General features: G+C 34.6%; 63 protein-coding genes and 1 tRNA gene (2 of these 64 cut by a window edge). 37 read left to right on the plus strand and 27 right to left on the minus strand.

Going from position 1 to position 56767, the window contains the following annotated elements; translation table 11 throughout:
• The 6 genes from ACFQ02_RS07695 to ACFQ02_RS07720 all read left to right on the plus strand — a co-directional run.
• On the plus strand, nt 1-875 hold the final stretch of the coding sequence (locus ACFQ02_RS07695) for an OPT family oligopeptide transporter (RefSeq protein WP_380821378.1). The gene continues 1150 nt to the left of window position 1, outside the view; the window shows 875 of its 2025 coding nt (coding positions 1151-2025); its start codon lies off the left edge, out of view; it ends in the stop codon at nt 873-875.
• Between the two features lie 71 nt (nt 876-946).
• Complete coding sequence (cysQ, locus tag ACFQ02_RS07700; protein ID WP_380821380.1) at nt 947-1756, plus strand: 3'(2'),5'-bisphosphate nucleotidase CysQ; 810 nt, start codon at nt 947-949, stop codon at nt 1754-1756.
• Nucleotides 1757-1822: 66 nt separating this feature from the next.
• Nucleotides 1823-3310: a glucose-6-phosphate dehydrogenase gene (zwf, locus tag ACFQ02_RS07705; protein WP_380821382.1), complete on the plus strand. Its 1488-nt coding sequence runs from the start codon at nt 1823-1825 to the stop codon at nt 3308-3310.
• Nucleotides 3310-4026 carry a 6-phosphogluconolactonase gene (pgl, locus tag ACFQ02_RS07710; protein WP_380821384.1) on the plus strand — a complete coding sequence of 239 codons (717 nt, stop codon included), beginning with the start codon at nt 3310-3312 and terminating at the stop codon, nt 4024-4026. Before zwf ends, pgl begins: the two co-directional genes overlap by 1 nt.
• 102 nt (nt 4027-4128) lie before the next feature.
• The gene (gnd, locus tag ACFQ02_RS07715; RefSeq protein WP_380821386.1) at nt 4129-5583 is read left to right on the plus strand and encodes a decarboxylating NADP(+)-dependent phosphogluconate dehydrogenase; all 1455 of its coding nucleotides are present in this window, start codon (nt 4129-4131) and stop codon (nt 5581-5583) included.
• Between the two features lie 60 nt (nt 5584-5643).
• On the plus strand, nt 5644-5928 hold the full coding sequence (locus tag ACFQ02_RS07720; protein ID WP_380821594.1) for a YfcZ/YiiS family protein: 285 nt from the start codon (nt 5644-5646) through the stop codon (nt 5926-5928).
• 179 nt (nt 5929-6107) lie between these two features.
• Here the strand turns inward: ACFQ02_RS07720 and ACFQ02_RS07725 are convergent.
• From ACFQ02_RS07725 to ACFQ02_RS07735, 3 genes are all read right to left on the minus strand, one after another.
• Nucleotides 6108-6184, minus strand: a tRNA-Ile gene (locus ACFQ02_RS07725).
• Nucleotides 6185-6365: 181 nt separating this feature from the next.
• Nucleotides 6366-6875 (minus strand): menaquinone-dependent protoporphyrinogen IX dehydrogenase, encoded by a 510-nt coding sequence (gene hemG / locus ACFQ02_RS07730; RefSeq protein ID WP_380821388.1) that lies wholly within the window; start codon nt 6873-6875, stop codon nt 6366-6368.
• Between the two features lie 3 nt (nt 6876-6878).
• Nucleotides 6879-8339: a TrkH family potassium uptake protein gene (locus tag ACFQ02_RS07735; protein WP_380821390.1), complete on the minus strand. Its 1461-nt coding sequence runs from the start codon at nt 8337-8339 to the stop codon at nt 6879-6881.
• A 189-nt stretch (nt 8340-8528) separates the two neighbouring features.
• Between ACFQ02_RS07735 and tusA the strand changes: the two genes are divergently transcribed.
• On the plus strand, nt 8529-8768 hold the full coding sequence (gene tusA / locus ACFQ02_RS07740) for a sulfurtransferase TusA (RefSeq protein ID WP_380821392.1): 240 nt from the start codon (nt 8529-8531) through the stop codon (nt 8766-8768).
• Nucleotides 8769-8826: 58 nt separating this feature from the next.
• On the opposite strand, the gene pssA is transcribed toward tusA, so the two are convergent.
• Entirely contained in the window at nt 8827-10194 is a 1368-nt protein-coding gene (gene pssA / locus ACFQ02_RS07745) for a CDP-diacylglycerol--serine O-phosphatidyltransferase (RefSeq protein ID WP_380821595.1), read from the minus strand.
• A 171-nt stretch (nt 10195-10365) separates the two neighbouring features.
• Here pssA and ACFQ02_RS07750 point away from each other — a divergent pair, with 171 nt between their 5' ends.
• Nucleotides 10366-11433, plus strand: coding sequence for a TrmH family RNA methyltransferase (locus tag ACFQ02_RS07750; RefSeq protein WP_380821394.1), 1068 nt, complete (start codon nt 10366-10368; stop codon nt 11431-11433).
• Here the strand turns inward: ACFQ02_RS07750 and ACFQ02_RS07755 are convergent.
• Nucleotides 11415-11675, minus strand: coding sequence for a YfhL family 4Fe-4S dicluster ferredoxin (locus ACFQ02_RS07755; RefSeq protein WP_380821395.1), 261 nt, complete (start codon nt 11673-11675; stop codon nt 11415-11417). The genes ACFQ02_RS07750 and ACFQ02_RS07755 overlap by 19 nt on opposite strands.
• 81 nt (nt 11676-11756) lie before the next feature.
• Here ACFQ02_RS07755 and ACFQ02_RS07760 point away from each other — a divergent pair, with 81 nt between their 5' ends.
• From ACFQ02_RS07760 to fbaA, 3 genes are all read left to right on the plus strand, one after another.
• Nucleotides 11757-12452: a ribonuclease T2 family protein gene (locus tag ACFQ02_RS07760; RefSeq protein ID WP_380821398.1), complete on the plus strand. Its 696-nt coding sequence runs from the start codon at nt 11757-11759 to the stop codon at nt 12450-12452.
• 177 nt (nt 12453-12629) lie between these two features.
• A complete protein-coding gene (locus ACFQ02_RS07765; protein WP_380821399.1) occupies nt 12630-13805 on the plus strand; it encodes a phosphoglycerate kinase in 1176 nt (391 codons plus the stop codon).
• A 79-nt stretch (nt 13806-13884) separates the two neighbouring features.
• Nucleotides 13885-14964 carry a class II fructose-bisphosphate aldolase gene (gene fbaA, locus ACFQ02_RS07770; protein WP_380821401.1) on the plus strand — a complete coding sequence of 360 codons (1080 nt, stop codon included), beginning with the start codon at nt 13885-13887 and terminating at the stop codon, nt 14962-14964.
• Between the two features lie 72 nt (nt 14965-15036).
• On the opposite strand, the gene ACFQ02_RS07775 is transcribed toward fbaA, so the two are convergent.
• The 4 genes from ACFQ02_RS07775 to recO are packed head-to-tail and all read right to left on the minus strand — an operon-like array spanning nt 15037 to nt 19659.
• Complete coding sequence (locus tag ACFQ02_RS07775) at nt 15037-15393, minus strand: diacylglycerol kinase (RefSeq protein ID WP_380821403.1); 357 nt, start codon at nt 15391-15393, stop codon at nt 15037-15039.
• A 16-nt stretch (nt 15394-15409) separates the two neighbouring features.
• Nucleotides 15410-17626: a GTP diphosphokinase gene (gene relA, locus ACFQ02_RS07780; RefSeq protein WP_380821405.1), complete on the minus strand. Its 2217-nt coding sequence runs from the start codon at nt 17624-17626 to the stop codon at nt 15410-15412.
• 9 nt (nt 17627-17635) lie between these two features.
• On the minus strand, nt 17636-18946 hold the full coding sequence (rlmD, locus tag ACFQ02_RS07785; protein WP_380821407.1) for a 23S rRNA (uracil(1939)-C(5))-methyltransferase RlmD: 1311 nt from the start codon (nt 18944-18946) through the stop codon (nt 17636-17638).
• 2 nt (nt 18947-18948) lie between these two features.
• The gene (recO, locus tag ACFQ02_RS07790; protein ID WP_380821598.1) at nt 18949-19659 is read right to left on the minus strand and encodes a DNA repair protein RecO; all 711 of its coding nucleotides are present in this window, start codon (nt 19657-19659) and stop codon (nt 18949-18951) included.
• A 106-nt stretch (nt 19660-19765) separates the two neighbouring features.
• On the opposite strand from recO, the gene rsmE reads away from it, so the two are divergent.
• The 4 genes from rsmE (at nt 19766) to ACFQ02_RS07810 (ending at nt 22507) form a co-directional block, all read left to right on the plus strand.
• Nucleotides 19766-20500, plus strand: a complete 735-nt coding sequence (rsmE, locus tag ACFQ02_RS07795; RefSeq protein WP_380821410.1) for a 16S rRNA (uracil(1498)-N(3))-methyltransferase — start codon at nt 19766-19768, stop codon at nt 20498-20500.
• A 29-nt stretch (nt 20501-20529) separates the two neighbouring features.
• A complete protein-coding gene (locus ACFQ02_RS07800; protein WP_380821413.1) occupies nt 20530-21087 on the plus strand; it encodes a YqgE/AlgH family protein in 558 nt (185 codons plus the stop codon).
• Nucleotides 21088-21099: 12 nt separating this feature from the next.
• Nucleotides 21100-21513 carry a Holliday junction resolvase RuvX gene (gene ruvX / locus ACFQ02_RS07805; protein ID WP_380821415.1) on the plus strand — a complete coding sequence of 138 codons (414 nt, stop codon included), beginning with the start codon at nt 21100-21102 and terminating at the stop codon, nt 21511-21513.
• A gap of 76 nt (nt 21514-21589) precedes the next feature.
• Nucleotides 21590-22507 carry an SAM hydrolase/SAM-dependent halogenase family protein gene (locus ACFQ02_RS07810; protein WP_380821417.1) on the plus strand — a complete coding sequence of 306 codons (918 nt, stop codon included), beginning with the start codon at nt 21590-21592 and terminating at the stop codon, nt 22505-22507.
• A 120-nt stretch (nt 22508-22627) separates the two neighbouring features.
• Here the strand turns inward: ACFQ02_RS07810 and ACFQ02_RS07815 are convergent, their stop codons facing one another.
• The 7 genes from ACFQ02_RS07815 to ACFQ02_RS07845 form a co-directional block, all read right to left on the minus strand.
• Nucleotides 22628-24109: a WG repeat-containing protein gene (locus tag ACFQ02_RS07815; RefSeq protein WP_380821419.1), complete on the minus strand. Its 1482-nt coding sequence runs from the start codon at nt 24107-24109 to the stop codon at nt 22628-22630.
• A gap of 8 nt (nt 24110-24117) precedes the next feature.
• Nucleotides 24118-25200 (minus strand): protein phosphatase 2C domain-containing protein, encoded by a 1083-nt coding sequence (locus tag ACFQ02_RS07820; RefSeq protein ID WP_380821421.1) that lies wholly within the window; start codon nt 25198-25200, stop codon nt 24118-24120.
• 10 nt (nt 25201-25210) lie between these two features.
• Nucleotides 25211-26254: a kinase gene (locus ACFQ02_RS07825; protein ID WP_380821423.1), complete on the minus strand. Its 1044-nt coding sequence runs from the start codon at nt 26252-26254 to the stop codon at nt 25211-25213.
• Nucleotides 26255-26298: 44 nt separating this feature from the next.
• Nucleotides 26299-26946, minus strand: coding sequence for a vWA domain-containing protein (locus tag ACFQ02_RS07830; protein WP_380821424.1), 648 nt, complete (start codon nt 26944-26946; stop codon nt 26299-26301).
• 172 nt (nt 26947-27118) lie between these two features.
• Nucleotides 27119-28351, minus strand: a complete 1233-nt coding sequence (locus ACFQ02_RS07835) for a hypothetical protein (RefSeq protein ID WP_380821427.1) — start codon at nt 28349-28351, stop codon at nt 27119-27121.
• 3 nt (nt 28352-28354) lie between these two features.
• The gene (locus tag ACFQ02_RS07840) at nt 28355-29902 is read right to left on the minus strand and encodes a ribonucleoside-triphosphate reductase (protein ID WP_380821430.1); all 1548 of its coding nucleotides are present in this window, start codon (nt 29900-29902) and stop codon (nt 28355-28357) included.
• An 8-nt stretch (nt 29903-29910) separates the two neighbouring features.
• Nucleotides 29911-30942, minus strand: a complete 1032-nt coding sequence (locus ACFQ02_RS07845) for a hypothetical protein (RefSeq protein WP_380821433.1) — start codon at nt 30940-30942, stop codon at nt 29911-29913.
• Nucleotides 30943-31180: 238 nt separating this feature from the next.
• Between ACFQ02_RS07845 and ACFQ02_RS07850 the strand changes: the two genes are divergently transcribed.
• The 3 genes from ACFQ02_RS07850 to ACFQ02_RS07860 are packed head-to-tail and all read left to right on the plus strand — an operon-like array spanning nt 31181 to nt 34410.
• The gene (locus tag ACFQ02_RS07850) at nt 31181-31693 is read left to right on the plus strand and encodes a MarR family transcriptional regulator (protein ID WP_380821435.1); all 513 of its coding nucleotides are present in this window, start codon (nt 31181-31183) and stop codon (nt 31691-31693) included.
• Nucleotides 31694-31705: 12 nt separating this feature from the next.
• On the plus strand, nt 31706-32881 hold the full coding sequence (locus ACFQ02_RS07855; RefSeq protein ID WP_380821438.1) for an EmrA/EmrK family multidrug efflux transporter periplasmic adaptor subunit: 1176 nt from the start codon (nt 31706-31708) through the stop codon (nt 32879-32881).
• Between the two features lie 8 nt (nt 32882-32889).
• On the plus strand, nt 32890-34410 hold the full coding sequence (locus tag ACFQ02_RS07860; RefSeq protein WP_380821441.1) for a DHA2 family efflux MFS transporter permease subunit: 1521 nt from the start codon (nt 32890-32892) through the stop codon (nt 34408-34410).
• An 89-nt stretch (nt 34411-34499) separates the two neighbouring features.
• On the opposite strand, the gene ACFQ02_RS07865 is transcribed toward ACFQ02_RS07860, so the two are convergent.
• Nucleotides 34500-34979 carry a Dps family protein gene (locus ACFQ02_RS07865; RefSeq protein WP_380821444.1) on the minus strand — a complete coding sequence of 160 codons (480 nt, stop codon included), beginning with the start codon at nt 34977-34979 and terminating at the stop codon, nt 34500-34502.
• A gap of 115 nt (nt 34980-35094) precedes the next feature.
• Nucleotides 35095-35670 (minus strand): anthranilate synthase component II, encoded by a 576-nt coding sequence (locus ACFQ02_RS07870; RefSeq protein WP_380821601.1) that lies wholly within the window; start codon nt 35668-35670, stop codon nt 35095-35097.
• A 71-nt stretch (nt 35671-35741) separates the two neighbouring features.
• Between ACFQ02_RS07870 and ACFQ02_RS07875 the strand changes: the two genes are divergently transcribed.
• Together ACFQ02_RS07875 and ACFQ02_RS07880 are read left to right on the plus strand one after the other, a co-directional pair.
• Entirely contained in the window at nt 35742-36728 is a 987-nt protein-coding gene (locus ACFQ02_RS07875) for an aminodeoxychorismate synthase component I (protein ID WP_380821446.1), read from the plus strand.
• Entirely contained in the window at nt 36728-37306 is a 579-nt protein-coding gene (locus ACFQ02_RS07880; protein WP_380821603.1) for an aminotransferase class IV family protein, read from the plus strand. Before ACFQ02_RS07875 ends, ACFQ02_RS07880 begins: the two co-directional genes overlap by 1 nt.
• A gap of 145 nt (nt 37307-37451) precedes the next feature.
• Here the strand turns inward: ACFQ02_RS07880 and ACFQ02_RS07885 are convergent, their stop codons facing one another.
• On the minus strand, nt 37452-37898 hold the full coding sequence (locus ACFQ02_RS07885) for a DUF2846 domain-containing protein (RefSeq protein ID WP_380821449.1): 447 nt from the start codon (nt 37896-37898) through the stop codon (nt 37452-37454).
• Nucleotides 37899-37962: 64 nt separating this feature from the next.
• Nucleotides 37963-38454, minus strand: coding sequence for a hypothetical protein (locus ACFQ02_RS07890; protein ID WP_380821451.1), 492 nt, complete (start codon nt 38452-38454; stop codon nt 37963-37965).
• Nucleotides 38455-38603: 149 nt separating this feature from the next.
• Between ACFQ02_RS07890 and ACFQ02_RS07895 the strand changes: the two genes are divergently transcribed.
• The 3 genes from ACFQ02_RS07895 (at nt 38604) to ACFQ02_RS07905 (ending at nt 41939) form a co-directional block, all read left to right on the plus strand.
• A complete protein-coding gene (locus ACFQ02_RS07895) occupies nt 38604-38993 on the plus strand; it encodes a helix-turn-helix domain-containing protein (RefSeq protein ID WP_380821455.1) in 390 nt (129 codons plus the stop codon).
• 68 nt (nt 38994-39061) lie between these two features.
• On the plus strand, nt 39062-39451 hold the full coding sequence (locus ACFQ02_RS07900; RefSeq protein WP_380821458.1) for a RidA family protein: 390 nt from the start codon (nt 39062-39064) through the stop codon (nt 39449-39451).
• Between the two features lie 181 nt (nt 39452-39632).
• A complete protein-coding gene (locus tag ACFQ02_RS07905; protein ID WP_380821463.1) occupies nt 39633-41939 on the plus strand; it encodes a TonB-dependent hemoglobin/transferrin/lactoferrin family receptor in 2307 nt (768 codons plus the stop codon).
• Between the two features lie 72 nt (nt 41940-42011).
• Here ACFQ02_RS07905 and ACFQ02_RS07910 read toward each other — a convergent pair whose 3' ends face one another.
• Nucleotides 42012-42632 (minus strand): LysE/ArgO family amino acid transporter, encoded by a 621-nt coding sequence (locus ACFQ02_RS07910; RefSeq protein WP_380821467.1) that lies wholly within the window; start codon nt 42630-42632, stop codon nt 42012-42014.
• 121 nt (nt 42633-42753) lie between these two features.
• Here ACFQ02_RS07910 and rpe point away from each other — a divergent pair, with 121 nt between their 5' ends.
• From rpe to ACFQ02_RS07940, 6 genes are all read left to right on the plus strand, one after another.
• Complete coding sequence (rpe, locus tag ACFQ02_RS07915) at nt 42754-43428, plus strand: ribulose-phosphate 3-epimerase (RefSeq protein WP_380821470.1); 675 nt, start codon at nt 42754-42756, stop codon at nt 43426-43428.
• Nucleotides 43428-44102 carry a phosphoglycolate phosphatase gene (locus ACFQ02_RS07920; protein ID WP_380821473.1) on the plus strand — a complete coding sequence of 225 codons (675 nt, stop codon included), beginning with the start codon at nt 43428-43430 and terminating at the stop codon, nt 44100-44102. Before rpe ends, ACFQ02_RS07920 begins: the two co-directional genes overlap by 1 nt.
• Nucleotides 44103-44125: 23 nt before the next feature.
• On the plus strand, nt 44126-45124 hold the full coding sequence (gene trpS / locus ACFQ02_RS07925) for a tryptophan--tRNA ligase (protein ID WP_380821476.1): 999 nt from the start codon (nt 44126-44128) through the stop codon (nt 45122-45124).
• A 55-nt stretch (nt 45125-45179) separates the two neighbouring features.
• Nucleotides 45180-45824: a hypothetical protein gene (locus ACFQ02_RS07930; RefSeq protein ID WP_380821478.1), complete on the plus strand. Its 645-nt coding sequence runs from the start codon at nt 45180-45182 to the stop codon at nt 45822-45824.
• A 156-nt stretch (nt 45825-45980) separates the two neighbouring features.
• On the plus strand, nt 45981-46862 hold the full coding sequence (gene asd / locus ACFQ02_RS07935; protein WP_380821481.1) for an archaetidylserine decarboxylase: 882 nt from the start codon (nt 45981-45983) through the stop codon (nt 46860-46862).
• Between the two features lie 29 nt (nt 46863-46891).
• Complete coding sequence (locus ACFQ02_RS07940; protein ID WP_380821484.1) at nt 46892-47518, plus strand: FKBP-type peptidyl-prolyl cis-trans isomerase; 627 nt, start codon at nt 46892-46894, stop codon at nt 47516-47518.
• Nucleotides 47519-47589: 71 nt separating this feature from the next.
• On the opposite strand, the gene proB is transcribed toward ACFQ02_RS07940, so the two are convergent.
• Nucleotides 47590-48693: a glutamate 5-kinase gene (gene proB / locus ACFQ02_RS07945; RefSeq protein ID WP_380821604.1), complete on the minus strand. Its 1104-nt coding sequence runs from the start codon at nt 48691-48693 to the stop codon at nt 47590-47592.
• Between the two features lie 151 nt (nt 48694-48844).
• Here proB and ACFQ02_RS07950 point away from each other — a divergent pair, with 151 nt between their 5' ends.
• The 3 genes from ACFQ02_RS07950 to folA are packed head-to-tail and all read left to right on the plus strand — an operon-like array spanning nt 48845 to nt 50597.
• On the plus strand, nt 48845-49627 hold the full coding sequence (locus ACFQ02_RS07950; protein WP_380821487.1) for a threonine/serine exporter family protein: 783 nt from the start codon (nt 48845-48847) through the stop codon (nt 49625-49627).
• A gap of 4 nt (nt 49628-49631) precedes the next feature.
• Nucleotides 49632-50096 (plus strand): threonine/serine exporter family protein, encoded by a 465-nt coding sequence (locus ACFQ02_RS07955; RefSeq protein WP_380821490.1) that lies wholly within the window; start codon nt 49632-49634, stop codon nt 50094-50096.
• A gap of 15 nt (nt 50097-50111) precedes the next feature.
• Complete coding sequence (gene folA, locus ACFQ02_RS07960; RefSeq protein WP_380821493.1) at nt 50112-50597, plus strand: type 3 dihydrofolate reductase; 486 nt, start codon at nt 50112-50114, stop codon at nt 50595-50597.
• Here the strand turns inward: folA and mutM are convergent, their stop codons facing one another.
• The 4 genes from mutM to radC form a co-directional block, all read right to left on the minus strand.
• Nucleotides 50598-51410: a bifunctional DNA-formamidopyrimidine glycosylase/DNA-(apurinic or apyrimidinic site) lyase gene (mutM, locus tag ACFQ02_RS07965; RefSeq protein ID WP_380821495.1), complete on the minus strand. Its 813-nt coding sequence runs from the start codon at nt 51408-51410 to the stop codon at nt 50598-50600.
• A gap of 68 nt (nt 51411-51478) precedes the next feature.
• Nucleotides 51479-51649, minus strand: a complete 171-nt coding sequence (gene rpmG / locus ACFQ02_RS07970; RefSeq protein WP_005542835.1) for a 50S ribosomal protein L33 — start codon at nt 51647-51649, stop codon at nt 51479-51481.
• An 11-nt stretch (nt 51650-51660) separates the two neighbouring features.
• Nucleotides 51661-51897: a 50S ribosomal protein L28 gene (gene rpmB, locus ACFQ02_RS07975; RefSeq protein ID WP_380821502.1), complete on the minus strand. Its 237-nt coding sequence runs from the start codon at nt 51895-51897 to the stop codon at nt 51661-51663.
• A 218-nt stretch (nt 51898-52115) separates the two neighbouring features.
• A complete protein-coding gene (gene radC, locus ACFQ02_RS07980) occupies nt 52116-52787 on the minus strand; it encodes a RadC family protein (protein WP_380821505.1) in 672 nt (223 codons plus the stop codon).
• Nucleotides 52788-52958: 171 nt separating this feature from the next.
• Here radC and coaBC point away from each other — a divergent pair, with 171 nt between their 5' ends.
• From coaBC to crp, 5 genes are read left to right on the plus strand one after another with little or no spacing between them, the layout of a single operon-like run.
• Entirely contained in the window at nt 52959-54185 is a 1227-nt protein-coding gene (coaBC, locus tag ACFQ02_RS07985; protein ID WP_380821508.1) for a bifunctional phosphopantothenoylcysteine decarboxylase/phosphopantothenate--cysteine ligase CoaBC, read from the plus strand.
• 1 nt (nt 54186) lies between these two features.
• Nucleotides 54187-54642 carry a dUTP diphosphatase gene (dut, locus tag ACFQ02_RS07990; RefSeq protein WP_380821511.1) on the plus strand — a complete coding sequence of 152 codons (456 nt, stop codon included), beginning with the start codon at nt 54187-54189 and terminating at the stop codon, nt 54640-54642.
• Between the two features lie 14 nt (nt 54643-54656).
• Nucleotides 54657-55256, plus strand: a complete 600-nt coding sequence (gene slmA / locus ACFQ02_RS07995; RefSeq protein ID WP_380821514.1) for a nucleoid occlusion factor SlmA — start codon at nt 54657-54659, stop codon at nt 55254-55256.
• A gap of 23 nt (nt 55257-55279) precedes the next feature.
• Nucleotides 55280-55498, plus strand: coding sequence for a YheU family protein (locus tag ACFQ02_RS08000; RefSeq protein WP_380821519.1), 219 nt, complete (start codon nt 55280-55282; stop codon nt 55496-55498).
• Between the two features lie 20 nt (nt 55499-55518).
• Nucleotides 55519-56163 carry a cAMP-activated global transcriptional regulator CRP gene (gene crp, locus ACFQ02_RS08005; RefSeq protein ID WP_380821523.1) on the plus strand — a complete coding sequence of 215 codons (645 nt, stop codon included), beginning with the start codon at nt 55519-55521 and terminating at the stop codon, nt 56161-56163.
• A gap of 80 nt (nt 56164-56243) precedes the next feature.
• On the opposite strand, the gene plsB is transcribed toward crp, so the two are convergent.
• Nucleotides 56244-56767: the final stretch of a glycerol-3-phosphate 1-O-acyltransferase PlsB gene (plsB, locus tag ACFQ02_RS08010; protein ID WP_380821526.1), read on the minus strand. The gene runs 1900 nt beyond the window's last position; only the last 524 of its 2424 coding nucleotides appear in the window; the start codon falls outside the window, past its right edge; the stop codon is at nt 56244-56246.

The raw sequence follows: 56767 nt of genomic DNA on the forward strand, positions 1-56767 counted from the left end.
TTGGTATTATTTCTGTTGTCGTAATTTCACTTACTCTCATGGTTGTCGGAAAAGTAACAGGTTTAGTAGATGGTGCTGAAGGTCAGCAGTTTTTAACTGCACTTACTATTTTTTCTGGTTCTATTGTGGTGAGTACAGCAGCAATTTCAAATGATAACTTACAGGATTTAAAGACAGGCTTTTTGATTAAGGCAACTCCTTGGCGACAACAAGTAGCCTTGATTATCGGTTGTATTGTTGGTGCGTTAGTTATTGCTCCAGTATTAGAGATTTTATATCATGCTTACGGTTTTAGCGGTGCGATGCCTCGTCCTGATATGGATGCTTCACAAGCTCTTTCTGCTCCACAAGCAACGTTGATGACAACGATTGCAAAAGGGATTTTTTCTGAAAATTTAGAGTGGAACTATATTTTCATGGGCATTGGATTGAGTTTAATATTAATTTGTTTTGATTTAATTTTGAAAAAAGTGAGTAAAAATCGTTTTGCTTTACCTGCACTAGCAGTTGGCATGGGAATTTATTTACCGCCATCGGTGAATATTCCTATTGTAATTGGTGCAATATTAGCATGGCTAATTAATCGTCATCTTAATTCTTTTGCAAAAAATAACGGAAAAAATAGCACTGAAATTAAGGCGAAAGCTGAACGTAATGGCACGCTGTTTGCGGCTGGTTTAATTGTCGGTGAAAGTTTAATTGGTGTTGTTTTAGCATTTATTATTGCAGCTTCTGTGACATCTGGTGGCTCTGACGCTCCTTTAGCATTAAATTTACAAAACTGGGATAATATTGCTGAAATACTTGGACTATTTATTTTTGTTGTTGGTATAGGGATTTTTGCATTACGTGTTTTACGAGCAAAATCTGATTGATTGTAAAAGTGCGGATTAATCTCGCATTTTTCCTTTGTATAATAAATTGTAACTATTCTTTAGGAATTGCTGTGTTATTAAAACCAAATTTTCTACTATCTGTGCTGAAAATAGCTGAGCAAGCGGGTGAGTATTTAAATCACTTTTATGCTAGAAAGCTACAGATACGAAAAAAATTAGATAATACTCCTGTTACTGAAGCTGATTTATTTATTAGCCAATTTTTAATACAAAAATTAAGTAATCTTACTCCAAAAATTCCAATTTTATCAGAAGAGAGTAGCTATATTTCACTGAAAGAGAGGGAGGGTTGGAAAACTTATTGGCTGATAGATCCTTTAGATGGTACACAACAATTTATTAATCGAACAGGACAATTTGCAGTGATGATCTCATTAATTCAAGATCATCGTCCCGTTTTGGGCATTATTCATTGTCCAATTCAACAACTTACTTATTATGCTATACAAGGACAGGGTTCATATAAGCAAAGTAATCTAAAACTAATCAAATTGTCACCGCACTTTATTGATTTTGAGCGTCCGATTCGTATTGCAGTAGGTTCAACTAAAGCTGAACATAAAGTGCGGTTAATTTTAAATCCAAATTACTCGTATGATTTTCATATCTGTGGGGCTAGTGGTTTGAAAGGTTGTTTAGTAGCAGAAGGTGTTGTTGATTGCTATGTACGAATAGGTGAAACTGGGGAATGGGATACCGCTGCCGCAGAAATTATTTTAACTGAAATAGGAGGCGGTATTTTTGATTCTCATTTTCAGCCATTAACTTACAATCAACGAAACTCATTAATTAATCCTGATTTTGTGATGGTTGGTTATTCACAATTGGACTGGCGTAAAATCTTTCAATTTAATTTATGATAACTATTAGCAATTTTTATTATTTAAGCATATTATTTAATTCTTTATACTTCGGAATAGCAAACTATGAATGCAAACACAGAAAATAATTGTATCGTGATTTTCGGAGCTTCGGGTGATTTAACTTATCGCAAATTAATTCCTGCTCTATATAATTTATATAAAATTGGTCGCTTAACAGAGCATTTTTCAGTTTTAGGCGTGGCTAGAACTGAATTAGCTGATGCAGATTTTCGTCAAAAAATGCGAGATGCATTGATTAAAAATGAAAAAGCCTCAGGTCAAATTTTAGAGGATTTTTGTAGTCATTTATATTATCAAGCGATTAATACTCGTGATGCGAAAGATTACGGAAAATTAGTACCTCGTTTAGATGAACTACATGATAAATACTGTACGAATGGTAACACGTTATACTATATGTCAACGCCTCCCAGCTTGTATGGAGTTATCCCAGAGTGTTTAGCAGCTCATGGATTAAATACTGAGGAACAGGGCTGGAAGCGTATTATTGTAGAGAAACCTTTTGGTTATGATATTAAAACAGCAGAATCGCTTGATGTACAAATTCATCGTTTTTTTGAAGAACACCAAATTTATCGAATAGATCACTATTTAGGTAAAGAAACTGTACAGAATTTACTTGTTTTACGCTTTTCTAATGGCTTTTTTGAGCCGCTATGGAATCGTAATTATATTGATTATGTAGAAATCACAGGAGCAGAAGAAATAGGCGTTGAACAACGAGGTGGTTATTACGATGGTTCTGGTGCTATGCGAGATATGTTCCAAAATCATTTATTGCAAGTGTTAGCGATGGTTGCGATGGAACCTCCAGCTATTATTAATGCCGATTCTATGCGTGATGAAGTAGCAAAAGTACTATATTGCTTACATCCTCTCAGTAATGATGATGTGAAAAATAATTTAGTTTTGGGGCAATATACTAGTGCAGAAATTAATGGAGAACGTGTAAAAAGTTATATTCAAGAAGAGGGTGTGCCTGCAGATTCTAATACTGAAACTTATATGGCATTGCGTTGTGAAATTGATAACTGGCGTTGGGCTGGTGTGCCTTTCTATATTCGCACAGGTAAACGCTTAGCTACTCGTGTTACTGAAGTAGTTATTCATTTTAAAACAACTCCTCATCCTGTATTTAGTCAAAATGCTCCTGAAAATAAATTGATTATTCGTATTCAACCCGATGAAGGCATTTCAACTCGTTTTGGTTTAAAAAAACCAGGTGCGGGGTTTGAAGCTAAAGAAGTGTCAATGGATTTTTGTTATTCTGATTTAGCTACATCTAGTTTGTTAACTGCTTATGAGCGTTTGTTGTTGGACGCGATGAAAGGTGATGCAACATTATTTGCTCGTACGGATGCAGTACACGCTTGTTGGAAATTTGTTCAACCTATTTTAAATTACAAAGCCTCCCAAGGACGAGTTTATGAATATGAAGCAGGTAGTTGGGGACCTACTGAAGCGGATAAATTGATAGCAAAAACAGGGCGTGTGTGGCGTAAGCCATCAGGTTCGAGAGGAAAGAAATAATGAATTGCCTTATATTTAATGATGCTGAAAGTGCGGTACAGAAAATTGCAAAAGAGTTTGTAGAGTATAGTTTGCAAAATCGACCTGTGCATATTTCGCTTTCAGGCGGTAGCACCCCCAAGCTATTGTTTAAAACTTTAGCAACCTCACCATTTAAAACAGAAGTGCATTGGGAAAATTTGCACTTTTGGTGGGGGGACGAGCGAATGGTTGAGCCAGAAAATCCTGAGAGCAACTATGGGGAAGTAAAAAAGCTTCTGTTTGATCATATCAAGATTCCTTCACAAAATATTCATCGCATTCGTGGTGAGCAGCCTGTTGAATTAGAATTACAACGCTTTGAGCGAGAAATAAGGAAAGTTGTACCGAATCAAGTTTTTGATTGGATTATTTTGGGAATGGGAACAGATGGGCATACAGCTTCATTATTTCCTTATCAAACAAATTTTAACGATAACAATTTAGCCGTAATTGCAGCACACCCCGATAGTGGGCAACTTCGTATTTCCAAAACGGCTCATTTAATTGAGCAATCCAAACGTATTACGTATTTAGTTACTGGAGCGGGAAAAGCAGAAATTTTGAAAGAAATTTACACTGAATCTGCAGAAAATTTACCTTATCCCGCCGCTAAAATTCAGTCTAAAGAAGGTATAACAGAGTGGTTTTTGGATAAAGATGCTGCTAATTTATTAGAGATAAATTCAACTTTTTAGGAAAATAGCTATTAAACGATCCTATTGCTGAATAGAAGTTTTATTTCAATACAATGATTGTTGAAAATTAATTAATAAAATTAAACACTTAGTGGAGTTAACATGACAAAAAAAGGTGATATTGGTGTAATCGGTTTAGCTGTAATGGGGCAAAATCTGATTTTAAATATGAATGATCATGGTTTTAAAGTAGTTGCTTATAATCGCACTACTTCTAAAGTTGATGAGTTTTTACAAGGTTCAGCAAAAGGCACTGATATTATTGGAGCATATTCTATTGAAGATCTTGTTTCAAAATTAGAAAAACCACGTAAAGTGATGTTGATGGTGCGAGCTGGTGAGGTAGTAGATCAATTTATTGAGTCATTGTTACCGCACTTGGAGCAAGGCGATATTATCATTGATGGTGGGAATTCAAATTACCCAGATACCAATCGTCGTGTAAAAGCTTTAGCTGATAAAGGAATTCGTTTTGTAGGTGCTGGAGTTTCAGGTGGTGAGGAAGGTGCGAGACATGGACCTTCTATTATGCCAGGTGGTAATGAAGAAGCATGGCAGTATGTTAAACCAATCTTGCAAGCTATCTCAGCCAAAACAGATAAAGGTGAACCTTGCTGTGACTGGGTTGGGAAAGAAGGTGCGGGGCATTTTGTTAAGATGGTTCACAATGGTATTGAATATGGAGATATGCAGTTAATTTGTGAAGCTTATCAATTTATGAAAGATGGCTTAGGTTTGAGTTATGATGAAATGCAACAAATATTCAGTGATTGGAAAAAAACTGAACTTGATAGCTATTTAATTGATATTACAGCAGATATTCTTGGTTACAAAGATACTGATAATAAACCTCTAGTAGAGAATATTTTAGATACAGCTGGGCAAAAAGGCACTGGAAAATGGACTGGTATTAATGCTCTTGATTTTGGTATTCCGTTAACACTGATTACTGAATCTGTATTTGCACGTTGTGTTTCTTCATTTAAAGATCAACGTATTCAAGCATCAAAATTGTTTAATAAAACTATCGCTAAAGTTGATGGAGATAAAAAACAGTGGATCGAAGCTGTTCGCCAAGCTTTGTTAGCATCGAAAATTATTTCATATGCACAAGGTTTCATGTTGATTCGGGAGGCTTCAGAAAACTTTGATTGGAATATTGACTATGGAGCAACCGCACTTTTATGGCGTGAAGGATGTATTATTCGAAGTCGTTTCTTAGGTAATATTCGAGATGCTTATGAGAATAATCCTGACTTAGTGTTTTTAGGTGCTGATCCATATTTCAAAAATATTTTGCAAAATGCACTAGCAGATTGGCGTAAAGTAGTTGCAAAATCTATTGAAATTGGTATCCCTATGCCTTGTATGGCATCAGCGATTACTTTCTTAGATGGTTATACTTCTGAGAAATTGCCAGCTAATTTGTTACAAGCACAGCGTGACTATTTTGGGGCACACACTTATGAGCGTGTTGATAGACCACGTGGTGAATTTTTCCACACTAACTGGACAGGTCGTGGTGGTAATGCTGCTTCAACGACCTATGATGTGTAAATAATAATGAAAAGTGCGGTTATTCCTACCGCACTTTCTTATTGTAGCGAGGATAACATAATGAAAAAAGATCAACCCGTTGAATGTGTCGGCTGTAATACTTTTGATGTAGGCACAGTAATTGATAATAGTAATTGCACTGCTGTAGTAGAGAAAAATTACGCAACAGAGCAAGAAGCACAACGTGCTTTAGAGCAACTTACTCAAAAAGCGAAAGATATTGCTAGTGAGCCGTGTGAAATTGATTCGAGTATTAGCCAAAGTGAAAATAAATTTACACTTAAGGCTAGTTTTACTTTTTGCTGTCAGGCAGAAACGTTAATTTTTGAATTAGGATTACGCTAATTTATTTCATCATACCTGATTGATTTGAATATCACAGGTATGATTCTTTGTGCTAACTTCCTTTTAATTCGCTTTTGGCTCACGTAAGTATTTATAGTTGCCAAATAAAATATAATTAAATGAACTAGAGTGCATAAGAGGAGGGAATAAGCATGAAAATAAAGCTGGAAAATTTAATTTGGTGCCCCCTACCGGACTTGAACCAGTGACCAAGCGATTATGAGTCGCCTGCTCTGACCAACTGAGCTAAGGGGGCTTGAAGTTTGAGAATTATAGTTAAATATAAAGATAAAGTCTATAACTAATATGCTATCCGCTTGAAATTTAGGCAGAAATAAAAATTTCAACCCAAAAATAATTGTATTTGAGTATAAAAACATTATTGATCATAACTGCAACAATAGTATTTACTGTTTTAAAGTAATATTGACAGCATGTTACTTATATTTAAGTGTGTTAGTGAAATCTTTAACTTTTTCCCAATCAGTGTATTCTATTTCTTTACTAATATCTGTTTCACCGCCTGTTATTTTCATAATAAAGCGGATCATGCTACGTTCAAACCAGTTATAGCGAGGGTAATATAATGCACCAGCAAATACAGCAGAATTGGTAGGCTTCCAGATCGTTTTTTGTAAAAATTTTCTGGTATAGACATTAGTCTGTGGCGTGTCTTTATTGGATTTTCGAGCTGTTAAGTTAACACTAAAAAAAGCAGTGCGTTTTTGGTTTAGAAGTGCGGTATTTTTTTGCACAAATTGAGATAAACTTTTGTGAAAATGTCCAAATCGAATTGAGGCACCGATTATTATTTGGTCATAATTTGTTAAATCTGGTGCTGTGCTAAGGTCCGCAATCGTGACAGAGTGATCTAATTGAGACCCAATAAAATTAGCAATTTTTTTTGTTTGTCCATTACGACTAGAATATAAAATTAATGTTTTCATTAGTTAAGTTTTCCAAAAAGCAGGAGTAAATAATACAAGTAGAGAAAAAAGTTCTAAGCGTCCACAGACCATAGCGAATGCGAAGACAAATTTTGCACTATCGGGTACATGAGAAAATCCTAGACTGATTGACCCTAGTCCAGGACCTGCGTTAGTTAGTGTAGCGAGTACCGCTCCAGCTGCATCGAAAGCATTCATGCCACATAAAATGACTGCCATGACTAAGACTAAAAAGATGAAGATAAAAACAACAAAAAATGCCCAAATACTTTCAACAACTCGTCTAGGTAAAATATCTTTACCAAATTTTATTGGTTTGACTAAGTTAGGATGTACAAGTTGCTCTAATTCTCGATTTGCTTGTAATGTTAGGACTAAGACTCGAATTGCTTTTAATCCTCCAGATGTTGAACCAGCACAGCCACCAATAATAGCCGAAACGACAAGCAATGTACCTAGAAATGATGGGAGTTTATTTATATCGAAAATAGTGTATCCCGAAGTCATTGACATTGATGAAAGTTGTAATGCTCCTTGAGCAAAAGAATCAACTAATGTCAAATCGTAACTTAAATATAATCCTACAGAGAAAATGGCGATAAATATAAGTTGCATGTAGAAAAAAAAGCGAAATTCAGGATCTCGATAATAGTTTTTCCACAGTCCTACACGATTTAAGTTACTTAATGCCGAAATATGTAATGCAAAATTACACCCTGCAATTAACATAAAAACTGTTGTAATAACGTAAATAACATTACTATTAAAGTATCCCATACTAGCATCATGAGTTGAAAAACCACCATTTGACACAGTTGAAAAACTATGTCCGATAGCATCAAAAGCATCCATTCCAGCTAACCAGTACGAAAATGCACATAAAACAGTTGTTAGTAAATAAGCAAACCATAATAATTTTGCGATTTCAGCGATACGAGGACGCATTTTTTGATCTTTTAGAGGACCAGAAGACTCAGCACGATATAATTGTGTACCACCAATCCCTAACAATGGAATAATAGCAACGGCTAATACAATAATTCCCATGCCGCCGATAAATTGTAAAAATTGACGGTAGAATAATATTGCTTTAGGTAATGCATCTAATCCAGACATAACAGTAGCTCCAGTGGTTGTTAAGCCTGAAAAAGATTCAAAAACAGCATTAGCAAAATTCAAATGAGTCATATCAAATAACATAAAAGGAATTGAACCGAGCAATCCTAATACTGTCCAGAATAGCACAACGATTAAAAATCCTTCTCTTGAGCGTAGTTCATGTCTTTGAGTGCGACAAAACCACCAAAGTATAGCTCCGACTATAAAATTAATAACAAAACTTTGAATGAAAGCTTTTCCGCCACCATCACCATAAAGTAGAGCAACAAATGCAGGAACTAGCATTGTTGTTGAAAAGCACATCACTAGAATTCCGATAATGCGGACAATGGATAATAAATGCACAAAAATCTCTCTTAGTTAGCTAAATTACAGTACAATTTTTCATGATAGTAATTTTGTTTAACAGTTTAACATTCCCTACAAGGAATACAATTAGTCGTCGATATACGCTACATGATAGCGGGTTTATTTTGACCGTATTTCAATTGAGTTGTATTATACACACAAGTTAGGTAATAAATTGATTATATTATGGATAAATTTCTAAATTATAATACGCTTGATACATTGGGACTGCGTTGTCCTGAACCTGTAATGTTAGTTCGTAAAACTATTCGCAATATGCAAGAAGGGGAAATTTTATTAATTCTTGCAGATGATCCCGCCACATCTCGTGATATACCAGGATTTTGTCAATTTATGGATCATACGCTTTTACAAAGTGAAACAGAAACACTGCCATTTAAATATTGGGTAAGAAAAGGTAAGTGAAGTGCAATAGCAAAATTTCCATAAAAACTACCGCACTTTTGCATAACATTCACAATAACTACAAAATCATTTTTACTAATTTGTCCGCTTTTAAACGAGCGAATTTTTTCAACAACTTTTGCACTGGCAAGGGGTATTGGTTTATATCTTCTACTTCTGAGTAGTGTTTTAATATTTGAGTGTGCCGTCTAATATAATCAAGTTCTTTATGGAATTGTGCTAGTAATTCTCGTTTTGGATCACAGATAAGCAGACCATTTTCAGCATCTAGCCACCATGCCCTTGGATTCAAGTTATTTCCTGTTAATAAAATGTAAGTATCATCTACCCAAATTCCTTTTAAATGATAACTGTTTTCACCATCTTTCCAAGTTCGAACCATTAACTGACCATTTTTAATATATTGTTCGAATTTTTGGCTAAATAATCGTAAATTATGTTCGTATAAATAAGGTAATGCTCCAGCAATTTTAAAAGGCTGTGAAGGAGGAATGTAGAAATCATTTGCAACTTTGTCACCAACAATAATTTCAATTTGCTTTCCTTTTTTTAATAAAGATTGAATCTCCAATTGTAATGAACGAGGAAAATTGAAATAAGGTGTACAAATTACTAAATTTTTTTCTACTATTCTAAATAAATCTTTAATTGTTCTATTCAATATATTGCGACTATTACCCAAACCGAATAGGGGAGATATGCTTAATTCTTCTTTAAAACTAACAGTATTTTGTAATTTATATTGCCCTTTTGTCGCTAAATTTTTGCGAAACGTGCGAATTGATTGGCGAATTTCTTTGGTTTTAGGGCGATTTGTAACATCTAATGGTAATACTACGTTTTCAGCTAATAAATGATGTTGAATGAAATTTACCAATGAATCAGCGAGTTCAGAGTTATTGATTAGGTGGTAGCGATCATATCGATATTTATTGAGTTGATTGAGGTATACATTATTTATGCTTGCACCGCTGTATAATACTGTATTATCAAATACAAAGCCTTTAATGTGTAACACTCCAAACACTTCTCTAGTATTCACAGGAACGCCAAAAAACATACTGTCAAATTTTAGATCTTCGTTTTTTAGGCGTTCATCATTGTACCAATCACTATTTGTTTTGGTTTTTTCTGCACCTAGTAAATTACGTTGTGCTCGATGCCAATCTACTAAAATTTTTACGTCTAATGCTGGTTTTTTCTGTTTAGCACAATAGATCTCATTTAAAATTTGCTGACCAGCTTCGTCATTTTGCCAATAAAGTGCGGTTATATAAATGCGAGATTCTGCTTGTCTAATTAATTCGATAATCCGCTGTTTAAAAGAAGCTGAATCGTAAATAAATTCTATCTGTTCCGCCGTAAAAGGTAAGTAGGATAATTCCTTAAGATGTTGGATAGCCCGTTTGGTTTTATCTGTCGACATGGTGTTCTCAATCATTACTATTACTTATAGGGAATTAATCCTCTAGTTTACAATATTTAGTATTAATCTTGGTAGTAAAAAGCTTTTTTTTCGTTATAATGCTGATAAATTATCTATAATGTGTAACATTTTTCACTTTATTCTAACTTAAATTAGTTATTGGTAATCAACATGAATGTAAAAAAAACTGTTTTTCAATCATCTCGTCATAATTATTCATCACGTTTTAGTCAAAATCAATTAGATGATAAAAATCTACCGCATTTTAGAAAAGCGAACCAAGCTAAATTAAGGTCTGAAAAACATAGTTCTGATTCTTCTAAAAAGAAAAAAGAATATAGAAAACAAGAAAATATAAAAAAGGAATATCATTTTTCGCAAACTACTTTGAGCAATGCTCGTCATACAGGTGAAGTTAAAGTTATAGTAAAAAGTGGCGGTAAGATTGAGAAAAAAAAGAAAACAGGTCCGTTATCACCTAGAGCACCTGAAAAAATTAAGAAAAATCGAGCTGAAGAAATGAAAATTTGTGGCGAGGCAAGCTGTCTATCGTTATTTGAAAAACGCCCTGAAAGCATTGTGCGAGTTTGGGCAACAGTAGAAATGGCTCATAAGATTGGTGAATTATTTAGTTATTTAGCCACTAATAAAAAAGTTTACCATGTCGTCACTAATAAAGAACTCGAATTAGTAAGTGGTACAGAACATCACGGTGGAATTTGCATGTTGATCAAAAAACGCCATTCTTTAACTTTGCAAGGCTATCTGGATATTCCTCGTAAACAAGATTGCTTAGTATTATTAGAAAATGTGAAAAATCCATACAATATTGGTGGTATTATTCGTGTTTGTGCATTTTATGGTGTGAGTGGCATTATTTGTTCTGAACCAGAACTGTTCAATTCAGCTACAGCAGTGAGAGTTGCAGAAGGTGGTGTAGAATATGTTAATTTACTTCAAGTAGAAAGTGCGGTTAATGCAATTGAAAAATTAAGATCAATGGACTATCAAATTGTTCGATTGACTAATAATAAACAAGCAAGTTCATTAGAAAGTTTACAAGTAGCTAAAAAATCTGTAATAGTGTTAAGTGAAGTTCCTGTAGAAAGTGCGGTAGAAAAATATAGTGAACTAATTAATTTGTCTCATAAAAATCCTTTAAAAGGAAGTATAAATGTTGCAGTTGCTTCAGGTGTTTTACTGTCGAAAATAACAGCAAATTATAATTTATCAGCATGATGAATGAGTACAAAGCGTTCCCATAGTTGTTCTTCAGTTTCTATATGATTTGGGTCTTGTTTTATGCAGTTGCTAATTGGACAAACTTTTTGACAGGTTGGACTATCATAATGTCCAACGCATTCAGTGCAAAGTGTAGGATCAATAACATAGATGTTATCACCAATTGTAATAGCATCATTGGGACATTCAGGAAGACACATGTCACAATTTGTGCATTTGTTGGTAATTAAAAGTGCCATATCTTCCCCATGTCAAATAGAAAAATCGGCATTATAAAGAATACTGATTAAAATTTAAATAGTCATTTAAGGCAATTATATATGAGCAAGCGACTGACCACATATTTATCTATTTTTGTAGTATTTTTTTTAATGTTTTTGTTAACGGGGTGGTTTTATTTTTTTCAACAGAAACAAGCTATTTCGACAGTCGTAAATCGTGATTATGACTACATTATGAAAAATGACCCGATAGGTCAAAATAAACAAGCAAAAACTCACTATTACACATTCGTACTCTCTTGGTCTCCTGCGTTTTGTGAAATTCAACGGAAACGTTATGGTGATAACCTACCTGATTCTTTAAAACTACAATGTGGTAAAACGCAGCAATTTGGCTGGATTATTCATGGTTTATGGCCACAAAATAAATTAGCACGTCGGGTGGCAGACCATCCTCGTTTTTGTCAAGGAGATTTGCCGATGATTGAACGAAAAATTATAGAACAATATTTATCGGAAAGTCCGAGTGCTTCACTATTACAAGGAGAGTGGGAAAAACATGGTTCTTGTGCTTTCGATGATGCTGAAAGTTATTTTAAAAAACAGCGAGAATTATACCGCACTTTGAAATTACCAAGCTATGCATTGTCAAAGAACAAATTATTTTCTTGGTTAAAAGAAAATAATAAACAGCTAGAGCAAGTCTATCTTAGTACAAACCGCAGTGAAATTTTTATCTGTTATGATTTAACTTGGCAGCCAATAGATTGTCCACGTAGTCGTACAGGATACTAAGCGTAGTAGTTTTTTGCTAAAAAGTGCGAATTGAAGAAGAAAATGAATTTATTTATTTTATAAAAAAAATTGAATTGATTATTTGATCTAAAACAGTTACAACCTAATAATAACTGAGTATAATGAAACGTAATATTATCAATTTATTCACTTTAACTAATATAAAAGAGGCAAATTATGTCAGTAATTAAAATGACCGATTTAGATTTGGCAGGAAAACGTCTTTTTATTCGTGCCGATCTAAATGTACCAGTCAAAGATGGTAAAGTCACTTCTGACGCACGTATTCGTGCAACTATTCCTACTTTAAAATTAGCTCTTGAAAAGGGAGCTAAAGTAATGGTGACATCTCATCTAGGTCGTCCAACTGAAGGTGAGCTAAAACCAGAAGATTCACTACAACCTGTAGTAGATTATTTGAACAATGCAGGCTTAGGTGTTCCAGTACGCTTAGTGCAAAATTATTTAGATGGCATTGATGTAAAAAATGATGAAATCGTAGTACTAGAAAATGTCCGTGTAAATAAGGGTGAGAAGAAAAATGCTCCTGAATTGGGTAAAAAATATGCCGCACTTTGTGATATTTTTGTAATGGATGCATTTGGTACGGCTCATCGTGCGGAAGCGTCGACTTATGGTGTGGCAGAGCATGCACCTGTTGCTTGTGCTGGTCCATTGTTAGCAGCTGAGCTAGAAGCTTTAGGTAAAGCTTTAAAAGAGCCACAACGTCCAATGTTGGCGATTGTAGGTGGCTCAAAAGTATCTACTAAATTAACAGTATTAGATTCTCTCTCCAAAATTGCTGATCAATTGATTGTTGGTGGTGGAATTGCTAACACATTTATTGCAGCACAAGGGAATGATGTAGGAAAGTCTCTTTGCGAAGTAGATTTAATTCCAGAAGCTCAACGTTTATCTAAAGTGACTAATATCCCAGTTCCAGTTGATGTTCGTGTAGGTACAGAATTTTCTGAAGCCGCTATCTCGACAGAAAAATCAGTTAATGAAGTAGGGGCGAATGAGTCTATTTTTGATATTGGTGATAAATCAGCAGAGCAGTTAGCAGAAATTATTTTAAAAGCTAAAACGATTTTATGGAATGGTCCAGTAGGTGTATTTGAGTTTCCTAATTTCAGAAAAGGTACAGAAATAGTTGCTAACGCAATTGCGGAAGCGACAGCAAAAGGTGCTTTTTCTATTGCAGGCGGTGGTGATACATTAGCGGCAATTGATTTGTTCGGTATTAAAGATAAAATTTCTTATATCTCTACTGGTGGTGGTGCTTTCTTAGAGTTTGTTGAAGGAAAAGTATTACCTGCGGTTGAAATTTTAGAAAAAAGAGCTAAGAATTAACTACATGGGGCGTTTTATACGCCCTTTTTAACAAATTAATGAAAATTATTCTATTATTTTTAAACAATAGGAAACTAGCATGACAAAACTACTTGATATCGTTAAACCAGGTGTGGTTACAGGTGATGATGTACAGAAAATATTTGCTTATGCAAAAGCGAATAATTTTGCACTTCCAGCAGTTAACTGTGTAGGAACCGATTCAGTCAATACTGTATTAGAAACTGCTGCTCGGGTGAAAGCACCTGTTATTATTCAATTTTCTAATGGTGGCTCGCAATTCTATGCTGGTAAAGGTCTTAAGCCTGCAAGTGGAGCGAGAGCTGATGTTTTAGGTGCAATAGCGGGAGCTAAACATGTGCATACTTTAGCCGAAGAATATGGTGTTCCTGTTATTTTGCACACTGATCATGCGGCGAAAAAATTATTACCTTGGATTGATGGTTTACTTGAAGCTAATGAAGAGCATTTTGCTAAAACAGGTAAACCTCTATTTTCTTCACATATGCTTGATCTTTCAGAAGAACCAATGGAAGAAAATATGGCTATATGTCGTCAATATCTTGCTCGTATGGATAAAATGGGCATGACTTTAGAAATTGAAATTGGTATTACAGGAGGTGAAGAAGATGGTGTGGATAATTCCGATGTGGATGAATCTCGTCTATATACTCAGCCTGAAGATGTACTCTATGTTTACGATCAGTTAAGCCCAATTAGTCATCGTTTTACTATTGCCGCAGCGTTTGGTAATGTACATGGAGTATATAAGCCTGGTAATGTAAAATTGAAACCATCAATTTTAGGTGATTCACAAGAGTTTGTTTCTAAAGAACGTAATCTTCCACCGAAAGCTCTTGATTTTGTTTTCCATGGTGGCTCAGGCTCTTCTACTGAAGAAATTCGTGAAGCAATAAGCTATGGTGCAATTAAAATGAACATTGATACCGATACTCAGTGGGCTGCATGGGAAGGTATTCTTAACTTCTATAAAGCTAACGAAGCTTATTTACAAGGGCAGTTAGGTAATCCAGAAGGACCTGATGCTCCAAATAAAAAATATTATGATCCACGCGTGTGGTTGCGTAAATCGGAAGAATCAATGTCTAAACGTTTAGAAAAGTCTTTCCAAGATTTAAACTGTGTTGATGTTTTATAATTGAAAAATAATAACCGCACTTTTAATGTGCGGTTATTTTGTTTTCAGCTAACAACTTTGTTTTTCTTTATTTTAAAAAAATAAGATAAATATCCAAATAGTAACGGCATTTACAATAGCAACAAACACTGCTGCTGAACCAAGGTCCTTTGCTCTACCAGAAAGCTCATGAAATTCTTTACCAACTCGATCAACCACAGCCTCTACTGCACTATTTAATAATTCTACAACTAAAACTATTAATATTGAGCCAACTAGCAATGACATTTCTATTTTGTTTTTTGCCAGCCACAAAGCCAACGGTATTAAAATGAAAGCAGCTAGCAATTCGTGACGAAAAGCAACTTCATATTTTATTGCACTTTTTAATCCTTTTAGAGAATAGACAGTTGATTTAATCAAATGAGTTAATCCAGTTGTTTTTTGCATAAAATTCCTTTGTCAATTATAAGCGCTTAGCTTCTATAACATCGTCTAATTTCGCTAAACGGGCCAAAATTTTACTTAAGATTTGTACATTATTCAATTCGATTTCCATATCAATAGTTGCTAGTTGCTTTTTAGTATCTGCTCTACTGGATACGCCTAGTACACTAATTCTTTCGTTAGCTAGTACAGTGGTAATATCCCGTAGTAATCCATTTCTGTCGCCAGCGATAATTCTGATTGCAATACGAAAACCATTAGCATAATTATCACCCCAACGAGAATCTACAACCCTTTCTGGGTGAGCAGCCTGTAAATCTAAAAACTGTTCGCAATCACATCGATGAATTGAAATACCTCGTCCCATTGTTATATAGCCTACGATCGCATCGCCAGGAATTGGCTGGCAGCAACGAGCAATGTGGTGCATTAAATTACCAACACCTTCAACTACAACACAGCCTTGTTTTTCATTTTTTTGCTGTGCATTGACCGCACTTTTATTAGTAACATGCCGTAAAATTTCTTCATCAACTTCTTTTGCTGATATTTTAATTAACTTGCTTTGTAGAAAATTAGCTAATTGATTTAAGCGAATATCGCCTCCACCAATACCAGCATAGAGATCATCAAGATGCTTTAAGTTATAGCGAGGTAAAGCATGTTGTTCAATTTGTTTTAGCGTTAAGCCTAAGCGGTTAATCTCATTTTCTAGTAATTCTTTGCCTGCAGGAATATTTTTATCGCGATCTTGTTTTTTAAACCAAGCTGAAATTTTAGCTCTTGCTTTGGCTGTGTGGGTAAAACCTAAATTTGGATTAAGCCAGTCTCGACTTGGGTTAGGCGTTTTTTGAGTAATAATATCTATTTGATCGCCCATTTGCAGTTGATAAGTAAAAGGGACAATTCGACCACCAGCTTTCGCACCAATACAACGGTGTCCTATTTCACTGTGAATAGCATAAGCAAAATCCAGAGGAGTTGATCCAGTTGGTAAATCTATAACCTCACCTTTAGGCGTGAATACATAGACTCGATCATCGAACACTTGACTACGTAATTCTGCCATTATTTCGCCTGAATCAGTAATATCATCTTGCCATGCTAATAGTTTGCGTAACCAAGTAATTTTGTCTTCGTAAGCTGAGCGACTTGTGACTCCTTCTTTATATTTCCAATGTGCAGCAACTCCAAGTTCAGCATCATCATGCATTTGCTGAGTACGAATTTGTACTTCGACTGCTTTCCCACCTTTACCTAACACTACGGTATGAATAGATTGGTAACCGTTTGGTTTAGGATTCGCAACATAATCATCAAATTCTTTTGGTAAATGTTTAAAATGAGTATGAACTATGCCTAATGCAGAATAGCAATCTTGCAATTTTTGTACGATTACACGCACCGCTCTAACATCATATAACTCACTAAATTCTAAATGTTTTTTCTGCATCTTACGCCAAATACTATAAATATGTTTTGGGCGGCCATAAACTTCAACTTGCTCAATATTCTCTTTTAAATGTGCGGTCAATTCTGACACAAAATCTGCTATATATTGTTCGCGATCTAAACGACGCTCTTTTAATAATTTTGCAATCGCATGATATTGTTCGGGATGCAAATAGCGGAAACAATAGTCTTCTAATTCCCATTTTAATTGACCAATACCAAGACGGTTTGCTAAAGGTGCATAGATGTTAAAACACTCTTTTGCAGCTAAAACTTTTTCTTCTTCTGTGCAACAATTTTCTGCATCCCGTAAGAAAGTAATCCGCTCGGCTAACTTAATGATTACGCAACGAAAATCGTCGACCATTGCAAGTAGCATACGACGAACATTATCTACTTGTAGTGTATTGGCAGAATGGCTGGCATTAAGTTGACGAATATTATCCATTTCTAATACGCCTTTAGCCAGTTTTGCAATATTCGCACCGAAATCCTCTTTTATAGTCTCCAAACTAACAATATGGTAATTTACAACAGGATAAAGCATTGCTGTAATAAGGGTGTCTATATCCATATTTAGACTATGTAAAATTTCCACCATTTCTATAGCTTCTGAGAGAGAACGGTGTTTATTTTTTTCATTTTGAGCTAATTTTTGTTGTGAATAATGCCATGCAGTGATCAATGCCTGCTTTACATTTTGTGGTACACCTAAATCAACGCACCATGTTTCAATCACGAAATCTTTCAGATTTAATAAGTGTGATCCCCGTACAGCAACCATAATATTTTCCTATTCTTTTTCAAACAGACTGATACTTTCCAAATGTGCAGTATGTGGAAACATGTCAATCATCGCTACTTTACTGAGATGGTAGCCAAATTTCAATAAAATTTCAGCATCCCGCACTAATGTTGCAGGATTACACGATATATAAAGTACTTTTTCTGGGTTTAAACTACACAACGCATTTAGTGCAAATGCTGCTCCGTTGCGAGGAGGATCAAGTAAAACTTTATTAAAATGCTGTGTTGCCCAAGCTTGACTAGTAAAAGGCTGATCTAAATCAGCCCGATAAAAACGTACATTATTGCAATGGTTTAGTAAGGCATTATTAGTTGCTTTCTCTACCATTGCAAAAACGCCTTCAATACCAACTGTATTTTTAACTAATTGACTGATTGGTAAAGTAAAATTTCCCATTCCACAAAAAAGATCTAGCACGTTATCAGTGTTTTTTAACTCTAACCAATTGATTGCAGTCTCAACCATACGTTGATTGAGAGCATCATTAATTTGAATAAAATCTCGGATATCAAATTGTAGTCGTAAATCTTTTTTTAACTGATAGTAAGGTAGACTACCATAAAGATGTTGAATATTATCATCATCCTGTACAAATAACGTTAAATTTTCAGATTTAGCGAGATCCAATAATAAAGTGCGGTTAATTTCAGTTAATTTTCCTAAATGTCGTAATAACATTGCTACACCATTATCAGCTTTTACTAACTCAATATGCCCAAGCGTTTTAGGGGTTGACCAATTGGAAAAAAGTGTGGTTAATTTTGGTAAAATATGATTCAATTGCTCTTCAAGTACGACACAATAATTTATTGGGATAACTGTTTTTGAGTTTTTTTGGCGAAATCCAATGTTCAGTTTTCTATTGTGATATTGAATGCTTAAACGAACTTTTCGGCGATAATGGACATCATCATCTATGATCATTGGCATAAATTCAATTGGTTTTACTTGTAGTTTAGCTAAACGGCTAAATAATGCTTTTTGTTTTGCTTGTCGTTGTAAATTAATTGCAATATGAAGCGTCTGACATCCGCCGCATTGTTGATAAAATTGGCATTGTGGCTCAACACGATCTGAACTTTTTTGTAAAATTTTAACTGCTCTTGCTAAACCATATTGCCGTTTTTCGTCTAAAATCACGGCTTTCACTTTTTCATTCGGTAAAGCATTTTCCACAAACCAAGTTTTTCTATTGATTTTTGCTACGCCTAAGCCTTGATAATCTAAATCTTGTACAGTAATAACCAAACTCTCTGTTTTAGTTACAGTTTTTTTAGAATGATAAAGTAATGCCATAGTTATTTTCGGTATAAAATGTACTGACTAAATAGTTCTCTACTTTTTAAAGGTTTATTTCCTAAATAAGGTTTTAATGCTATACGAATAAATCGTTTTGCTGCCTGTAATACGCTCGGTTCAATAAATTCTTTTCGATCAAATGCTAGTAGTTCTCTACCATAAAAAGTTAAATTGTCTTGAATTAACGAAGCAATAAATCCCTTTTCTTCGCGATAGCGATAAGTCATATGTTCATCAATCGGTTCGCCTGATCCTGCACAATGTAAAAAATCAACACCATATCCTATAGCATGTAATAATTCAAATTCAAATTGCCGTAAGCTAGCTTCCACTTTATTAGGTGAAGCTGCAAGTGCAGTTAAACAACGTAAATAAGTTTGAAACAAATTTACGTAAGCTGTTTCCTGTGGTAATAATCGCATTAGCAGTTCATTGATATAAAAACCGCTGTAAAGTGCGGTTGATTGTAGCGGTAAACTAATAGATGCAGCTTCTGCTTTTGTCAAAATTTTTAGCTCACCACGTCCAGTCCAGCGAAGAAGCAGAGGCGTAAAAGGTTGCAACAAACTTTTGAGCGAAGAACGCTTAGATCTTGCCCCTTTTGCTAGCACAGTTAATCTTCCAGTTTCTTCTGTAAACAGATCGACTAACAAACTTGTTTCACTATATGATCGTCGATGTAGTACAAAGCCACGTTGCCAATTTTCTATAACACTATCCTTTTAATAATATGTTTTGCATATTTTAACAGATTTTTGACCGTACTTTTGTTTCTATTTCTGTTAATATAAATAAAAAATTTATACATGAAATATTATGAGAATACCAAGAATATACCATCAGTTTCCATTAAAAAACGTGAAAATATGCCAACTTAGTGATGACGGTGCAAATCATGTTGGACGAGTACTACGTATGCAATCGGGTGAATTATTAGAGTTATTTGATGGTAGCAATTATGTTTATCAAGCGGTTATTAGACAAGTTAATAAAAAAGCAGTTGAAGTTGAGATTTTGAACGGTCGATCTGATGATCGAGAAAGTCCATTGCATATTCATTTAGGGCAAGTGATTTCTCGTGGAGAAAAAATGGAATTTACTATACAGAAATCTGTTGAGCTTGGTGTTAATGTAATCACGCCTTTGTGGTCAGAGCGTTGTGGTGTAAAATTAGATGCAGAGAGAATAGAGAAAAAAATAAACCAATGGCAAAAAATTGCCATTGCTGCTTGTGAGCAATGTGGACGAAATGTTGTACCACAAATTCGTCCTGTGATGAATTTAGCTAATTGGTGTGCAGAAAAAGATCAAAGTGTAAAATTAAATTTGCATCCAAGAGCAACATATTCTATTCGTACATTGCCTGCAATCTCATCTCAGTCAGTTCGTTTATTGATTGGACCTGAGGGGGGATTATCTGCACAAGAAATAGCATTAACTGAACAGTTCAATTTTACTGAGATTTTACTTGGTAAACGTATTTTACGAACAGAAACAGCAGCATTAGCAGCAATTACAGCACTGCAGGTTTGCTTTGGAGATTTAGCCTAATTAAGCTAATGGATAAGGAATAGAAAGAGATGGAATTACGAGATCATTTTTTGATTGCAATGCCACATTTAAATGATGGCTATTTTAGTCGTTCTGTTGTTTATATTTGTGAGCATAATGCACAAGGAGCAATGGGATTAGTGTTAACTAAAACTACAGATTTGAGCATTGCGGAATTATGTATCAAAATGAATTTTATGATGGCTAACAAACGTTGTTATTCTAATGATTTAATTCTTGCAGGTGGCCCAGTAAATTTAGAGCGAGGATTTATTTTACATACAGCAACTGTACAATCTTTCGAAAATAGTTATAAAGTAACAGACGATGTGTATTTAACTACTTCAGCTGATGTGATTGAAAGTTTCGGCACTTGTGACTCCCCACAAAAATATCTCGTTGCATTAGGTTGTGCTAGTTGGTCAGCAGACCAATTAGAAAAAGAAATTGCAAATAATGATTGGTTAGTTGTGCCAGCTAATGAACGAATTCTATTTGATGTGGCTCCAGATGAACGTTATTTAGAGGCTAGCATGCTGTTGGGGATAAAACATTATAATTTTACTTATCAAGCTGGACATTGTTAGAGGTTGCTATTGATGGAGTTTACAGCCATTGCCTTTGATTTTGGCACAAAAAGTATAGGCTGTGCTGTGGGGCAAAGTATCACAGGTACGGCTCAATCTTTACCAGCATTTAAAGCACAAGATGGTATTCCAGACTGGAGTGCGGTAGAAAAATGTTTGAAAGAGTGGAAGCCTGCTATAGTTATTGTTGGTCTGCCGCTAAATATGGATGGTACTGAACAAGAACTGACTTTACGAGCGAAAAAATTTGCAAATCGTCTACAGGGACGTTTTGGTGTAAAAGTTGAATTACAAGATGAAAGATTAACTACAACAGAAGCTCGGTCTGAAATTTTTCAGCGTAGTGGATATCGAGCGTTAAAAAAAGGCAAAGTAGATAGTGTTTCTGCATGTCTAATTCTAGAAAGTTGGTTTGAAAATCAATAGGATATGGGATTAAAATAACATTGAGTGAGAACTTCTTATTTGTGCTATTTTACTGTAACTTTATTAAGGAGATTATATGAAAAAAACATTTTTTGCTCTTACTTTTGCAACAATTGCACTACCAGCGTTGGCGACAACACCATCTGCATTAGTATTACAAACCGACTTTAGCCTGAAAGATGGAGCGGTTTCTGCTATGCAAGGAGTAGCTTTTGGTGTCGATTCTGAATTAAAAATGTTTAATTTAACTCATGAAATTGAACCTTATAACATTTGGGAAGCATCCTACCGTTTATACCAAACAGCAACTTATTGGCCTCAAGGTACAGTATTTGTTAGTGTCGTTGATCCAGGTGTTGGTACAGAACGTAAATCTGTCGTATTAAAAACTAAAACAGGGCATTATTTTGTAACACCAGATAATGGAACTTTGACATTAGTAGCAGAACACTTAGGTATTGATGCACTACGTGAAATTGATGAAAAGACTAACCGTCTAAAAGGCTCAGAGAAATCTTACACTTTTCATGGGCGTGATGTTTATGCATACACAGGAGCAAGACTAGCAGCAGGAAAAATTTCATTTGACCAAGTTGGTCCTTTGCTAGAACCTAAAGTCGAAGTGATTGAGTATCAACAATCAACTTTAGAGAAAGATACCTTAAAAGGTAATATTCCAGTGCTGGATATCCAGTATGGTAATATTTGGACAAATATCAACGATACTTTATTAGAAAAATCAGCCATCAAAAAAGGTGATCATGTTTGTGTCAAGATTACGGAAAAAACAGAAAAAGGGTTAAAAACACGTTATAGTGGAAAAATGCCTTATGTAAGCAGTTTTGGTGATGTGCAAGAAGGTAAGCCTTTGATGTATTTGAATAGTTTATTGAATGTTTCATTTGCATTGAACATGGATAGTTTTGCTAACAAATATAAGATTAAATCTGGTGCTGAATGGTCAGTTTCAGTGAAATCTTGTAATAAAAAATAAAAGTGCGGTGAGATTTTATATTTTTACATAAACCTCCCGATTAAGAATATCTAGCATCCCTAAAAGTGTTTACTTTTAGGGATTTTTTATCCTAACTATTTTTCTAAATAATTCGAAATCCTAGTTATTCGTCATATTTATCCAGTTTCCCATTTTATCAATATATCCTATTATGCCTTTATAAGTTACTTTTGCCTTGCCGTTTTTGAATCGCTCTGCTTTTTCAAAAATCGGATTAATTACCCAGTTGCCAGTGGTATTGAGATAGCCCCATTTTCCTCCCACACACTTATCGCCTTGCCAGTAACCATTTTGATAAACTCCAGCTAAGCCTTCACTAAACCGTCCCGCCATACAGAATTGTGGTTTTACTACCCAGTTACCTTGAGTATCAATGAATCCCCACATTTGGTTATAGTTCGATTTGACTACCGCTCTCCCGTTATAGAAACCTCCTACTGCGAGATATTCTGGGCGAATAAGTACGTTACCAAATTGATCAGTAAACCCCCACAGCCCATTTTGCTCAAATTTTTGCAAATTAGGATCTGCTTTTTGTGCTAACCGATTTTTCCGAACTTTTTGCATTTCTTCAAAAAGATGAAAGTTATTCATCAAATCTGTTGAAAGTTGCTGAAATGTTGCATCAAACTGAACTACTGGGATATCTTGAAGATCTGCTATATTTTGAAATGCCCGATTACGCACATGCAACGTATTAAAGAAAGAGTGTGTTTTACGGCTTTTGTTTTCGAATGAAAGCACTTGGTCAGTTATCGAGGCCAATACATCAAAGTAAAAACAACCTTTTTTCAAGCTAGAATTGGCATAACAGTTTTTCACCCATGTTTCTAATGCTAAATAGGAAAAATTACTTCGTTCTATTTCAGCCACAAAGTCGCTAAATGTTTGACGTAGCTCAGTTTGAGTAATCTTAAAACCATTCAGTGGCACAGGTAGAGTACTTTGTTTTAGTTGGTTTTCTTGTTTAGCGATTTCTGCTTTGGTTCTTTTTTCTTCATTTACTCTTTCCTCTGCTAAACGGATTTTTTCTTCCGCTTCTTGCAGTAATCGCTCTGCCTTTAAACGGGCTTGTTGCTCTTCAGACCATTTCTGCTCTGCCTTCTGTTTAGCTTGTTCGGCAGCGACGAATTTAGCTTCAATTATAGCCCTCTCTCTTTCTAATTCCTCCTTAATTTTATTCAGTTCCTGCTTTGCTTGATTATTCAGTTCATTAACTTTTTCACAGCCTTTTAAAATTCCAGCATCACAACTTTGTTGGAAATAAAATTGTTCTTTTTGCTTATCGCTCTCATAAAGTTCAGCAAGACGATACATCGCCTCGCCATTTTTTTGATTAGCTGCTGCCTGTAAAAATTCGATAGCTTGTTTTCGTTTAGCACGTTTTAATAAGATTTCTGCGAATAATTTTTGAGCTTGAGGGTCACCTTTATTTGCTGCAATTTCGCAAAAATCTTCGGCCAACAATGATTTACTTTCATCATTAGATAATGCAAGACATTTTTTTACATCTTCATCTCCACAACCTGAAAGTAAAAATACATTAGCAATAATTACAATGGAAAAAACTTTTCTTAACACCATATATCCTATGATAATTTCGCTGAAACCATTGCAATACAGCAATCATCACCTGTATGTCTTTGTAAAAAATCTTCAGCATAGAATGCTTTAGTTAATTGATAACGGAACAAACGCTCTTGACGTAATAAATCGGCCCAAGATGACAAGCGCTGAGCTACTTTATCCCCTTTATTGGATACAAATTTTTCTGCACTGCCATCACTCATCGCAAACAAAGCGGTAATATATTTGGATTCCACCACACCACTTTGGACATCATTAGGTTGCAAGTGTTCACCAATAAAGGTTGTCGCATTAGCATATTCACCTTTACCTACTTCACCAAGTGTTGATAATTTTGAGATAACACCGTCTAGCGTTTTCTCTTTTTTCTCTATGACTAATGCTCCATCTCCCACTTTTACCCAAAGCGTATGCACTTTACCGATAATAGCTAGGAGTAAGGTACAACGAAAATCTTTCAAAGGACGGCGATGCTCAGTTTCAAGATCTTCTAAAATTCCTTTTGCATGTTTCACTAAAATTAATGCGGCATCGTGCTGTTTAGCCTCACTTGATTCTTGATCCAACAATTCAGAAAAATATCTTTCCATTGTTTTTATAAAACGAGCTAAACCAGTGACTACGGCTTTTGACCCCAAATCTGATACTGCTGAACTACCAGCTCCATCAGCAATAATGACAGTAGGTTTAGGAGACACAAATGCAACTGCTGAGTCTTGGCAGGGTAGAGGAGCGGTTGCTTTTCGGTGTGAAATACCAGCAACAGCTTCATATTGTGCAAACCAGTATGAACTTGGTTGAATATACTCTCCTAATCGTAAAATAACTTCTGAACTGACTTCCTCTTGCTGAGATTTTGTACTTTCCTGATGATATTCCACTGCTTGTATTTGCTCTTCATTTTTCTCGCTCGTGATCACTGAAATTTTCTCAATAGCTGCGAGTTGCTCATCTTGTGCTTCTTTGCTGTTTTTAACCTGTATTTCAGCAATTTCTTTATTATCCTGTTTCTTTTCTTGATGAAATTTCTCAGATTTAGGAGATCGAAAACGAAAAACTTTAAGAAGAGTGAAAATAAACTTCATAGTTATATCCTTATTTAAAGATGTTGTTAAATAAACTACCTATTTTTGAAGCCGTTTGCATTGGCTTAGGTAATTGTGCTGAAAGCTGATTCTGCTTAGCTGTTTGATTAGAGGGAGCCAAACCTGATAACTCTTTGGATAATTCCCCTTGTTGCATTTTTTTATAATATATTCTCAGCTCTTTTATCCACTCAGATAATGTAGCCCGAGCCTTAGGATTATCCATTCCCTCGGTAAATGTGCGAATAAATAGCGTACGGATACCATAGGGTAAATTTCTCCACATTTGTAAAGCATTACCTTTTGGCACTTTGGAACCAGAATCTTTAGTATAAGGGAATGTACCATTTTTGATATTTTGAGCCCGAGATTCCCCTCCTATCATATCGAACGGATGTCGCCAGTTCATCAACACTTGGAATATCAGTACAGCAATAGAAAAACGCTCACTTTCTGAGGTTCGACAAGCGACAGTCTCAAAAGGAACGCCTTGATGTTCTCTTGGGGTGGTGTCAGGTGATCCAACTAAACACTGGAAGAAACTTTCTGATGTATCAATTTGAAAGCTATCACAATCCAATAAAATAACTTGGTGTGTCTTCAAATTGATAAGTATATTATTCAGGTTATAATCACCTATCATCACTTTTTGGGCATGTAACTCGCTCACTAAACGTACAAACTGAATAAGATAATTTACTAAGTGAAGTCTATCCATATCAGGGATATGGTTTTTGTATTCCATTGGGCTGAGTGAATTAAATTTAATTCCGTTCTTACGAGACATTGCATACCCAACCCACTGCCTTCGATTATTATACAAACTAATTTTAGGCCAGCTTAATGAAGGATTGTTACGAAATATCGCAATATGTCGCATCGCTTCAACTTTTCTAGATAGTTCTTGGCCTCTCTTATCAAGAACACGCTGGTGGTAACGTTTAAATAAAATATTTGGCTTTGCTTTGAGGGAAAAAATATCCGCTTCACCGCCTGAGCCGAATTTTTTATCTAAACCTACAGAGATATGATTAACATCAAAAACTTTTTGCATAATTTCTCACAAATTGCACCGCTTGCAAGCGGTGCAAAAGATTCTTAAATTGCAGCCCAACCATCAACAGGTGGTAAACCAACTTGATCCCCCACATTCGAATTAGAAACTCGACTCATACTTGCGGATAACCATTGGAAAAACTGAGCAAATTTTAAACCGTTTAATTTCAATGCTGGACGGTTACTAAATTCACCCAAAATATCCATATCCGCAGAATCTACACCAACAGGAAGTGAAATCAATTTACGGTTATCAGCAAGACTTTTTGCACGAGCTGCCGCTGGTAGCCAATCATCAGTTGGAGCTCCATCACTAATCACTACTAACCACGGCTGATAATAAGATGTCCCAGTTTGTTGATATTCAGCTTTGCGTTGTTCAAGCATATCTAATCCTCGAGAAACCGCTTCACCCAATGGGGTTAAACCACAGGCTTCAAAAGTTATAGTCTGCTCAATATGGCTTGCAGTGGTAAACGGCATAACCTCCTCGACCATTTCGCCAGCAACCATAATAGCAACCTCTACTGAATGTTTGGCAGTATCATCATCTTGCAACGCCCGAATAAATTGTTTTACACCAGCATTAAGTTGTTGAATAGGAGCTCCGCTCATTGAGCCTGAAGTATCTAATACCAATAAGCAAGGACAGCGGGGCGTTGGGTTATCAATTAAATCATTAAAGCTCATAATGTTTTCCTTTTATTAGTGTTAAAAAATCTCGAAAAATTACTATTTTTTAGGTGTTTTATTTTTTTAGACAGCTCTTCTTTTTTATCGCCTTTATTGTTCTCTGAATTTAAAGATTGCATTCACTCAGTAACTTTTTGAATTTCATTTTGCGGATTAATTAATTTTTCTTTTAGAACTTGAAGTACATTTTCCCCATTAATAACAATATCAATGTCCCCATAGATAAGATAAAAGACAGAACAGCTAATGCAATAAAAATCTTATTCAAAGGATGTTTATTATTAGTCATTTCGGGATTCTGTGAGTGTTTCGTTGTCTGATTTAAATTCTGAGAAATTGAACTCACCTGTCGCTCAACATCTGTGAGTAGAGACTTAATAGATTGCTTATGTTGCTCCACATCTTTAACATACTGTTCGATATAGTCCAGTGAAAATATATTCTTTACAGATTCTAAGACTCTATTTTTAGTCTCTAATACTTTCTGGTTTTGCTTATAAGTTTCCTCATTTTTTTTATAGTCTTGCAGACAATCTTCGTATTCCTTGATCTTAGATCGAAATATTTCCTTTTTTTCTTTAACACGTTCTTGGATTAAAGCTTCTTGATTTACTTGTAAACGCTGTAATTCATCAGTCTTCTTTTTCACCAAAGCCGATAGTTTATTCACAGCTTGATGTAAGTAACTAATCTCATTTTTAAAAGGTATGACAAATAAATGACTATGTATAAGCCAACTAGATGACAATATTGGTGTTTCTTTGGAAATTTGAGTCGAAACATGCTCACTTTCTGAAAAAAAGATTTGGCGATAGCGATAATAAAACTGTTCCCTTAAAACTGCTTTCAGAACATCCATTAACTCTTCTTTACCGACTTGAATGTATGCCACCGATTGCTGTGCCGTTTGACTCAATAAATTAGGCTTTAACGGAACTAAATCCGATGCAATTTGATTAATTTTGCTTGGTCCAGGAAATGTTTTTCCAGAAATACTCTCTTTGTAGCAAGTATTTTCTTCATCAATAAAGTGAGTGCGTTGATAACTACTTAATTCAGACAAACTGTCAAATAAAACTTGAACATTATTTTCATCAAATGCGTAGTTTGCAGTCTCAATAAATGCCCCATAATAACTTCCACTGCGTGTTTGCCCTTGTTCAAAAATAGGGCGATATTCCGATAAGGCTAAAACTGGTGTACCGTTATTTTGTAATAATTGTAAACAGTAAAGTGGCGTAAAATCTTTTTGTGTAGGACTTGGTAGAGAACTACAAAATTCTTGTGGTAAGTCATAACTATTCGCTAATTTTAATTGTTTATCTAACCCATCTCCTGAGGCCTGTCTTCCTTTAGGTGTACCGATAATTCCCCAACCGAGTAAATTTTGTGTATTTTCCATACCTTAAGCTCCCATAAACCAATCTTTGAATTTCTTAAATAATGAGTTCGAAGCAATGATTTCTTTCCCTGTACTCCGCTTATATAGCCAATTAAAAAAACGCTCAGGACAATTTTTATCAAATTGTTCTAATTTTCCTTCAGAAATTGTGCCAATTTTGTAAAGAATACACACATTCTCATCTGATTCATTAAAGAATCCATTACTAAATTGAGGGAACTTCAGCTTAGCGTAAGCTGTTGCATCCCAACCTGATTTAGCCAATAAAGTGGCTTCTTCTTGTTCTATTAGATCTGCTTTTGAAAGTATTAAAGCCTTAGGAAAAATTTTGTTTTCCCTACGCTGAATAATCCGAATTTGAGTAAATACCTCATCAAGCACATTTAACTGCAAAGGCTCACCCACTTGATCTTCAATAGAGCTATCGTAAACAAAAGCCAATTTAGTATTTACTTTAGATTCCAGTATTACATTCAAGTAATCAGGTAATTTACCTGAGTGTTGATTATCATTCGAACGCATAACTAAATCAGAATGCTCACCAGAAAAATCAATAAAAACGATTTCTATCGGCGGCTTTTTGCTATTTTTAGGCTTAAATGACATTGAAAATTGCGAATATTGCTGATCACTTGTCCTTGAAATCTCTTTGGCAGTTACCGCTCCTGAAAAATAATTCTGCAGCTCATAAAATAAATTGAGATCGTGAGAAGAAGATTTACTGCTATCAAGATAAGCACTTCCTGATGCATACTGTTTCATATAGAATAACATGCTAGCAATAATCCACGTTTTCCCTGAACCAGGCTGCCCAAAAAATAATACATAATGTTTATTTTCTGCATTATCATTTAATTCATTTATAATTCTTTGATATTCTCGTGGATCCATCTTTAAGACTGCTTTTCTATCTTCAAACTTTACATTATCAATCACTTGACTGTATGAATCTTCTATTGAAGGTAAAGGAAGAGGCTGATGGCTAGTTGAATCATCTTCTGCACTATCATCAAACATATCCCAGCCATCTTGTTTCTTATCTACGCCATCAAAAGAGTCTTCTTTTGGCAATGAAATCGGTTTTACTATATTTGGTTTCTGAAGAGGATTATTTAACATTTGCTCTTCCCCGCCATCTTGTTTCTTATTTACGCCATCAAAAGAGTCTTCTTTTGGCAATGAAATCGGTTTTACTATATTTGGTTTCTGAAGAGGATTATTTAACATTTGCTCTTCCCCGCCATCTTGTTTCTTATTTACGCCATCAAAAGAGTCTTCTTTTGGCAATGAAATCGGTTTTACTATATTTGGTTTCTGAAGAGGATTATTTAACATTTGCTCTTCCCCGCCATCTTGTTCCTCATCCACGTCAACAAAAAAGCCTTCTTCTGACAATGAAATCGGTTTTACTATATTTGGTTTCTGAAGAGGATTATTTAACATTTGCTCTTCCCAGTCATCTTGTTCCTCATCCACGTCAACAAAAAAGCCTTCTTTTGACAATGAAATCGGTTTTACTATATTTGGTTTCTGAAGAGGATTATTTAACATTTGCTCTCCTATAATGAGGTACGAGATGTTACAATCTCAGGAATTTCATGCTCCTTATGACTAAAGAATATTCCCATCATTAAAATCACTGCCCAATCAATAAAAATACAGAAAATCGCGAGTAAAATTGCGACTAAAATATGTTGAGTAAAAGCAGAATGGAATGTGAATGCGATTTTTTTAAACTCTTGGCTTTCAAACCGAACTTTTTCAAAATGAAAACGTTCAGAATTATTGATAAATTTCTGCATTTGAGAACCAATAGCATTAATAATATTGACAGCTTTAAGATTGGCATCGTACCCAGTTTCTTTAACACTCTCTGCTGATTTCAAAGTGCTCTCAATCAATTGTTCTAATTGCTGTGCTTTTTGTAGCATATCTTGGCGGATATTTTCTACTTTTTGATAATCATTGCTAGTAATTTTTCGTTTAACGATACGAAATATGTTATCTTTATAAAGTTGAGCTATAGCAGTCCAATTAGTATTAGCTTTTGATTTGCCACCAAAACGGGTGATTTTTTCATCCAACAATTTTTCAATTTCTATCATTATTTGCTCGGTACGTTCACCATAACCTGGATTGGTCGGGTCAGTTATTTGGCTTACTAATTGTTCAGTCAAGCTTTCTACACGACGACGAGTTAAATCAATTTCAGGGCTAAAATTATCCAGTGCTTTATTTGCTGCACTAACTAAATTATTTAATTGTTGCTTGTGCTTTAGGAGCTCATCACGATAAAGCTGTTCTTCTTGATAGATACTATATACCGAATTAAAATTCCCAGAAAAAGAGAACAAAAAACAGAAGAAATATACCACCACTATGCCAAGAGTTGATAAACCGTTAATACGACGAGTACCAATAGCAACAGTAAGTCCATACATAAGCATAGTAAGTGCACTTGAGAATGCCAATGCTAGTTCGCTTCCAAGTAAGTCTGTGAATCCTTTGGCTGTTTGATATAGGCTAATCCCCATAAAAACAAGTAACGGCAAATGCACCCATCCAGGTAGTTTTCTTGAAGTTGGTTTCATTTTTACCTCATTTTGGTTATCTATAAAAATTGAGTGTGAATTATACTGTAATTGTGCAAAAAAAAACAAATATAAATCCCAATATAAGTTACTTTTAGGGATTTTTTAAGGGTATATGATTATTAATATGAAATATACAAAAGGGTAAGTGCGGTAAATTTTTCATATTATTTTGACATTTTTAATTCCTAGTTATACGATCATTTGAGCTGATTTTTCATTACAGAGGTGGTAAATCATGATTATTTCTTTTTTAGAGCAAAAAAATTCAATACAAAGGTTTGCTGAATCACATTCAGCGATGCCAACGGATATTATTATGTTGGTTCGGTTGCTTATGCACGTTAATACGCTTTATGCAGAGCATCGTAATTGCTTATTAAAAGAATATAGTTTGAATGATACTTTGTTTATGACGTTAGTAATTATGTATATCCAACCAAATTATTCTATCCAACCATCAAAACTAAGTGAAATACTTGGTTATTCACGTACTAATGCAACTCGGATTTCTGATGAATTAGTTTCTCGTCAGTATTTAAGACGAGTGCAATTAGAAAATGACAGAAGAGGATTTTTATTAGAACTTACTTCAGAAGGAAAAGATTTTCTCTCTCGTTTGTTGCCAACTCAGTGGGAACAAATGAGGTCAATTTTTTCTATTTTGTCTGATGAAGAAAATGCCGAGCTGACTCGATTGCTATTAAAATTGAATAATCATTTAGAAAAGTTTGAGGAAATTAAAAGATAAAAGGAATAGTTTATGTCTGAACAAACCAAAAGCAATTTCACATTTTCTAATAAAAAAGCGGCTCGAAGAAAATTTCTATCTTATTTTTTCATTTCTCTTTTTATTATTACGCTGTGTGTTATTTTGTATTGGTTTTTATATCTCAAGAATTACGAAGAAACACAAGACGCTTATGTTAATGGAAATCAAGTGATGATATCTTCTCAGATTCATGGCAATGTTGCTCAAATAAACGTAGATAACACGCATTTTGTTCGAGCAGGTGATGTTTTATTGGTTTTGGATGATACTGATGTAAAACTTAATTTTGAGCAAGCTCAGAATATGCTAGCGAGTACAGTACGTCAAATAGAAAAATTAAATTATACTGTGAAGCAGCTTGAGGCAGTTGTCCATGCAAAAGAAACCGCACTTAAACAGGCAAAAGAAGATCTAAATCGGCGTGAACATTTAGCGAAAACAGAGTCCATTAATAAAGAGACATTACAACATGCAAGAAGTGCGGTTGTATTGGCTCAGGCTGAATTGGCAGCTGCAAAATATCAATTATCGTCAAATCAGGCTTTATTGAAAGAAGAGCCATTAATTGAACAACCTGAAGTTAAGAAAGCTATTAGTGCAGTAAAACAAGGATGGTTGAATTTACAAAGAACTAAAATCCTTAGCCCTGTAGATGGTTATGTCGCTCGTCGAAATGCTCAAGTTGGGCAAAAAGTTGCGGTTGGTAGTCCGCTTATGGCTGTTGTATCTTCTCAACAGCTTTGGGTAGATGCTAATTTTAAAGAAACACAGTTAACACACATGCGAATTGGGCAACCTGTTAAAGTAGTTTTTGACTTATATGGTAGCGATATTGAATTTGATGGTAAAGTAGTCGGAATTGAAATGGGGACAGGTAGTGCCTTTTCTCTTTTACCCGCTCAAAATGCTAGTGGAAATTGGATTAAAGTGGTTCAACGAGTGCCAGTTCGTATTCAACTCGATCCCGAGCAGATTAAAAAATATCCTTTACGTTTAGGGTTGTCAGCGACAGTTAAAGTTGATATTTCTGATGATTCAGGTGAAGTATTGCAGTCTGAATCCTCCGCCTCACCATTGCTCCACACTGAAGTTTTACAATATGATCAAAGTGCGGTAGAAAATTTAATTGAAACTATTATTCATAATAATACAATTCAAAAAGATTAGGTTGTCATATGCAAAAATCATTGCAAGGTGTGCCATTAGTCATAATGACGTTAGCATTATCTCTTGCTACGTTTATGCAAGTATTAGATTCAACTATCGCTAATGTTGCTATTCCAACTATTGCGGGTGATTTAGGTGAATCTTTTAGTCAAGGAACTTGGGTAATTACGTCATTTGGTGTTGCGAATGCTATTTCTATTCCGATCACTGGCTGGTTAGCGAAGCGATTTGGTGAAGTGCGGTTGTTTTTAATTGCCACCGCTTTTTTTGTCCTTGCATCTTGGTTGTGTGGCATTTCTCATAGCTTAAATATGTTGATTTTATGCCGAATCTTACAAGGTCTTGCTGCTGGTCCGATAATTCCACTATCACAGAGTTTGTTGTTAAATAACTATCCCACTGAAAAGCGAGGTATGGCATTAGCATTTTGGTCGATGACAGTAGTAGTTGCACCTATTTTTGGTCCTATTTTAGGTGGCTGGATTAGTGATAATCTACATTGGGGATGGATTTTTTTTATTAATGTACCCATTGGTTTAATTGTTGTTTTTTTTACATGGAAAGTTTTGGGAAAAAGAGAAACTTCAACATTTCAACAACCTGTTGATATTATTGGGTTAGTTTTATTAATGATCGGTGTTGGTTGCTTACAATTGATGCTTGATCAAGGAAGAGAGTTAGATTGGTTTAATTCAACTGAAATTACGGTATTAGCTATAGTATCAACAATTACATTAACTATGCTAATTATTTGGGAATTAACTGACAACAATCCTATTGTGGATATAGCTTTGTTTAAATCTCGAAATTTTAGTGTGGGGTGCTTATGTACTAGCCTCGCTTTTTTAATTTATCTTGGCTCGGTTGTTATTATTCCTTTGTTATTACAACAAGTTTATGGTTATACCGCAACATGGGCAGGATTAGCGACGGCACCAGTAGGACTTTTCCCTATTTTGTTATCGCCATTGATTGGTCGCTTAGATCGAAAAATTGATATGCGAATTTTAGTCACTGTCAGCTTTTTAGTTTATGCTCTAACATTTTATTGGCGAGCTGTCACTTTTGAATCTAGTATGAGCTTTATTGATGTTGCACTACCACAATTGTTGCAAGGTTTGGCATTAGCTTGCTTTTTTATGCCATTAACTACGATTACACTTTCAGATTTACCTGCTAATAAAATGGCATCTGCATCAAGTTTGTTTAATTTTCTGAGAACGCTTGCAGGATCAATAGGTACATCATTAACGACGTTTCTTTGGTGCAATCGTGAGGCGGTGCATCATTCTAATTTGACTGAAATGATTACTCCTTATAATTCAAATGCACAACTGTTTTACGAAAAAATGTCTAGTTTAGGTTTTAACAATACGCAAACTTCAATGCTTGCAGCACAAAAAATAACTGAACAAGGTTTTATTATTGGTGCAAACGAGATATTTTGGTTATCTGCTGTTATGTTTTTATTATTAGTTATTGTTGTTTGGTTTGCTAAACCTCCGTTTGGAAGCGATCGTAAGAAGTAAGTATTTAAGCGTTACAGAAATTAATAAAAAACGAAAAAAGCCAACATTGTCATAATGTTGGCTTTTATATAAATTATTTACTTATTAAATTATTTATTGCAAGTTTCACAAGCAGCAGTGAACATCCAGATTAGTTTTTCTTGCTCTTTAATATAGTCGCTCATTTGTGAAGCAGTACCTTCATCGTCAGCTTCGTTTGCTAATTCAAGAATTTCACGTTGTTTTTTAATGAGAGTTTTAAATCCAGCCAATGTACCAGTCAAGCATTCTTGGGCAGCAGTTGCACCAATGTGTTCTTTAATTAAAGACTTAGTTAAATATTCGCTGAAAGCGTTACTTGGAGTGTAGCCTAGAGTCAAAATACGCTCTGCAACTTCATCTACTTTCACAACAAGATCATCATAAATTTCTTCAAATTTCGCATGTAATTCAAAAAAGTTTACGCCTTTGATATTCCAATGGTAACCACGCACATTCATATAAAATACTTGATAAGTAGCGAGTAAATTATTTAATTCTGTAGCTAATTTCTCTGCCGCATTTTTATTTAAACCGATAGTATTCTTCATGATAATCTCCTTAGTTTAGGTTTTGTCTTTACGCTGTATATAATATGCCAAATTTCCATACAAATAAACAGGTTATTATTAATGTATTTTATTTATCATACCTATCAATTAATGGTTATTGATAATTATTATCTTTTAAAAAGTTTGTTAATAGCTGTTCACCATATTCTGAAATATAAGATTCAGGATGAAATTGCACACCATAGATAGGCAAATTTTTATGTTGAATTGCCATAATTATTTCATCATCACAAAGTGCAGTAATTTCTAACTCTTTAGGAAAATTTATTTCTGCCACAGCCCAAGAGTGGTATAGCCCAATTTGGAACGTTTTAGGAAGATTGTAAAACAGAGGAGAAACAGACCGCACTTTTAACGTTTTTGCTTGACCGTGTCGCACATGAGGTAAATTATATAATTCAGCTCCAAAAAATTGGCAAATAGTTTGATGACCGAGACAAATCCCCAGTATAGGCTTATATTGATAAAATCGTTTTAACATATTAAATAACTGAGGATAAGCGGTAGGCACATCAGGACCTGGAGAAATTAAAATATGTGTAAAATTTTCTATTTCATCAAGTACTAAATTTGCCACATCGACCACTTGAAACGAAACATTAATTCGACGAATCAAATCCACTAAATTATAAGTGAAAGAATCTTGATTGTTGATAATCAATAAATTGATCGTTTTTTTCATTATCTTAAGCTAAAATCAAAGACAGTTCATTGTTATATTTTACTAAATAAATTACGTTTATGTCATTTGAAGACTTCATTGCACAAGCAAATAATTATGGAAAATCACACCGCTCTTTTTTCTTTTTAATTGATTTTGAACAACAAAAGCCTCTTATTTTCCCTTTAGAGGAAGTAGCGAAAAAAGGGATTTTCTTTGATATTAAAGGAAAGGACAATGTAAATTTTGGCTTTAATGCCGTGTTACCAGATTTTTATTTATCTAAAAATCCAATGAGTTTAACCGATTATGCAAAGGGTTTTAAAATAGTTAAAGACGAGCTACAAAAAGGTAATTCTTATTTATTAAATTTAACTTATCCAACAAGCATTGAATGTAATTATAGTCTAGAGCAGATTTTTTATCACACATCTGCCAAATATAAACTGTTGTTTGATAAGCATTTTGTTTGTTTTTCTCCAGAAGCTTTTATCAAGATTGAAAAAAATAAAATTTTTACTTATCCAATGAAGGGGACTATAGATGCGAATTTGCCTAATGCGGAAAGCATTTTATTAAATTCACAAAAAGAACAACGAGAGCATTACACCATAGTAGATTTAATGCGAAATGATTTAGCGATTGTAGCAAAAAATATTGAAGTTACTCGTTTTCGTTATATTGAAAAAATTATGACTGAAAAAGGGGCAATTTTGCAAACAAGTTCGGAAATTTGCGGTGATCTTGCAGAGAATTGGCAACTGCAAGTTGGTTCAATCTTAGCGAAATTGTTACCTGCAGGGTCGATAAGTGGAGCTCCGAAACAAAAAACAGTGGAAATTATTTATCAAGCAGAGCAACAAAAACGTGGTTATTATACGGGAATTTTTGGTATTTTTGATGGAGATAGCGTAGAAAGTGCGGTCGCAATTCGTTTTATTGAGCAAAAAGAACAGCAGTTTTATTTTCGTAGCGGTGGTGGCATCACTATTCAGAGTGAGCTTTTAGATGAATATCAAGAGTTAATTCAAAAAGTGTATGTTCCCTTAAAAAGCGGAGATGAATGATGTTTCCTCTATTTGAAACAATTTGTATTGTCAAACAGCAAGTTCAAAACATCGCCTTACACCAACAACGTTATGAAAAAAGTGTAGCTGAATTTTATGGGGGATATGTCGAAAAAAGTATTAATCTTGTAGAGATTATTGACAAAAATAAGCGAATTTACAGTGAAATTAATAGCGACATTATTCGCTGTCGTATTGATTACAACAAAGAACATTATCAAATTCAATTTTTTCCTTATCAACGCAAAAACTACCGCACTTTTCAACCCGTAATTTGTGATGATATTGATTATCATCTTAAATTTAGTCACCGTGCTATTTTTGAACAGTTATTACAACAAAAACAAGGTTGCGATGAAATTATTATTATTAAACAAGGTAACGTGACGGATTGTTCTATAGGTAATTTAATTTTTAGAAAAAACAATCAATGGATGACATCCAATACGCCATTGCTAAAAGGAACGCAACGACAAAAATTGCTAGCAGAAGGTAAGATACAAGAAAGACGCATTTTACTTGAAGATTTGCCTTATTTTGATGAGGTTCGAGTTATTAATGCATTAAATGGGTTGTGATTTAGTGCTAGTATTTGATCATTGAAAATGATCGTAATGAAATACAAGCAGTTATTTTTTTATCGTGTTTTTCTGAAAGTAAATAACTGCTTATTGATTAAATATTATCCTTTGTTAAAAATAATAGGATCCATTTATTGTAGTATTAATTGTCTACTATGGACTTCGCCATATTTAACTTAGATACTTCTGCTTTACCTTTAGTCTCAGGCACCACTTCTAAACCAGCTTGACCAACAAATACACCAAATCGGATATACTGACGGATAAAGTAGTTTTTTCCACCTTCAGTCGTCAGATTTATATCGTTATTACTGAATTCAGATTCAGTTGAGATTTTATGTTGACCAGGAGCAATTTTCTTGTAAAAGAAAACATTAGGAGCAGATTCGCCAATAAATTTACCATCAATATAAAGATCTTTTTTGAGAGCGTATCCAATAAAAGAATTACGATAAATATAAAGACCTGATTTTTGTTTTCCAGGATCAGGAAATTGTTTTGCTTTATTACTTTCTTCTACAGATGTCATTGGTACTGTAGCACAAGCATTTAGAAGCATAATAAAGGCAAGTAAAATTAATTTTTTCATGATACTTTACCTAAAAATAGAAAAAGTGAGCTTGCCTTGAGAGTCATTTTTGCTATAACTTATTTTATAAATTAATTGGCTCTAATTTTGATTTTTGTTCAGCAGTTAAAACTTCTGTTGAAATAATATGTAATCCTGTCTGGTTATTTCCAACTAAATCTGCATAGAAAAATTCGGGTAGTTTGTACATTGCACCAGTTGCAGGATCAACAATAAGCAACCCAATTGGTCCACCAAAAACAAGGTTTCCAATATACCAACCATCAAGTTTTGCTTCTAAAACAAAATTTCGGCTTTTAGCATTTTTACCCTGAGGAGTGAAAGTAATTTGATACTTTTCTTTTTTAAAATATCCAGCCCCAGCTTTTAACAGAACTACTTGTGGTGTGATTCCTGATGTAATAACGTTACCTTTTCTGTTTTTTATTACAAAAGATGCTCCACTAGGGTTAGATTGAATGCTAACAGGATAATCGCTATCACTGACTATTGTTGCACAACCAGTGGATAAAATAGCAGCTGCTACTAATGTTGATAATTTTCCTAATTTTTTCATAGATAAGTCCTCTTAAATGTGTAAAAATAGAAACGATTGCACCGATAAGTGCAAGTAAATTCTAAGAAAAAGTTTAGTAGTTCACTAGAATCAAATAAGGCAATTAGACACCCATTTTGAGTTATAATTGCTCAATTTGTGAGGTGTAAATGGGAATGCATGATAAAATTCGCTTAATGCGAGAAATTCGTCAATGGTCGCAAGAAGAAATGGCAAGTAAAATGAATATGTCATTAAGTGGTTACGCTAAAATTGAGCGAGGTGAAACTAAATTACACTATGATAAATTAGTGCAAATTGCTCAAATTTTTAACATGAGTTTGTCCGATCTTGTTAATTCTGATAAAGGACTGTTTTTTTATATGAATGAAAATTGTGATAATAATTCGTTAACTTATTATAGCAGTGCTGATGTGGCTACTATAGAAATTGAAAAACTAAAGTTATTCATTTCTCACAAAGATGAATTATTAGCTCAAAAAGAAAAAGAAATTGAATCACTTAAAAAAATTATTGCTTTGCTGGAAACTGATAGATAAGAAACGTGATATTTAAGTTTCTATGCTCTCCTTTTTCGTAATTAATTTAGAAAATTAAGGATAATAAGATGACAAAAATAATTCATACGAATAATGCACCCGCAGCAATTGGACCTTATGTCCAAGCTGTAGATTTAGGCAACTTAGTAATTACTTCAGGACAAATCCCTGTGAATCCAACTACGGGGGAAATTCCTTCTGATATTAAAGCACAAACTCGCCAGTCATTAGAAAACGTTAAAGCAATTGTTGAAAAAGCGGAATTGAGAGTTGCTGATATTGTTAAAACAACTGTTTTTGTAAAAGAACTTAACGATTTCTCAGTAGTTAATGCGGAATATGAACGTTTTTTTGCAGAAAATAATCATTCTGCATTTCCTGCCCGTTCTTGCGTTGAAGTTGCTCGTTTGCCAAAGGATGTTGGTATTGAAATAGAAGCTATTGCTGTGCGTAAATAACAGCATATTTAAATAACAATAAAGAGCGATATTTTTAGAAAACTTATCGCTCTTTTTTTATTGAATTTCTTATTCTTTTAATCTATTATGCTAAACCTATTATTAATTATCATTCTCATATAATCCTTTGATTATTGGGGCAATTACACAACATTTAGCTATAAGGAACTACGTATTTATTATGAAATTTAAATTTCACACTATTATTAATTCATTATTCATCTCTACTTTTTCAACACTACCTACATTGACTTTTGCGAATTCCGCCATAAATAAAGATGCCATACATGATAATAAACAAGTAACAAAACTGGGTGAAATAACAGTAAAGGAGAGTATTGATTCCATACCTTTTCAATCAAACCAAACAGCCGATCAGCTACGTAAAAACTTAGTATCCAATGAACGTGATTTATTTCGTAATGAAGTAGGTATTGGTGTACCTGAAGGCGGAAGATCGGGGAGTAACGGATTTGCTATTCGTGGCGTTGATCAAGATCGAGTAGCTGTGATTGTAGACGGCATTCCACAAGCAGAATCTACAATGAAGACTTCTGCTCGTTATTCGACGGAACGCCATAACGGAAATATTAATAATACCGAATACGAAAATCTTGGTATGGTGTCGGTGCAAAAAGGTGCGAATTCTGTTATGGATGGTAGCGGTTCTATGGGCGGAACGGTTTCTTTTAGAACTAAAGAGATTGAAGACTTTGTTGATATTGACCGCACTTTTGGTAGCTATCTAAAGACAGGTTACACATCAAAAAATAGAGAGTGGCGTCAAGTATTAGGGACGGGTTTTAAAACGGATGGCTTTTTCGGTTTTGCTCAATTAACTAAACGTTGGGGGCATGAGACCATTAATAATGGTAAAGGCGATGATATTTATGGGGATAAGCGGGGCAAACCAAATCCAATGTCATATCATACAACATCATGGTTAAGTAAAGTTGGCTATAATCTTAACAATAATCATCGCGTTACGGCATTTTTTGAGGATAGACAAGAAAAGAAGTTTACAGAAGAAAAAACATTAGATCTTGGTGATGCTTACCGTTTTGCTAAAGATCAAACTCCATATCGCCGTTATGGTCTTGAGTATCGATATAGCGGTTCGTCTTGGTTAGAAACTGCTAAAATTTTATTGGCAAAACAAGACATTAAGCAATTTTCTGATCTCCAAGAGTTCAGCAAAAATGTTCCAGATAAACTGGATGCGGTTATATCGCTGATGTACTTACAGAAACAATCTATAGCTCAAGGAGAGTTTTCCGCTCGACCTTTAAATTTTGCAGGAATTCATCATTTGTCTGCAAAAGTTGAATTCCGTGATAAGTTTTTAGAAAACAAGAATAGACACCTCACTTTCCGCAATTGGCAAAAAGATAAGTTTAAAAAAGAAGGTCGAGATAATTACACTGAAATTGTGCCTGTCAAATCTCGAGTATTTTCTTTGTCTCTTATTGATGATATTGAAATTGGAAAATCTTTGAAATTAATCGGAGGGGGGCGTTGGGATCACTACAACTATGAGCCGTTACATCCTCAAAATAATATTAATAGAACACAATTTGATCCTGTCGAAAAAACATTATCTCATCTTTCTTGGCAACTTGGTTTAGAGTATCAATTGCACCCATTGCATCAGATCAGCTATCGTTTAAGTACAGGCTTTAGAGTACCACGTGTTGAAGATCTCTATTTTGAAGAGCGTGGAGGTAGTGGAGCACAATTTCTTCCTAATCCAGATCTGAAAACAGAAACCGCACTTAATCATGAATTAAGTTACCGTTTTCAAAATCAATACTCTCAATTTAGCTTAGGGGTATTTCGTACACGCTACCATAACTTTATTCAAGAACGTGAAATGAAATGTACACAGATTCCACGTGAATGGGCTAGAACAAGAGGTTACTGTATTCAAAATTCTTACACGATGTTTGTGAATGAACCGAGAGCAACCATTAGAGGGATAGAATTTAGCGGTTCACTTAATGGTTCATCAATAGGATTATCTGATGGCTTAACATTTCATTTGAAAGGCAGTTATAGCAAGGGAAAAAATCATGACGGTGATCCGCTAAAATCTATTCAACCATGGACAGTTGTTACAGGCATTGACTATGAAGCTGAGAAATGGAGTGTGAGTTTGATAGGGCGTTATAGTGCATCGAAAAAAGCTAAGGATGCTGAAGAAACCGAATATGGATATGAAGGGAAAAAAGCAGAAAAACGTCAATGGCCACACTTAAGTCCATCTTATTTCGTTGTTGATTTAACTGGACAAATAAAACTCAGTAAAGATGTAACATTAAATATGGGCGTGTTTAACTTGTTTAATCGAGATTACATAACATGGGATAGTGCATATAATTTGTACACGCGGGGGTATACTTCTCGCACTGTTGGGCGTAATAGTCCAGGAATTAATCGCTTTACTGCACCGAAACGCAATTTTGCCATTTCGATAGAAACACGTTTTTAGTATCTCATTTCTAAGTTTAACATAAAGGGCTTTCGTGAAAGCCCTTTTATTTTTTAGTCTGTATAGAAATAATCACAATAGATTAACAGCGTATTTAGCTAAGCTAAATGCAATTATCCACATTATTATTGCTGTTAAAGTATCGAGAATTTGCCAAGTGATAGGACGTTTAAATAAGGGAGCGAGCAGTCTTGAACCGTAGCCTACACCAAAAAACCATAATGCGGAAGCAGTAGAATTTCCAATTAAAAATAGCAGTTTACCTTCTTTTGGTAATGTACCTGCAATCCCACCAATAATCACAACTACATCTAAATAGACATGAGGGTTGAGTAAAGTTACAGCTAAACCAATTAATATAATTTTTTTGAAAGATTGTGATTGCTCCGTTTTTTTTACTAATAATGCTGTGCTACCTTGATAAGCGGAAATCAACGATTTTGTGCCGTAAACTAATAAAAATAAACTGCCAATAAAAGCAAGTGCGACGCTAGCAATAGAGTCTTGATTAATGAATGTTCCTAGTCCAAAAATAGTTACATAAAATAAAACTACATCACATATAAAAAATAGCAAAATTAAGCTCAAAATATGCTGTTTGAGTAAGCCTTGTTTGATTAAAAAGGCATTTTGGGCACCAATTGTAGTGATTAGCCCTGCACAGATTAAAAATCCCTGTAGAAAATATTGCATAATAATTAGAGAAGTTGGGTTGATGAGCCTTTGATTATAACAATTTTATAAAATAATTCCTTAAAGTTTACGTAATTAAGTAGTAAACTAGCCTAAGTTTGTGAATACTTAGGGGGATTTTATGAAGCCTTATTTGATAGCTCCTTCAATATTGTCTGCCGATCTTGCACGTTTGGGAGAAGATGTGGAGAATGTGTTGAAGTGCGGTGCAGATGTAATCCATTTTGATGTAATGGATAATCATTATGTGCCGAACTTAACTTTTGGACCAGCTGTTTGTCAAGCTTTGCGTGATTACGGAATTTCCGCTCCCATTGATGTACATTTGATGGTTAAACCAGTAGATCGCATTATTCCTGATTTTGCTAAAGCTGGGGCAAATTACATCACTTTTCATCCTGAAACTACTGAACATATTGACCGCTCTTTGCAACTTATTCGTGACTGTGGTTGTAAATCGGGTTTGGTTTTTAATCCAGCTACTTCGCTAAATTATTTAGACTATGTGATGGATAAAGTAGATGTTATTTTATTGATGTCAGTAAATCCTGGCTTTGGTGGACAATCTTTTATTCCGTCAACGTTAGAAAAACTAAAACAGGCACGCCGTCGCATTGATGAAAGTGGATTTGATATTCGGCTAGAAGTTGATGGGGGAGTAAAAATAGAAAACATTGCTCAAATTGCACAGGCTGGAGCGGATATGTTTGTAGCAGGTTCGGCAATTTTTGGGCAACCTGATTATCAAAAAGTAATCGATCAAATGCGGTTAGAATTAGAGAAGGTGACAAAGTAATGACATCGCAATTTAAACTTATTGGATTTGATTTAGACGGCACATTAGTGAATAGCCTGCCTGATTTGTCTTTATCCGTAAATACTGCACTTGCAGATTTTAATTTACCTCAAGCTCCAGAATCTCTCGTTTTAACTTGGATTGGTAACGGTGCAGATGTGTTGAGTAATAAAGCTATAGCTTGGTCGCAGCAACAAAGTGGAATTGTTTTAAATCAACAGCAATTTGCTGATTTTAAACGACAGTTTGGGATATATTATGGAAAAAATTTATGTAATATCAGTCGATTATATCCTAATGTGAAAGAAACGCTAGAGACGTTAAAAGCACGTGGCTTTATTTTAGCAGTGATCACTAATAAACCTACAAAACATGTACAGCCTGTATTAAATGCTTTTGGTATTGACCACTTGTTTAGTGAAATGCTTGGTGGGCAATCTTTGCCTGCAATTAAACCGCATCCAGCACCCCTCTATTATTTATGTGGTAAATTTGGTTTGTATCCAAAACAAATTTTGTTTGTAGGCGATTCTCGTAATGATATTTTAGCCGCCCATTCAGCTGGCTGTTCAGTTGTCGGATTAACTTATGGTTATAATTACAACATTCCAATTAGTGAATCTCATCCTGATTGGGTGTTAGATGATTTTAGTGAAATTTTAGAAATTATTTAAATTTACAAGGAAAAAAGATAAAAATGACGAAACCTATTGTATTTAGCGGTATTCAGCCCTCAGGTGAATTGACTATTGGTAACTATTTGGGGGCGTTGAGGCATATGGCAAAAATGCAAGATGATTACGAATGTCTCTATTGTATAGTGGATCAGCATGCGATTACCGTTCGTCAAGACCCTATATCTTTGCATAAAGCTACTCTTGATACTTTAGCAATCTATTTAGCTTGTGGCTTAGATCCTCAAAAAAGCACTCTTTTTATCCAATCACATGTGCCTGAACATGCACAGTTAGCATGGATCCTAAACTGCTATACTTATTTCGGTGAAATGGGCAGAATGACTCAATTTAAAGATAAATCGGCACGCCATGCTGAAAATATTAATGTAGGTTTGTTTACTTATCCTGTATTGATGGCAGCTGATATTTTACTTTATCAAACTAATCAAGTGCCTGTAGGGGAAGATCAAAAACAGCATTTAGAAATTACTCGAGATATAGCTGGACGTTTTAATTCGTTGTATGGTGATCTTTTTGCGATTCCAGAAGTTTTTATTCCAAAAACTGGGGCAAGAGTTATGTCTTTACTTGAGCCTGAAAAGAAAATGTCTAAATCCGATGAAAACCGTAACAACGTTGTAGGTTTGCTTGAAGATCCTAAATTAGTTGCCAAAAAAATTAAAAGAGCAGTTACTGATTCTGATGAGCCGCCACTGATTCGTTATGATGTAAAAAATAAAGCAGGTGTATCCAATTTATTGGATATTTTATCTGCAGTAACAGGAAAACCTATAGCTCAACTTGAGGACGAGTTTTCAGGTAAAATGTATGGTCATTTAAAAACTGCTGTAGCAGAAGAAGTTTCTGCTTTATTGACTCAAATTCAAGAGCGTTATCATCAATTTCGTAATGATGAAACGTTGCTATTAAGTATTGCCGCAGAGGGGGCAGAAAAGGCTCGTCAGCGTGCAAAAGCTACATTAAGTGCGGTATATAAAGCCGTAGGTTTTGTAGCATAATTGAATGAAACTTAAGGCGGAAAATTAAATTTCCGCCTTTATTTTAGGGTAAAAAATGAAGAAATCAGTTTTGTTTATTACTATATTTTTTGCTTTATTGATGTTTACTTTGCAAGCAGAAGCAAATGTGGATATTCAATTAAAATATAAATCGAATTATTTAATGCCTGCGTATGTAAATTTTAAAATGCAGGATAATCAATACATTATAAATGCGAAAATTAACATACCTTTGTATAAGATTCGTTTTCAATCTTCAGGAGAAAAACAATCAGATCAATTTTTAATGAAAAATTATCAAGATTTACGTAATGGAAAACTTTATGCTAAAGCAGAAATTCGAGGTAATAAAATTGAGTATGGTAAGGTTAAGAGCGGTGTGAAATTAGAAAAAAGTGATTTACCTGTATTTGATTTATTTTCTATCGCTTTTCAGCTTAGTTATTTTGATAAACTACCACAGAATTTTCAAATTACTAACGGTAAAAAATTATATCTGATGAAAAATGTGCGATTACAAAAAACGCAAAAAACTATTACTGAAAATAACCGCACTTTTGCGGAGATTAGTTATCAATTTCATATGGGAGAAAAGTCTTTTGTGGTTAAAAAATACGCAGGAGAGAGATTTCCACGTTTTATTTCCTACGATAAAGATGGCGATTATTACCAACTTCAATTTAGTGAGTTTGTAAGATAAGGTGTATTTTATCAGTAATTATTTATTTTTTCTTTCCAAAAGTATTGAAGTATTGTTAGATTATATAGCAAGTAAATTACATTTTACGCTGAATTGTTGCACAACAATAATAAATTGGTATAATCTGCAATCTATTTTACCAAGCAGGGAAATTTTATGAATTCAAGTCAACAATATATTTCTTATTGGAAACGTTTGAAAATTGCTTTTCAATATGTGATGCCACAGCTTTATTTAACTCGTTTTGCTGGTTGGTTGGCTAAGCAGAAATGGGGAATAGTGACGCACTTCATCATTAAGTTGTTCGCTAAAAAATATAACATTAATATGGCAGAAGCTGAAAAAAAGGAATTTAGTGATTATGCTAGTTTTAATGAATTTTTTATTCGTTCTTTAGCAGAAGGATCTAGAAATATTGATCAAAATCCTACCGCACTTTGTTTGCCAGCAGATGGAAAAATTAGTCAGATTGGAAAAATTGATGATCAGTTACTACTGCAAGCTAAAGGACACTACTTTGAGTTAGCAGATTTACTGGCGGAAGATAAAGAATTAGTTGATCACTTTAAGAATGGTGATTTTGTTATCACTTATTTATCTCCTCGTGATTATCATCGAGTTCATATGCCTTGCGATGGAATATTGCGTAAAATGATTTATGTCCCTGGCAGTTTATTTTCAGTTAATCCTTTTTTAGCAGAGCATGTTCCAAATTTATTTGCTCGTAACGAACGAGTAATTTGTGTATTTGATACTGACTTTGGCAAAATAGTGCAAATTTTAGTTGGTGCAACTATTACTGCAAGTATTAGTACTGCATGGGCTGGCGTGATTAATCCACCTCGCTATAACGAAGTAAAGACTTGGACTTATGACGACGAAAACGCGATTAAGTTACAGAAAGGGCAAGAAATGGGAGCATTTCAACTAGGATCAACTGTGATAAATTTATTTCAACCAAATCAAGTGGAGTTTGCATTACCATTAGAGGCGAATGTGGCTGTTAAAATGGGTGATGTTTTAGCTCTAAAAAAATGATTTTTAACTACAATGACAAAGGAAAAATAATGTCAATTTTTGAACAAATTAAATTAGATGACATATCTGCTAAAGGTAGCTACGGTATTGGCTTACAAATTGGTCAACAATTATTAGAAAGTCAAATGAATGTGAATGTTGAAGCTATAGCTAAAGGGATTTACGATTCGTTAAATCAGCAATCACAAGCTTTAGATTTAAATGAAGTTATGCAAGCGTTGCAAAAATTACAGCGTGAAGCAGCAGAAAAAGCACAAGCTCAATTTAAACAAATTGAGGAAGCGGGGAAAGCATATTTAGCAGAAAATCAAGGGAAATCAGGAGTTAAGACGACGGATTCTGGCCTGCAATATGAAGTGCTAGTGGAAGGTGACGGAGCAGTACCAAGCCGTCAGGATAAAGTAAGGGTACATTATACAGGTACTTTGATTGATGGCACAGTATTTGATAGCTCAGTAAAACGAGGTCAGCCAGCAGAATTTCCAGTTACTGGGGTTATTGCAGGTTGGATAGAAGCACTTTCTATGATGCCCGTTGGTTCAAAATGGAAACTTACAATTCCTCACCATTTAGCTTACGGTGAGCGTGGTGCTGGAGCATCAATTCCGCCATTTAGCACGTTAATTTTTGAAGTAGAATTGTTAGATATTCTATAATTATTTAAAACTCAACTAAACTGCACCGCACTTTGTTGATTTTACGATTAAGTGCGGTGAGTTTTTTGATTTTATAATATTACCATATCATCTCGATGTACTGCGACTGGACCATATTCATACCCAAGAGTGTGTTCAATATCTTGTGATTTTTTCCCTTTTATTAAGTTAAGAGCATCGCTATTATAACGAACCATTGCTTTAGCAATAGACTTGTTTTGTAAAGTTTTAATGTTTACTACTTCACCACGAGAAAAGCATCCTGTAACCTGTATAATTCCAGCTGGCAATAAAGATTTATGCTGAATTAACACGGCATTTTCAGCTCCTTGATCAATAATGAGTTCGCCTGTAATTGGTGCGGCAAACAACCATTGTTTACGACTTTCCAGACGATCATTTTGAACATCAAATTTTGTACCGATTGCTTTACCATAAGCTAAATCTATAATTACATTTTTGTGATTACCATAAGCGATAATAGTTTCAACACCAGAACGAGTTGCTATATCAGCTGCTGTAATTTTAGTAGACATCCCTCCCGTGCCAAGTGCAGAGCCACTGCCGCCAGCAATAGAGCGGATATGGTTAGTTATTTTTTTTACTACAGGAATTAATTTTGCCTCTGGATTTGAACGAGGATCGCTGTCAAAGAGACCTTGTTGATCAGTTAATAAATATAATTGTTCAGCTTGGACCAAAATGGCTACTAGTGCTGATAAATTATCGTTATCTCCGACTTTAATTTCTGCGGTTGCTACGGCATCATTTTCATTTATTACGGGAATAATTCTATTATCTAATAAAGCATGTAATGTGTCTCTTGCATTTAAAAATCGCTCACGATCTTCAATATCTGCACGGCTTAGCAAAATTTGTCCAATGTGAATATCATAAATAGCAAATAATCGCTCCCAAGTTTGAATAAGCTGACTTTGCCCTACTGCTGCTAAGAGTTGTTTTGAAGCGATTGTTGGTGGCAATTTAGGGTGATTTAGATAGTCACGCCCCGCAGCCATTGCACCAGAAGTAACAATGATAATATTAAATCCCGCTTGGTGTAGATGAGTGATTTGTCGTACAATTTCCATCATGTGGGGTAGGTTTAGTTTTTTTGAACCTTGAGTCAAGGTGCTGGTACCGAATTTGACGACTATAGTCTTATTTTTTATCATGTTCATTATTTTCATTCCGTTTTTATTTTTTATAAATTAGCACTTATACTTAAAAAAATCATTAAAAATGACTGTAGATTTATGGAATAAAATAAAATTTATTTGCATAATACTCAATATTTTATTTTGATCTTTTAATGGTAAATGAAAAATGCAAGTTGAAAAAGATAATGACAGACAGAGGGAAGTTACGAGACTTTGTGTACAAGTTGCATTGATGTTGCTGCAATATGGTGCTGAGAGTGCGGTTATAGTACAGATGGCTCATCGACTTGGCATAGCATTAGGAATGGATAGCGTAGAATGTGCGTTAACGCCAAATGCAGTAATTTTAACAACTCTGTTTAATGGGCATTGTATCACTACCGCTCGTAAAAATCTGGATAGAGGCATTAACATGCAGGTCGTAACTGAAGTTCAACGGATTGTCATTACAGCTGAACGAAAAGTATATGATGTGTCTCAAGTGCGAAATCGTTTAAATCGTATTACCCCTCTCAAATATAATCGATATTTTGTTGTATTCATGATAGGTTTATCTTGTGCTAGTTTTGCCCATTTGTCTGGTGGTGATGCTATGATTTCATTGATTACTTTCTTTGCTTCTAGCATTGCGATGTTTGTGCGGCAAGAATTGTCAAAACGGCATTATAATCCCATTATTGTTTTTTCAATCACCGCATTTATCGCATCAATAATTGCGGGGCTTGGGCTGAAATATAATTTAGGTAATGATCCTCACATAGCACTTGCTTCCAGTGTATTGTTATTAGTACCAGGTTTTCCATTAATTAATGCTCTTGCAGATATTTTAAAAGGTCATGTTAATATGGGGCTTGGTCGGTGGACTATAGCTACTATATTAACTTTTGGAGCATGCTTGGGTATTGTAGCTGCACTAAGTTTACTAGATATTACCAGTTGGGGGAGCTAATTCTATGCAACTGCTTTTAATGTTACTAGATGATATGTTTTTTTCTGCTATACCAGCAGTAGGATTCGCCCTTGTTTTTAACGTACCAAAAAGGGTATTGAAATACTGTGCTATTTTAGGAATGTTGGGGCATGGATTACGGACACTTCTTGTTTATTTTGATATGCCTTTAATTTTTGCTACTTTTATTGGGGCAGGATTAATAGGCTTTATTGGTGTACATTTATCACATCGTTATTTAGCTCATCCAAAAGTGTTTACTGTCGCCGCAGTGATACCTATGATACCTGGCGTTTATGCTTATAAAGCGATGATTGCAATAGTGCAAATTAATCACTATGGACCGTCTGAGCAACTTTTTTCTCAGATGATCGATTATTTCATCAAAACGGGATTTATTTTATCCGCTCTTGTGTTTGGTCTAGCATTGCCAGGTTTGTTATTTTATCGACAAAGACCAGTTGTGTAGTTCTGAGGAAAGAAAATGTTAAGCCTAATTGTAGCGATGACCAAGAATCAAGTGATTGGTAGAAACAATAAAATGCCATGGCATTTACCTGCGGATTTAGCTTGGTTTCGTCAAAATACTTTAAGCAAGCCTGTAATTATGGGAAGGAGGACTTTTGAAAGTATTGGTCGTCCTCTACCAAAACGTATTAACATAGTACTTTCCCGTACCCCTTATGAAAAAAAAGGAATAATTTGGCAGAGCAGTCTTGAAAGTGCGGTAAGTTTTTTAAAAGATCATAAAGAGATCATGCTAATCGGTGGAGGGGAATTATTTAAACAATATTTCCATCTTGCTGATAAAATCTATCTTACTGAGATTCAGGCTCATATTGATGGCGATACCTATTTTCCAGCAATTAATTATCAGGACTGGGAAATAGAACAAGAAATTTACCGCACTAAAGATAAAGATAATCCCTACGATTGCCGATTCTTAATTCTAGTGCGTAAAAAGCAATAGTTATTTTTTTTGGCATTTTGGACAGAAAAAGCTATTTCGTTGATTGATAATTAAACTTTCAATTTTTGTACCGCACTTTGTACAAGGTTGGTTTTTATTGCCATAAACTAATAATTGTTGAGTAAAATAACCAGGTCGCCCATCAGGTTGGAGAAAATCTTTTAACGTGGTGCCACCTTGTTTAATAGCTTTTTCTAGTACTTGTTTTATTGTTTGAACTAATATTTCACATTGTTTTTTACTTAGCGTTCCTGCTATTTTTTGAGGATGAATTCCTGATAGAAATAAAGTTTCGCTAGCATAGATATTGCCAACACCTACCACAATAGTGTTATCCATTAGAAAAGTTTTGACTGCAGTAAGTCTTTTACGAGATTTTTTCCACAAATAATCAGTATTAAATTGTTCAGAGAGTGGTTCTATGCCCAGTTTTAAGAAGAGATGAAAATTTTTTATATTATCAGTCCATAACCAAGCTCCGAAACGTCTAGGATCGTTATATCGTAATAATTTGCCATTATTTAGCACAATATCAATATGATCATGTTTGGCGATAGGGCTATTATATGGTACGACTCGTAGTGTTCCTGACATACCTAAATGACCGATTATGAAGCCTTGTTCTGTTTTAATGATTATATATTTAGCTCGGCGTTGCAAATCTAAAATATTACAATTTTTGAGCATAGATAATTCAGAGCTAACATCCCACCGTAGTTTATTATTACGAACGATGACATTTTCGATCATAGCATTTTGTAAATGAGGGCGGATCCCATTTAATGTTGTTTCAACTTCAGGTAATTCAGGCATATTTTTCTTTATCTTTACTATATGAAAAAACCCGAACAAGTCGGGTTTTCTGATTTATTAAAGCTAAGTTATTTGATTTTAGCTTCTTTATAAATAACGTGTTTACGCACAACTGGATCAAATTTCTTGATTTCCATTTTTTCTGGCATATTACGTTTATTTTTAGTTGTGGTATAAAAATGACCAGTTTCCGCAGTTGAAACTAAACGGATTTTTTCACGAGCACCTTTAGCTGCCATTTTTTAGCTCCTTAGATTTTCTCGCCACGGGCACGAATATCAGCTAATACTGCATCGATACCTTTTTTATCAATAATACGCATACCTTTGGCTGTTAAACGCAAAGTTACGAAACGGTTTTCACTCTCAACCCAAAAGCGGTGAGTGTGTAAGTTAGGTAGAAAACGACGGCGAGTCGCATTCATTGCGTGTGAGCGATTGTTGCCAACTGCTGGACGCTTGCCTGTTACTTGACAGACTCTAGACATAATAATCTCCAATAAATAAATATAAGCTCGAGCTTGGGGTTCGGAGCATTGCAAATAAAATTTTGCAGCTACCTCGTCAGGTCGCCAAATCCGACCCGTTACTATATTAAAGGAGGCAAATTATACTCAGTTTATAAATTATTCTCAAGTTAAATTGCACTATTTCTCTTAATATACTCGAATAAATGAAAAAAATCTTTAAAATAAGAAAGAAAATTCTAGATTAATCCCATTTCTGAGAAAGAAAAATATTGACCTTTGCCGATGATAAAATGATCTAATGTACGAATTTCAACTAGTTCAGCAGCTTGCTTAATTTTTTGTGTGATCATTTTATCTGCCATGCTTGGTTCTGATATTCCAGAAGGATGATTATGAGCTAAAATTATAGCTGCGGCATTACAATAAAGTGCAGCTTTGATAATTTCTCTTGGATATACTGCCGCACTGTTAATTGTGCTGAGGAGCATCTCTTCTTTTTTGATCAGACGATGTTGATTATCTAAAAATAAGACCATAAAAATTTCTCTTTCTTTGTTTTCCAATTCCGTTTGTAGAAACATTCTGACTAAATCTGGATTAGTAAATTTATAGCCTTCTTCCAATTCCTGTAATAAATAACGTCTAGTCATTTCCGTACAAGCTTGTAATTGAATAAATTGTGTAATACCTAAGCCTTTGATTGAACAAAACTGTTTTTGCTCAGCAGTAATTAAATTTCGAAGTGAGCCAAATTGATTTAATACTATTTGTGATAGTTGCATGACTGGACAGTCTTTGATTCCTGTGCGTAAAAATATTGCTAGCAATTCATGATCTGCTAATGTGCTAGCACCAAATGTTAGTAATTTTTCACGAGGCATTAATATTTTTATTTTTTCTTTTTCCATAAAAGTGTTCTCTTTTTCATAAATTTTTCTATCTTTTTCATAAAATTGTGAATCTATCAATTAAGTAATGATATTTTTAGAACGAAGATCACAAAAATAACATTCTTTCTTTGCAAAATTTACAGTAAAATGACCGCACTTTTCGGTTTTCCAATTAATAGGAATGAAAATATGTGTGAACTTGAAGGAAAACGCATTGTTGTGGGGATTTCAGCGGGAATTGCTGCATACAAATCTATTGAGCTGATCCGTTTGTTACGTAAAGCTCGAGCAGAAGTGAGAGTCGCTTTAACACCAAGTGCGATAGAATTTGTTACTCCTTTGACTTTACAGGCTATATCTAGCAATCCAGTTTATCATTCTTTATTAGATCCACAAGCTGAAGCTGCAATGGGGCATATTGAGCTAGCAAAATGGGCTGATTTTGTAGTGATAGCACCTGCAACAGCAGATTTTATTGCTCGTTTAACAGTTGGAATGGCAAATGATTTATTGTCAACTTTGTGTTTGGCAACTCCAGCTCCTATTTTGCTTGCTCCAGCAATGAATCAACAAATGTATCAGCAAACTGTAACACAACAAAATTTGGTTACACTTAAGCAACGTGGAGTACAAATTATAGGACCAAATGCAGGCGAACAAGCTTGCGGTGATGTAGGCTTTGGGCGAATGGCAGAACCTCATCAAATTTTTACCGCACTTTGTGAACAGTTCCAAGAACAGTCGCTTGCTCATTTAACTGTTACAATTACAGCAGGTCCCACTCGTGAGGCTCTTGATCCTGTTCGATATATTAGTAATCATAGTTCAGGTAAAATGGGTTTTGCGATTGCTGAAGCCTTTGCTAGACTCGGTGCAACGGTTAATTTAGTTGCTGGTCCAGTACATTTGCCAACACCATTAAATGTTAATCGTATTGATGTAGTTTCTGCTATTGAAATGGAAAAAGTAGCATTAAATTATGCTAAAGAAAGCCAAATATTTGTAGGATGTGCTGCTGTAGCTGATTATCGTGCAGAAAAAATTGCATTGAATAAAATCAAAAAAACAGAGAAAAATGATGAACTAACGCTAAGATTGGTAAAAAATCCTGACATTGTTGCGAATATTGCAGCTCTTGAGCAGAAGTATCGTCCTTTTGTTGTTGGATTTGCAGCAGAAACAGAACAAGTTGCTCAGTATGCACAAGATAAATTAAAGCGGAAGAATTTAGATTTAATTTGTGCTAATGATGTATCAAATGGTCTAGTTTTTAATTCTGAACAAAATGAGTTGCAGTTATTTTGGCAAGGTGGCAGTTTAACTTTACCACGATCAGATAAAAAATATCTAGCAACGCAGTTAGTTTTTCAACTTATTGAAATTTATAATAAAAATTATTGTTTATCAAAGGGATAAAATGAAAAAAATTAATGTGAAAATTCTTGATACTCGAATTGGTAAAGAGTTTCCTTTGCCTGCTTATGCAACGCCAGGATCTGCTGGTTTAGATCTGCGGGCGTTGATTGATCAGGAAATTGAGCTAAAACCTCAGGAAACAGTATTAATTCCAACAGGGTTATCTGTTCATATTGCAGATCCTAATCTGGCAGCGGTTATTCTTCCTCGTTCAGGTTTGGGTCATAAGCATGGAATCGTATTAGGAAATTTAGTAGGGTTAATTGACTCAGATTATCAAGGACCTTTGATGGTATCTTTATGGAATAGAAGTAATGAGCCATTTAAGATTCAAGTCGGGGATCGCATTGCTCAATTAGTATTTGTTCCCATTGTACAGGCTGAATTTAATATCGTCTCTGAATTTGAACAAACTGAACGCGGCGAAGGTGGTTTTGGTCACTCAGGTAAGCAATAAATTCAGGTGAGATAATGGAAAAAAACGTCAAACGTAGTGTTAAGGAACGTCGCCAGCAAGTGCTTACCGTATTAACTCACATGTTACACTCAGAAAGAGGCATGGAACGCATCACTACTGCTCGTTTAGCGACACAAATAGGTGTCTCGGAAGCTGCACTCTATCGATATTTCCCAAATAAAACGAAAATATTTGAAGCACTAATCGATCATATAGAAAGTAGCTTATTTAGTCGAATTTCGGTTTCATTGAAAAATGAAACACATACCATGAATAGAGTGCGAGACATTATACAAATGATTTTGGATTTTGCACGTAAAAATCCTGGTTTGACTCGAGTTATAACGGGACACGCTTTAATGTTTGAAGATCGTCAATTACAGATTCGTGTAGCACAGTTTTTTGAACGTTTAGAATTACATTTTGTAAATATTTTACAAATGCGAAAATTGCGAGAAGGTAAAACTTTTCAAGTGGATGAACGAATTATTGCTTCTTATCTCGTTAATTTTTGTGAAGGACAGCTTGTGCGTTATGTTCGTTCTAATTTCCGTTATATACCAGGTCAAGGATTCGAACAACAATGGAAACTCATTGAGCTATTATTTGCATAATAAAAAAATTTAGGTAACATTAGATGATTATTCCATGGCAGGATTTAGAAAAAGAAACCTTAGCTAACATAGTTGAAGCCGTTATTTTACGTGAAGGTACTGATTATGGTTTTGAAGAACTTTCTTTAGAATCCAAGAAAAAGAATTTGTTAGCTAAAATTTATCAAGGAAGTGCAGTAATTGTTTGGTCTGAATTACATGAATCTATAGATATTAGAGATAGCATGGAGTTTATGAAGTGAAAATTAATTGGAGTATTTAAGTGCAAGAACAACAGAGTTTGATAGAAAAAACAGTGGATCCTACTTTAGAGTGGTTTCTTTCTCATTGCCATATTCATAAACATTCCTCAAAAACAACGTTGATTCATGCAGGTGAAAAAGCAGAAACACTTTATTATTTAATCCGTGGTTCAGTGGCAGTTTTGATTAAGGATGAAGATGGTAAGGAAATGATTTTAACCTATTTGAGTCAAGGTGACTTTTTTGGTGAAGCAGGATTGTTTGAAGAAGATCAATATCGTTCTGCTTGGGTCAAAGCAAAAAGTGCTTGCGAAATAGCTGAAATTTCATATAAAAAATTTCGTCAGCTAGTTCAAGTTAATCCTGAAATATTGATGTATTTAACAGCACAGCTTGCACGTCGTTTACAAAATACCTCAAGACAAGTGAGTAACCTTGCTTTTCTTGATGTAACAGGCCGCATCGCTCAAACTCTGTTACATTTAGCGGATATGCCAGATGCTATGACTCACCCAAATGGTATGCAAATAAAGATCACTCGTCAGGAAATTGGTCAAATGGTTGGTTGCTCTAGAGAAACTGTTGGTCGTATCCTAAAAATGTTAGAGGATCAACATTTGATCTCTGCTCATGGTAAAACTATCGTGGTTTATGGTACAAGATAAGGATTTTATTTGTCGATGATAGAAAGACCGAGTTTTAACTCGGTCTTTTAATTCTATTGAACATAAGTGTCTTAGATTACTTATTCTTCACCTTTTTCCACTGCACTTTTTATTGTGAGGCAAACTTCAGCTGAAATCATTTTATTAAGAATATCAGTAATTTTATTTAACTGATTAATATCTGCTTGATTATCTTCGATAAAATAACCATTCTGTTTTAAACTTGCAATGAAAGTCGAAAATACAGCTTTATCGAAAAATTCTGGGGCATTGATACCATGTAATACAGAAAGACGTTGTGCTATTGATTGACTTTCTTTTTCCAAAGTAGAGCGAGGAATAGCAGGATCCTTTTGTAAAAGGCAAACAGTAATATAATAGCGTTGTAAAATTTCACGCATGCCAGCAGACCAAAGTTGCAATGTTCTAACATGTGATTTATTGATAGAAAGGATACTTCTTTGATAATGAATGAGTTCTTGACGCTGTAATTCTGCAATTGTACTTTCTATATAGTTGTTAAGTTCTTGCTCTGAAAAATGTAAAAATAATTCTCCTTTTAAGAAAGGATAAATTAGATTAATAGCCTGTAATACTAGTTCTT

The sequence above is a fragment of the Seminibacterium arietis genome (genome assembly GCF_042675725.1).
Classification (GTDB): Bacteria; Pseudomonadota; Gammaproteobacteria; order Enterobacterales; family Pasteurellaceae; genus Seminibacterium; species Seminibacterium arietis.

Coding starts and splice junctions, on each gene's coding strand:
- ACFQ02_RS07955 (WP_380821490.1), top strand. CDS start 49,632: ATGCAACTGCTTTTAATGTTACTAGATGATATGTTTTTTTCTGCTATA.
- ACFQ02_RS07800 (WP_380821413.1), top strand. CDS start 20,530: ATGGAATTACGAGATCATTTTTTGATTGCAATGCCACATTTAAATGAT.
- gnd (WP_380821386.1), top strand. CDS start 4,129: ATGACAAAAAAAGGTGATATTGGTGTAATCGGTTTAGCTGTAATGGGG.
- ACFQ02_RS07860 (WP_380821441.1), top strand. CDS start 32,890: ATGCAAAAATCATTGCAAGGTGTGCCATTAGTCATAATGACGTTAGCA.
- slmA (WP_380821514.1), top strand. CDS start 54,657: ATGGAAAAAAACGTCAAACGTAGTGTTAAGGAACGTCGCCAGCAAGTG.
- ACFQ02_RS07875 (WP_380821446.1), top strand. CDS start 35,742: ATGTCATTTGAAGACTTCATTGCACAAGCAAATAATTATGGAAAATCA.
- trpS (WP_380821476.1), top strand. CDS start 44,126: ATGACGAAACCTATTGTATTTAGCGGTATTCAGCCCTCAGGTGAATTG.
- mutM (WP_380821495.1), bottom strand. CDS start 51,410: ATGCCTGAATTACCTGAAGTTGAAACAACATTAAATGGGATCCGCCCT.
- ruvX (WP_380821415.1), top strand. CDS start 21,100: ATGGAGTTTACAGCCATTGCCTTTGATTTTGGCACAAAAAGTATAGGC.
- ACFQ02_RS08000 (WP_380821519.1), top strand. CDS start 55,280: ATGATTATTCCATGGCAGGATTTAGAAAAAGAAACCTTAGCTAACATA.
- ACFQ02_RS07835 (WP_380821427.1), bottom strand. CDS start 28,351: ATGGAAAATACACAAAATTTACTCGGTTGGGGAATTATCGGTACACCT.
- rpe (WP_380821470.1), top strand. CDS start 42,754: ATGAAGCCTTATTTGATAGCTCCTTCAATATTGTCTGCCGATCTTGCA.
- ACFQ02_RS07850 (WP_380821435.1), top strand. CDS start 31,181: ATGATTATTTCTTTTTTAGAGCAAAAAAATTCAATACAAAGGTTTGCT.
- relA (WP_380821405.1), bottom strand. CDS start 17,626: ATGGTTGCTGTACGGGGATCACACTTATTAAATCTGAAAGATTTCGTG.
- ACFQ02_RS07910 (WP_380821467.1), bottom strand. CDS start 42,632: ATGCAATATTTTCTACAGGGATTTTTAATCTGTGCAGGGCTAATCACT.
- ACFQ02_RS07820 (WP_380821421.1), bottom strand. CDS start 25,200: ATGAAGTTTATTTTCACTCTTCTTAAAGTTTTTCGTTTTCGATCTCCT.
- ACFQ02_RS07720 (WP_380821594.1), top strand. CDS start 5,644: ATGAAAAAAGATCAACCCGTTGAATGTGTCGGCTGTAATACTTTTGAT.
- pssA (WP_380821595.1), bottom strand. CDS start 10,194: ATGTCGACAGATAAAACCAAACGGGCTATCCAACATCTTAAGGAATTA.
- proB (WP_380821604.1), bottom strand. CDS start 48,693: ATGATAAAAAATAAGACTATAGTCGTCAAATTCGGTACCAGCACCTTG.
- ACFQ02_RS07840 (WP_380821430.1), bottom strand. CDS start 29,902: ATGTTAAATAATCCTCTTCAGAAACCAAATATAGTAAAACCGATTTCA.
- zwf (WP_380821382.1), top strand. CDS start 1,823: ATGAATGCAAACACAGAAAATAATTGTATCGTGATTTTCGGAGCTTCG.
- ACFQ02_RS07950 (WP_380821487.1), top strand. CDS start 48,845: ATGCAAGTTGAAAAAGATAATGACAGACAGAGGGAAGTTACGAGACTT.
- ACFQ02_RS07920 (WP_380821473.1), top strand. CDS start 43,428: ATGACATCGCAATTTAAACTTATTGGATTTGATTTAGACGGCACATTA.
- ACFQ02_RS07930 (WP_380821478.1), top strand. CDS start 45,180: ATGAAGAAATCAGTTTTGTTTATTACTATATTTTTTGCTTTATTGATG.
- tusA (WP_380821392.1), top strand. CDS start 8,529: ATGGATAAATTTCTAAATTATAATACGCTTGATACATTGGGACTGCGT.
- fbaA (WP_380821401.1), top strand. CDS start 13,885: ATGACAAAACTACTTGATATCGTTAAACCAGGTGTGGTTACAGGTGAT.
- ACFQ02_RS07900 (WP_380821458.1), top strand. CDS start 39,062: ATGACAAAAATAATTCATACGAATAATGCACCCGCAGCAATTGGACCT.
- asd (WP_380821481.1), top strand. CDS start 45,981: ATGAATTCAAGTCAACAATATATTTCTTATTGGAAACGTTTGAAAATT.
- rpmG (WP_005542835.1), bottom strand. CDS start 51,649: ATGGCAGCTAAAGGTGCTCGTGAAAAAATCCGTTTAGTTTCAACTGCG.
- ACFQ02_RS07890 (WP_380821451.1), bottom strand. CDS start 38,454: ATGAAAAAATTAGGAAAATTATCAACATTAGTAGCAGCTGCTATTTTA.
- radC (WP_380821505.1), bottom strand. CDS start 52,787: ATGGAAAAAGAAAAAATAAAAATATTAATGCCTCGTGAAAAATTACTA.
- rsmE (WP_380821410.1), top strand. CDS start 19,766: ATGAGAATACCAAGAATATACCATCAGTTTCCATTAAAAAACGTGAAA.
- hemG (WP_380821388.1), bottom strand. CDS start 6,875: ATGAAAACATTAATTTTATATTCTAGTCGTAATGGACAAACAAAAAAA.
- ACFQ02_RS07845 (WP_380821433.1), bottom strand. CDS start 30,942: ATGAAACCAACTTCAAGAAAACTACCTGGATGGGTGCATTTGCCGTTA.
- rlmD (WP_380821407.1), bottom strand. CDS start 18,946: ATGGCATTACTTTATCATTCTAAAAAAACTGTAACTAAAACAGAGAGT.
- ACFQ02_RS07855 (WP_380821438.1), top strand. CDS start 31,706: ATGTCTGAACAAACCAAAAGCAATTTCACATTTTCTAATAAAAAAGCG.
- ACFQ02_RS07905 (WP_380821463.1), top strand. CDS start 39,633: ATGAAATTTAAATTTCACACTATTATTAATTCATTATTCATCTCTACT.
- dut (WP_380821511.1), top strand. CDS start 54,187: ATGAAAAAAATTAATGTGAAAATTCTTGATACTCGAATTGGTAAAGAG.
- coaBC (WP_380821508.1), top strand. CDS start 52,959: ATGTGTGAACTTGAAGGAAAACGCATTGTTGTGGGGATTTCAGCGGGA.
- ACFQ02_RS07830 (WP_380821424.1), bottom strand. CDS start 26,946: ATGAGCTTTAATGATTTAATTGATAACCCAACGCCCCGCTGTCCTTGC.
- ACFQ02_RS07825 (WP_380821423.1), bottom strand. CDS start 26,254: ATGCAAAAAGTTTTTGATGTTAATCATATCTCTGTAGGTTTAGATAAA.
- ACFQ02_RS07865 (WP_380821444.1), bottom strand. CDS start 34,979: ATGAAGAATACTATCGGTTTAAATAAAAATGCGGCAGAGAAATTAGCT.
- ACFQ02_RS07750 (WP_380821394.1), top strand. CDS start 10,366: ATGAATGTAAAAAAAACTGTTTTTCAATCATCTCGTCATAATTATTCA.
- ACFQ02_RS07880 (WP_380821603.1), top strand. CDS start 36,728: ATGTTTCCTCTATTTGAAACAATTTGTATTGTCAAACAGCAAGTTCAA.
- pgl (WP_380821384.1), top strand. CDS start 3,310: ATGAATTGCCTTATATTTAATGATGCTGAAAGTGCGGTACAGAAAATT.
- folA (WP_380821493.1), top strand. CDS start 50,112: ATGTTAAGCCTAATTGTAGCGATGACCAAGAATCAAGTGATTGGTAGA.
- ACFQ02_RS07775 (WP_380821403.1), bottom strand. CDS start 15,393: ATGCAAAAAACAACTGGATTAACTCATTTGATTAAATCAACTGTCTAT.
- ACFQ02_RS07885 (WP_380821449.1), bottom strand. CDS start 37,898: ATGAAAAAATTAATTTTACTTGCCTTTATTATGCTTCTAAATGCTTGT.
- ACFQ02_RS07755 (WP_380821395.1), bottom strand. CDS start 11,675: ATGGCACTTTTAATTACCAACAAATGCACAAATTGTGACATGTGTCTT.
- ACFQ02_RS07810 (WP_380821417.1), top strand. CDS start 21,590: ATGAAAAAAACATTTTTTGCTCTTACTTTTGCAACAATTGCACTACCA.
- ACFQ02_RS07760 (WP_380821398.1), top strand. CDS start 11,757: ATGAGCAAGCGACTGACCACATATTTATCTATTTTTGTAGTATTTTTT.
- ACFQ02_RS07940 (WP_380821484.1), top strand. CDS start 46,892: ATGTCAATTTTTGAACAAATTAAATTAGATGACATATCTGCTAAAGGT.
- ACFQ02_RS07765 (WP_380821399.1), top strand. CDS start 12,630: ATGTCAGTAATTAAAATGACCGATTTAGATTTGGCAGGAAAACGTCTT.
- rpmB (WP_380821502.1), bottom strand. CDS start 51,897: ATGTCTAGAGTCTGTCAAGTAACAGGCAAGCGTCCAGCAGTTGGCAAC.
- ACFQ02_RS07895 (WP_380821455.1), top strand. CDS start 38,604: ATGGGAATGCATGATAAAATTCGCTTAATGCGAGAAATTCGTCAATGG.